The organism is Microcoleus sp. ARI1-B5 (genome assembly GCF_036705795.1).
Lineage (GTDB): Bacteria > Cyanobacteriota > Cyanobacteriia > Cyanobacteriales > Microcoleaceae > Microcoleus.
The window spans coordinates 115,343-172,862 of the sequence record NZ_JAUBVK010000004.1 but is presented as its reverse complement, the minus strand read 5'-3'; the positions used below and the strand labels follow the sequence as shown (position 1 = coordinate 172,862).

51 protein-coding genes, 1 tRNA gene and 1 pseudogene (1 of these 53 only partly in view) are annotated in these 57,520 nt (G+C 46.2%); 20 read left to right on the top strand and 33 right to left on the bottom strand.

The genetic code is table 11. From position 1 onward, the window contains the following. Positions 1-13: 13 nt before the first annotated feature. The 3 genes from QUB63_RS08420 to QUB63_RS08410 all read right to left on the bottom strand — a co-directional run bounded on the left by QUB63_RS08420 (position 14) and on the right by QUB63_RS08410 (position 3,561). Positions 14-1,111, bottom strand: coding sequence for a M24 family metallopeptidase (locus QUB63_RS08420; protein ID WP_332944431.1), 1,098 nt, complete (start codon positions 1,109-1,111; stop codon positions 14-16). Between the two features lie 167 nt (positions 1,112-1,278). After that, positions 1,279-2,409, bottom strand: coding sequence for a galactose-1-phosphate uridylyltransferase (gene galT, locus QUB63_RS08415; protein ID WP_332944430.1), 1,131 nt, complete (start codon positions 2,407-2,409; stop codon positions 1,279-1,281). 660 nt (positions 2,410-3,069) lie between these two features. After that, positions 3,070-3,561, bottom strand: coding sequence for a helix-turn-helix transcriptional regulator (locus tag QUB63_RS08410; protein WP_332944429.1), 492 nt, complete (start codon positions 3,559-3,561; stop codon positions 3,070-3,072). Between the two features lie 230 nt (positions 3,562-3,791). On the opposite strand from QUB63_RS08410, the gene QUB63_RS08405 reads away from it, so the two are divergent. Beyond that, positions 3,792-4,670, top strand: coding sequence for a GTPase family protein (locus tag QUB63_RS08405; RefSeq protein ID WP_332944428.1), 879 nt, complete (start codon positions 3,792-3,794; stop codon positions 4,668-4,670). A 44-nt stretch (positions 4,671-4,714) separates the two neighbouring features. Next, entirely contained in the window at positions 4,715-5,449 is a 735-nt protein-coding gene (locus QUB63_RS08400) for a GTPase family protein (protein WP_332944427.1), read from the top strand. Between the two features lie 163 nt (positions 5,450-5,612). Here QUB63_RS08400 and QUB63_RS08395 read toward each other — a convergent pair whose 3' ends face one another. From QUB63_RS08395 to QUB63_RS08370, 6 genes are all read right to left on the bottom strand, one after another. Beyond that, a complete protein-coding gene (locus QUB63_RS08395) occupies positions 5,613-6,734 on the bottom strand; it encodes a beta-glucosidase (protein WP_332944426.1) in 1,122 nt (373 codons plus the stop codon). A gap of 134 nt (positions 6,735-6,868) precedes the next feature. Then, positions 6,869-8,752, bottom strand: a complete 1,884-nt coding sequence (locus tag QUB63_RS08390) for a glycoside hydrolase family 2 protein (protein WP_332944425.1) — start codon at positions 8,750-8,752, stop codon at positions 6,869-6,871. Between the two features lie 253 nt (positions 8,753-9,005). Next, positions 9,006-9,362, bottom strand: a complete 357-nt coding sequence (locus tag QUB63_RS08385; protein WP_332944423.1) for an STAS domain-containing protein — start codon at positions 9,360-9,362, stop codon at positions 9,006-9,008. Positions 9,363-9,509: 147 nt separating this feature from the next. After that, positions 9,510-10,736 (bottom strand): UDP-galactopyranose mutase, encoded by a 1,227-nt coding sequence (glf, locus tag QUB63_RS08380; RefSeq protein WP_332944422.1) that lies wholly within the window; start codon positions 10,734-10,736, stop codon positions 9,510-9,512. Between the two features lie 85 nt (positions 10,737-10,821). After that, the gene (locus QUB63_RS08375; protein ID WP_332944421.1) at positions 10,822-12,123 is read right to left on the bottom strand and encodes a glycosyltransferase family 1 protein; all 1,302 of its coding nucleotides are present in this window, start codon (positions 12,121-12,123) and stop codon (positions 10,822-10,824) included. 870 nt (positions 12,124-12,993) lie between these two features. Continuing rightward, complete coding sequence (locus tag QUB63_RS08370) at positions 12,994-14,031, bottom strand: aldo/keto reductase (protein ID WP_332944419.1); 1,038 nt, start codon at positions 14,029-14,031, stop codon at positions 12,994-12,996. A 376-nt stretch (positions 14,032-14,407) separates the two neighbouring features. Between QUB63_RS08370 and QUB63_RS08365 the strand changes: the two genes are divergently transcribed. Further along, entirely contained in the window at positions 14,408-14,848 is a 441-nt protein-coding gene (locus QUB63_RS08365) for a hypothetical protein (protein ID WP_332944417.1), read from the top strand. Between the two features lie 88 nt (positions 14,849-14,936). Here the strand turns inward: QUB63_RS08365 and glnA are convergent, their stop codons facing one another. Then, the gene (glnA, locus tag QUB63_RS08360; protein WP_332944416.1) at positions 14,937-16,358 is read right to left on the bottom strand and encodes a type I glutamate--ammonia ligase; all 1,422 of its coding nucleotides are present in this window, start codon (positions 16,356-16,358) and stop codon (positions 14,937-14,939) included. A gap of 357 nt (positions 16,359-16,715) precedes the next feature. Here glnA and apcB point away from each other — a divergent pair, with 357 nt between their 5' ends. Further along, complete coding sequence (gene apcB, locus QUB63_RS08355) at positions 16,716-17,225, top strand: allophycocyanin subunit beta (protein WP_332944773.1); 510 nt, start codon at positions 16,716-16,718, stop codon at positions 17,223-17,225. Between the two features lie 110 nt (positions 17,226-17,335). On the opposite strand, the gene QUB63_RS08350 is transcribed toward apcB, so the two are convergent. After that, positions 17,336-17,533 carry a hypothetical protein gene (locus QUB63_RS08350; RefSeq protein WP_332944415.1) on the bottom strand — a complete coding sequence of 66 codons (198 nt, stop codon included), beginning with the start codon at positions 17,531-17,533 and terminating at the stop codon, positions 17,336-17,338. Positions 17,534-17,839: 306 nt separating this feature from the next. On the opposite strand from QUB63_RS08350, the gene QUB63_RS08345 reads away from it, so the two are divergent. Both QUB63_RS08345 and QUB63_RS08340 read left to right on the top strand, forming a co-directional pair. Beyond that, a complete protein-coding gene (locus QUB63_RS08345; protein WP_332944414.1) occupies positions 17,840-18,751 on the top strand; it encodes a TlyA family RNA methyltransferase in 912 nt (303 codons plus the stop codon). A 218-nt stretch (positions 18,752-18,969) separates the two neighbouring features. Next, positions 18,970-19,659, top strand: coding sequence for a hypothetical protein (locus QUB63_RS08340; RefSeq protein WP_332944412.1), 690 nt, complete (start codon positions 18,970-18,972; stop codon positions 19,657-19,659). Positions 19,660-19,998: 339 nt separating this feature from the next. Here QUB63_RS08340 and QUB63_RS08335 read toward each other — a convergent pair whose 3' ends face one another. From QUB63_RS08335 to QUB63_RS08300, 8 genes are all read right to left on the bottom strand, one after another. After that, on the bottom strand, positions 19,999-20,373 hold the full coding sequence (locus QUB63_RS08335) for a hypothetical protein (RefSeq protein ID WP_332944411.1): 375 nt from the start codon (positions 20,371-20,373) through the stop codon (positions 19,999-20,001). Positions 20,374-20,517: 144 nt separating this feature from the next. Beyond that, the gene (locus QUB63_RS08330) at positions 20,518-20,784 is read right to left on the bottom strand and encodes a hypothetical protein (RefSeq protein WP_332944410.1); all 267 of its coding nucleotides are present in this window, start codon (positions 20,782-20,784) and stop codon (positions 20,518-20,520) included. 3 nt (positions 20,785-20,787) lie between these two features. Further along, positions 20,788-20,910, bottom strand: a complete 123-nt coding sequence (locus QUB63_RS08325) for a hypothetical protein (protein ID WP_332944408.1) — start codon at positions 20,908-20,910, stop codon at positions 20,788-20,790. A gap of 118 nt (positions 20,911-21,028) precedes the next feature. After that, positions 21,029-22,522 (bottom strand): GTP-binding protein, encoded by a 1,494-nt coding sequence (locus QUB63_RS08320; RefSeq protein ID WP_332944406.1) that lies wholly within the window; start codon positions 22,520-22,522, stop codon positions 21,029-21,031. 321 nt (positions 22,523-22,843) lie between these two features. Beyond that, positions 22,844-24,295 carry a YcjF family protein gene (locus QUB63_RS08315; protein ID WP_332944404.1) on the bottom strand — a complete coding sequence of 484 codons (1,452 nt, stop codon included), beginning with the start codon at positions 24,293-24,295 and terminating at the stop codon, positions 22,844-22,846. A gap of 258 nt (positions 24,296-24,553) precedes the next feature. Then, the gene (locus QUB63_RS08310; protein ID WP_332944402.1) at positions 24,554-24,967 is read right to left on the bottom strand and encodes an acyl-CoA thioesterase; all 414 of its coding nucleotides are present in this window, start codon (positions 24,965-24,967) and stop codon (positions 24,554-24,556) included. Positions 24,968-25,299: 332 nt separating this feature from the next. Continuing rightward, positions 25,300-26,382 (bottom strand): ATP-dependent 6-phosphofructokinase, encoded by a 1,083-nt coding sequence (locus QUB63_RS08305; RefSeq protein ID WP_332944401.1) that lies wholly within the window; start codon positions 26,380-26,382, stop codon positions 25,300-25,302. Positions 26,383-26,675: 293 nt separating this feature from the next. Beyond that, positions 26,676-26,918, bottom strand: coding sequence for a hypothetical protein (locus tag QUB63_RS08300; RefSeq protein WP_293258669.1), 243 nt, complete (start codon positions 26,916-26,918; stop codon positions 26,676-26,678). A 297-nt stretch (positions 26,919-27,215) separates the two neighbouring features. On the opposite strand from QUB63_RS08300, the gene QUB63_RS08295 reads away from it, so the two are divergent. After that, on the top strand, positions 27,216-27,722 hold the full coding sequence (locus tag QUB63_RS08295; RefSeq protein WP_332944398.1) for a hypothetical protein: 507 nt from the start codon (positions 27,216-27,218) through the stop codon (positions 27,720-27,722). Positions 27,723-28,064: 342 nt separating this feature from the next. After that, positions 28,065-28,883: an FkbM family methyltransferase gene (locus QUB63_RS08290; RefSeq protein ID WP_332944397.1), complete on the top strand. Its 819-nt coding sequence runs from the start codon at positions 28,065-28,067 to the stop codon at positions 28,881-28,883. 181 nt (positions 28,884-29,064) lie between these two features. On the opposite strand, the gene QUB63_RS08285 is transcribed toward QUB63_RS08290, so the two are convergent. The 6 genes from QUB63_RS08285 to QUB63_RS08260 all read right to left on the bottom strand — a co-directional run bounded on the left by QUB63_RS08285 (position 29,065) and on the right by QUB63_RS08260 (position 41,231). Beyond that, entirely contained in the window at positions 29,065-30,645 is a 1,581-nt protein-coding gene (locus QUB63_RS08285; RefSeq protein ID WP_332944396.1) for a glycosyltransferase, read from the bottom strand. Positions 30,646-30,766: 121 nt separating this feature from the next. Next, entirely contained in the window at positions 30,767-32,209 is a 1,443-nt protein-coding gene (xylB, locus tag QUB63_RS08280) for a xylulokinase (protein ID WP_332944395.1), read from the bottom strand. A gap of 21 nt (positions 32,210-32,230) precedes the next feature. Further along, complete coding sequence (locus tag QUB63_RS08275) at positions 32,231-37,411, bottom strand: PAS domain S-box protein (protein ID WP_332944394.1); 5,181 nt, start codon at positions 37,409-37,411, stop codon at positions 32,231-32,233. 115 nt (positions 37,412-37,526) lie between these two features. Next, positions 37,527-39,023, bottom strand: a complete 1,497-nt coding sequence (locus tag QUB63_RS08270) for a mannitol dehydrogenase family protein (protein WP_332944393.1) — start codon at positions 39,021-39,023, stop codon at positions 37,527-37,529. Continuing rightward, entirely contained in the window at positions 39,020-39,748 is a 729-nt protein-coding gene (locus tag QUB63_RS08265) for an HAD family hydrolase (RefSeq protein WP_332944391.1), read from the bottom strand. The genes QUB63_RS08270 and QUB63_RS08265 overlap by 4 nt, the downstream gene beginning before the upstream one ends. Further along, positions 39,729-41,231, bottom strand: a complete 1,503-nt coding sequence (locus tag QUB63_RS08260; RefSeq protein ID WP_332944390.1) for a mannitol dehydrogenase family protein — start codon at positions 41,229-41,231, stop codon at positions 39,729-39,731. The genes QUB63_RS08265 and QUB63_RS08260 overlap by 20 nt, the downstream gene beginning before the upstream one ends. A gap of 1,186 nt (positions 41,232-42,417) precedes the next feature. On the opposite strand from QUB63_RS08260, the gene QUB63_RS08255 reads away from it, so the two are divergent. After that, positions 42,418-42,981 (top strand): GIY-YIG nuclease family protein, encoded by a 564-nt coding sequence (locus QUB63_RS08255; protein WP_332944389.1) that lies wholly within the window; start codon positions 42,418-42,420, stop codon positions 42,979-42,981. 305 nt (positions 42,982-43,286) lie between these two features. Here QUB63_RS08255 and ygfZ read toward each other — a convergent pair whose 3' ends face one another. The 3 genes from ygfZ to QUB63_RS08240 all read right to left on the bottom strand — a co-directional run bounded on the left by ygfZ (position 43,287) and on the right by QUB63_RS08240 (position 45,567). Continuing rightward, positions 43,287-44,360, bottom strand: coding sequence for a CAF17-like 4Fe-4S cluster assembly/insertion protein YgfZ (gene ygfZ / locus QUB63_RS08250; RefSeq protein ID WP_332944388.1), 1,074 nt, complete (start codon positions 44,358-44,360; stop codon positions 43,287-43,289). 427 nt (positions 44,361-44,787) lie between these two features. Continuing rightward, on the bottom strand, positions 44,788-45,186 hold the full coding sequence (locus QUB63_RS08245) for a hypothetical protein (protein WP_332944387.1): 399 nt from the start codon (positions 45,184-45,186) through the stop codon (positions 44,788-44,790). Positions 45,187-45,495: 309 nt separating this feature from the next. Beyond that, positions 45,496-45,567, bottom strand: a tRNA-Val gene (locus tag QUB63_RS08240). Between the two features lie 71 nt (positions 45,568-45,638). Between QUB63_RS08240 and QUB63_RS08235 the strand changes: the two genes are divergently transcribed. Both QUB63_RS08235 and mazG read left to right on the top strand, forming a co-directional pair. Beyond that, positions 45,639-46,229: a metal-binding protein gene (locus QUB63_RS08235; protein WP_332944385.1), complete on the top strand. Its 591-nt coding sequence runs from the start codon at positions 45,639-45,641 to the stop codon at positions 46,227-46,229. A 6-nt stretch (positions 46,230-46,235) separates the two neighbouring features. Then, positions 46,236-47,063: a nucleoside triphosphate pyrophosphohydrolase gene (gene mazG, locus QUB63_RS08230; protein ID WP_332944383.1), complete on the top strand. Its 828-nt coding sequence runs from the start codon at positions 46,236-46,238 to the stop codon at positions 47,061-47,063. A gap of 1 nt (position 47,064) precedes the next feature. Here mazG and QUB63_RS08225 read toward each other — a convergent pair whose 3' ends face one another. Beyond that, complete coding sequence (locus tag QUB63_RS08225) at positions 47,065-47,205, bottom strand: hypothetical protein (RefSeq protein ID WP_332944381.1); 141 nt, start codon at positions 47,203-47,205, stop codon at positions 47,065-47,067. A 28-nt stretch (positions 47,206-47,233) separates the two neighbouring features. Further along, entirely contained in the window at positions 47,234-47,650 is a 417-nt protein-coding gene (locus tag QUB63_RS08220) for a helix-turn-helix transcriptional regulator (RefSeq protein WP_332944379.1), read from the bottom strand. 184 nt (positions 47,651-47,834) lie between these two features. On the opposite strand from QUB63_RS08220, the gene QUB63_RS08215 reads away from it, so the two are divergent. Continuing rightward, positions 47,835-48,236 carry a hypothetical protein gene (locus tag QUB63_RS08215; RefSeq protein ID WP_332944378.1) on the top strand — a complete coding sequence of 134 codons (402 nt, stop codon included), beginning with the start codon at positions 47,835-47,837 and terminating at the stop codon, positions 48,234-48,236. 242 nt (positions 48,237-48,478) lie between these two features. On the opposite strand, the gene QUB63_RS08210 is transcribed toward QUB63_RS08215, so the two are convergent. Beyond that, the gene (locus QUB63_RS08210) at positions 48,479-48,964 is read right to left on the bottom strand and encodes an allophycocyanin subunit alpha-B (RefSeq protein ID WP_015178782.1); all 486 of its coding nucleotides are present in this window, start codon (positions 48,962-48,964) and stop codon (positions 48,479-48,481) included. A 169-nt stretch (positions 48,965-49,133) separates the two neighbouring features. Between QUB63_RS08210 and QUB63_RS08205 the strand changes: the two genes are divergently transcribed. The 5 genes and pseudogenes from QUB63_RS08205 (at position 49,134) to QUB63_RS08185 (ending at position 53,113) form a co-directional block, all read left to right on the top strand. Further along, positions 49,134-49,418 (top strand): hypothetical protein, encoded by a 285-nt coding sequence (locus tag QUB63_RS08205; RefSeq protein WP_332944376.1) that lies wholly within the window; start codon positions 49,134-49,136, stop codon positions 49,416-49,418. After that, positions 49,415-50,827, top strand: coding sequence for a 23S rRNA (uracil(1939)-C(5))-methyltransferase RlmD (gene rlmD / locus QUB63_RS08200; RefSeq protein ID WP_332944375.1), 1,413 nt, complete (start codon positions 49,415-49,417; stop codon positions 50,825-50,827). The genes QUB63_RS08205 and rlmD overlap by 4 nt, the downstream gene beginning before the upstream one ends. A 150-nt stretch (positions 50,828-50,977) precedes the next feature. Beyond that, positions 50,978-51,361 (top strand): XisH family protein, encoded by a 384-nt coding sequence (locus tag QUB63_RS08195; RefSeq protein WP_332944374.1) that lies wholly within the window; start codon positions 50,978-50,980, stop codon positions 51,359-51,361. A 97-nt stretch (positions 51,362-51,458) separates the two neighbouring features. Beyond that, positions 51,459-52,770 (top strand): annotated as a pseudogene (locus QUB63_RS08190) (RNA-guided endonuclease InsQ/TnpB family protein). A 7-nt stretch (positions 52,771-52,777) separates the two neighbouring features. Then, positions 52,778-53,113, top strand: coding sequence for a XisI protein (locus QUB63_RS08185; RefSeq protein ID WP_332944373.1), 336 nt, complete (start codon positions 52,778-52,780; stop codon positions 53,111-53,113). A 70-nt stretch (positions 53,114-53,183) separates the two neighbouring features. Here QUB63_RS08185 and QUB63_RS08180 read toward each other — a convergent pair whose 3' ends face one another. Both QUB63_RS08180 and QUB63_RS08175 read right to left on the bottom strand, forming a co-directional pair. After that, on the bottom strand, positions 53,184-53,480 hold the full coding sequence (locus tag QUB63_RS08180; protein ID WP_332944372.1) for a helix-turn-helix domain-containing protein: 297 nt from the start codon (positions 53,478-53,480) through the stop codon (positions 53,184-53,186). After that, entirely contained in the window at positions 53,477-53,827 is a 351-nt protein-coding gene (locus QUB63_RS08175; protein WP_332944371.1) for a type II toxin-antitoxin system RelE/ParE family toxin, read from the bottom strand. Before QUB63_RS08175 ends, QUB63_RS08180 begins: the two co-directional genes overlap by 4 nt. A 193-nt stretch (positions 53,828-54,020) precedes the next feature. Between QUB63_RS08175 and QUB63_RS08170 the strand changes: the two genes are divergently transcribed. From QUB63_RS08170 to QUB63_RS08160, 3 genes are all read left to right on the top strand, one after another. Beyond that, positions 54,021-57,107 carry a type ISP restriction/modification enzyme gene (locus QUB63_RS08170; RefSeq protein WP_332944370.1) on the top strand — a complete coding sequence of 1,029 codons (3,087 nt, stop codon included), beginning with the start codon at positions 54,021-54,023 and terminating at the stop codon, positions 57,105-57,107. 222 nt (positions 57,108-57,329) lie between these two features. After that, a complete protein-coding gene (locus tag QUB63_RS08165) occupies positions 57,330-57,482 on the top strand; it encodes a hypothetical protein (protein ID WP_332944368.1) in 153 nt (50 codons plus the stop codon). Continuing rightward, positions 57,470-57,520, top strand: the 5' portion of a protein-coding gene (locus QUB63_RS08160; RefSeq protein WP_332944367.1) for a hypothetical protein. It continues 171 nt past the right edge of the window; only the first 51 of its 222 coding nucleotides appear in the window; its start codon is at positions 57,470-57,472; its stop codon lies off the right edge, out of view. Before QUB63_RS08165 ends, QUB63_RS08160 begins: the two co-directional genes overlap by 13 nt.

Below are 57,520 nucleotides of genomic sequence, written 5' to 3'. Positions count from 1 at the left end.
GGTGAACCCGCCCCTACGATAGCGGAACGGGGCGCAATCTTCCGGCTACTTCTACACTCGGCCAATGCGGATCGAAAGTCAAATTTTCCAAAGTTCCATCGCTACCAATTACAAACGTATCCTCAATTTTTGCTCCCGACAAACTCGGATTCCAAGCCACAGCCATATTTGCTGCTAAAATATCTGAAGTAGCCGGATTCGCCACAACTTCTCGCGCCAAATATCCAGTAGTTCCGCCTTGATGGTGTTCGCGAATTGCTTGAGGATATCCGTGCTGTTCGTAAGCTTGTTTCAGCGTATCATAAACTGAATTCAACGAGACTCCTGGGCGGCACGAATCCAACGCGGCGGCTTCAATTTCTCTGACTTGTCGGTGCAATTCTGAATGCTTTTCTTCGAGAGATCCGAAACAGACAAATCGGGTTAAATTTGCATACAAACCGTTTCCCCTCGCGCAGAATACTAACATGGCTTGCTTCCCGATTTGTTCGCCGGTGGCGGTGGCGTGGCGGTACAGCGGCAAACGCCTTTCTCCAGCAACTAATGTCAGGGCTGGATGCAAACCTCTCGCCCACAAAGCCTCTGCACCGGCACCTGCTAATTGATATTCTGTCCATTCAGGTTTGGCGGCTGAAAGTACCTCTGTCATCGCTTCGCTGGCTAAACGCCCGACTCGGCGATACCGCTCTAATTCGCTTGACATCATGGTCTGTTTGCGAGATTGTAAAGATGCGACGATCGGCGTTTCTTTGGGATGAATTGGTCGATCGCTCATCACGTTACCGCCCGCAGTAATTTCATTGACAAAAGCTTCGCGCTGTGCAACATCCGCCCAAGGATAGATGTGCATTTGAAAATTGGCTGGAAGTTCTTCGTCTTGCAAGCGCTGGGCTTCGATTTCATCTGTCAGTACCCAAGCTGTATCGGCGGTGATTAAGACTTCTGCAACTCCGGTTTCTGCGGTAAGCAATACAGTATGGGAAGCGCCGGCGGTGGCCCAAGCAAACCAGTCCGTACCGCGCAATCGAAGGGCGATCGCTCCTGTTTCTGTTAAGGCTTTGCGGATGAATTCGAGTTTGCAGTCAACTTCTGGGTTTAATGAGTTTATCATAGATGAAAGAAGAAAGTTCGGCAGCGGATTGTGTACGGGATGTAACGGATGTAATATCATGTCTGGTCGATTAACCGCAATCTTGTAGGGGCGGGTTTACTAACAATAATTGCCTAAAAACGCTCGTCTCCTAAACCCGCCCCCACTCCACGGTAAATCTCTAAAATCTAAAATAGATTTACGGCTACTGCTTGCAATTCTTTAGCTTTTTCTTCAGGTAAAGCATCGTTAGCAAACATTCCCGCCGCGAGTTCGGTTCCTGCTAAGTATTTTAGCCGATCGCTCGATCGGTAGGGCGGATAAAACTCAGCGTGCAAATGCGCCTCTGGGTGAGGTTTTCCGTCGGTGGGGCCTTGAAACCAAGCCATCAAATAAGGGAAAGGGCGGTGCCACAAACCGTCATATTTAAGGGCGACTGTTTTTAAGGCTTTGGCAAGTGATTGACGCTGTTTTTCGGTAAGATCGATAAATGTGGCAACTGGTGCGATCGGCGCAATCCACACTTCGTAAGGGTAGCGGGCGCAAGCGGGCACAAAGGCGATCGCATCTTCGTCTAAATAAAGAATGCGCTGTTTGTCAGCAATCTCTTTTTGAATCAAATCTTGCAGCAAACCGCTGTTATTTTTTTGATAGTAAACCGACTGACATTCTAACATCCGCGCTGGCACCGGAGGCACGAAGGGATAAGCGTAAATTTGACCGTGGGGATGGTGCAAAGTTACTCCGACTTCGACGCCGCGATTCTCAAACGGCAAGACATATTGAATTTCGGGATTGCTGCCGATTGCGGAAGTGCGATCGGCCCATACTTCTAACAGCAATTCTAAGTGAGATAACTCTAAAGAGCCGAGGGAAGCCAGCGGATCTTGAGTAAACACTACCACTTCGCAAATGCCGTGAGCGGGCAAAGTTTCCACAATATTTGCCGGTGCGTTTTTTGCCTGCAAAGTCATCGAGGGAAAGCGGTTGTCAAAAACTGCTACGTCGTAATCTCCCGGCGGCAATTCTGTCGGAAACTTGGGGTTAATTGTAGCAGCCAGCGGGTTGTATTCCGGCGGCGGCATGAATGTTCTGCCCTGGCGGTGGCTGGCATATGCTACCCATTCCCCCCGCAAAGGATGCCAGCGAAAGTGCGGGTTTGCTTGTACGGGCTCGTTGCTGGGACTGACGGCCGCGATGCCTTCTGGGATTGGGTAGCGGCTGTAGAGTTTCAGCGGGCGGCCGTCTGGTTTTAGCAAGGTTTGGGAGTGCATTTTTTGGTAGGGGCGATCGTTTTTATGAGATCGGGACTTACGCATTAAGGCCCAAGAAACCGGGTTTTTTACTTTAACTGCAGGCTTCGAGGGAGGATTTTTGTAAAAAAACCCGGTTTCTAACTGCCGCCTGCGTCTGTGACTGTCGATTTTAGGAGTATAACTTCGTGTTTTGAGAATGCGCCCCTATCTAAAGTCGGAAATTATGTTGATAAGTCAAGTTAGGAGTGCGAAGTTAAGCCGATCGTCCGCGAGTCCGCCAGGGGTTTAAACCCCTGGCTAATAGCTAAAGTCCTCTGAAGAGGACTAATAAAAGGACTTACGCAAAAACCCTGTTTCTGGGAAAAATCGTCGATTCTCCGAGATATATAGGTGCAGAAACCGGGTTTTTTGCCCCCTAGCGCCAGTCTTAAATAAGTTCTTCAGTCCTCTTTTAGAGGACTTTAGCTTTGAGGCAGGGGTTTAAACCCCTGCCTAATAACACGAGTCACGCAAAAACCCGGTTTCTGGGAAACATTGTCGATTCTCCGAGATATATAGGTGCAGAAACCGGGTTTTTTGCCCCCTAGCGCAAGTCTTAAATAAGTTCTTCAGTCCTCTTTTAGAGGACTTTCGCTTTGAGGCAGGGGTTTAAACCCCTGCCGGACTGTCGGACTGTCGGGCGCTCGGTTTAACATTAAGCTAATGCTTTAAAGCTCATTTTCCTTAGTTTGCACCATTGCCATTGATATCGAAGTTTTCGATGATGGGAATTTCTGAAGGTGAAGATGCTACTATTCGCAGATTGATATCAACTATAATTTGATTTTTATCTAAAATTATATTGGCTTTTTTTATTATAAATTTTGCTGATAAACAATCGCCGGATTCAGATTCAGTAGGTCGATCGGTCTTATATCCTGCTTCCTCAAGCCATTCACAAATATTTCGCCAATTTTCTACCTTTTCATCGCACTTGCCTACAAGTTTTTTGACATATTGATAAATTGTATTGCAAAAGTCAACTGCAATTCCCTTAGCATTTTTATTAAGCTGTTCGGCAATTTCGGCGGGACTGTGGCCCGAAAGCAAGCCGCGCAGGTGCAGCTTTTCGGTGGGGGTGAGGCGCTTGCCTTTGGCGGATGCGAGGTCTGTGTAGAGGGTTTCTAAATCCCAGTCGCGGGCAGCTTCGGGGAAGCGATCGCCGATCGTGCTCATAGGCGGAGTGCGTGTTTGGAGTTTTCCTAATCAGATTCTAACACGATTTCTAATGCTTATTAGTTTCTTGGCTAAGGTTGGTTAAGTTATATTAAAAAAAAGCAGGTTAATTCTCGATCGCTAGCTGTCACGGAAAGGCTCACTTCTTGGGGAGTGTCGTTTTGTGCTGGAGAGAGTTATCAAGCCAAAGTATCTAAAAAATAATCGTTATTATTTTATGAGGCAACAAAATGAAGTTTGATTATTCTGATTTTTTTGATTCCCTTACACAGACAGGATTACTCATCACTGATGAACAGCGTCAAAGAATTACTGAAAAAATCACCCAAGTATTATCCTATGAGCCAAAAATAGGTATCTTTGGTAAAACAGGAGTAGGTAAATCCAGTTTGTGTAATGCTCTTTTTGGTCAAGATATAGCTGCTATTAGCGATATTGAAGCTTGCACGAGAAATCCCCAAGAAATATTATTAAAAATAGGGCTCGGAAATTCAAAAGGTATTAAGTTAGTTGATGTACCTGGAGTAGGAGAAAGTCAGGAACGAGATCGGGAATACGCACAGCTTTATGCAAAGCTATTACCCGAATTAGACGTTGTGTTGTGGCTGCTCAAGGGTGATGATAGAGCATTTACCTCAGATGAAGTTTTTTACAAAAATGTGGTTAAGCCACATCTCGATCAAGGGAAAGTATTTTTTATAGTGGTCAATCAAGTAGACAAAATAGAACCTTTCAGAGAATGGGATGAAAAAAATCACATACCAGGTCCAAATCAACTGCAAAATATTGATGCAAAGTTATCGGTTGTGTCAAGATTTTTTTCAACGCCAGTGTCTAAAATTATTGCTGTTTCTGCTGAAGAAAAATACAATTTAGTTCGCTTAATTGATGAAATCGTCTTTGCGTTACCCAAAGATAAAAAAGTTACATTTGCCAGCAATGTAAAAAAAGAAAATGTTTCAGAAACAACAAAAACAAAAGCAGAAAAAGGATTTTGGGATACTGCTTGGGATATTGTCACAGAAGTTATTCCAGCAGCAATAGAGTCTATTCCCATAGTTGGTTCACTGTTTAAAGTGGCTAAAACCTTTTTAAAGTGGTTCTTTTAAATCCCTCGCCTCTAATTAATTTAGAGATTATCTAGGATGACAACATGGATATAACTGTTAATGTAAAATATGAAGCCTTGCTAGAGAAGTTGCTGATAAAATACCCAAGTTTTTACTTTCTAAAAAATCAAAACTTGAAACATTCAGATAGAAGAAAATGGCATCTAAAGAGTGAAGACAGGCTAATATACTGCCTTCAGGTCATATTTATTGGCAAAACTGGGTATGGTAAATCTACAACTGTCAATCATATTCTTGGACAACAGATATTTGAGTCAAGTGATATTGATAGTTGCACAAGAGAGTGCCAATCTGCTATGTTCCAAATTCATGAAAGCACCGATCTATATTATTTTTCAATAGCTGATTTACCTGGAATTGGTGAGTCAATAGCTTTAGATAGGAAGTATATTGAATTATATTCTGAATTTTTAAAACTCAGCGATACTGTGGTTTATTTGTTGCGGGCAGATCAAAGAGATTTCGCTGTCGATCGAGATACATTTAGCCGTTTGTTTGCAACTAAAAAGCAAAGAAATAAAGTAATTATTGCTTTGAATTCAGTTGATAAGATTCAACCCATCAACCGGAGTAAACCATTTAAACCCAGTCAAGCACAGCTAGAAAATGCTAACAAAAAAATGAAAATTATATCTGATTGTTTTGGAATTTCCCCAAATAAAATATTGTATTATAGTGCAACAGAGGAATATAACTTAGACAGTTTAATGACAGCGATCGCTCAAAATTTGAAAGCACGCATAGACAAGTGGGCATAAAAGGTTAATAAATAATAATCCTGCTTTAATACCCCCTAAATTTCTTAGTCCGCGAAGGCGGACTTTGTTTGTGTAGAAGCGGTTTCAACCGCCGAGTCTCTAAGAAATTTTTAACGCAGATTTAGTATAAGGTGCGCTTCGGCGCACCCTACAGAAGCACTTATCAATCCTGCGACTTCAACAACGGTTCAATCTGCTGTCTTTGATACTGCAATTCATCCGCCAAAGGCTGATAAATTTCTCGATCGCCCTTTTCATCGCAATAATCCCACAAACCATTGTAACAGTGCCGATCGTCATCCCAACCCGGATGGTTGACAATCGGATACAAACAAACTCCCTCGATCGGAACTCCTGCTTTCAGCGCCGCCGCTACCTCAGTGCACACATAATTAAACCAGACAGGTCTAAAATCGTCTTCAGTGCCTGTTTCTGCTACAAATAAGGGGCGGCCGTAGCGATCGAACACTTCCTGCAGCATTTCGCTAAACGGGCGGTACAGCGGATCGGTGTATTTCATCGGATCTTCATTGTGAATCCACTGATTGCGATCGTAATAATTCACCCCAATAATATCGAGATATTTTTCCTGGCCGCCGATCTCGGGGCGAAAGCGTCCCGCCAACATATCCCAAGCTTGATATTGAGATAAGCGATAACCTTCCGCCGCGTCTTTATCCTGCGGTCTGTCAGGAGCGGCAATAATATTAATTACCGGGTCGATTTGAACGATGCGGGTGCGGGGTTCGATTTCCCAAACTGATTCTATCGCTGCGATCGCCGCTTTGATTAACTGAATTTTCAGTTCGTCTCCCCGCCCTTTTGCAAACGGATTGATGTAGGCGACATCGCCGCCGGCCCAGGCAATAAATGAAATTTCATTGACAGGTGTCACAAAAGGTGTTTGGTCAGTTTCTGCAATTAGCACTTGCATAAAAGCGCGCACCATCTTTGCAAATCTGGACACGAATTCGGGACTGAAAATATCAATATCGTCGGGCCAGCCGTAGTGAAACAAGTCCCAAATTACCTGCATTTTTGTGTCGCGGGCGGCGCGAATTATTGGCAGGGCGCTGGAAAAATCGTAGGTTTCGGGAGTCTGTTCGATTAAGTGCCAGCGGAGGCCTTCGCGGACTGTGTAGATGCCTTGCTGCTGCAAGCGCTGGTAGTCAGCGATCGCAAATTTATCGTGGCCGGTGGCGGCTGTGACATCGAGGCGTTTTCCCGATCGCAATTTGTGGGTAGAGCACTCAAAACCGCCCATGAAAAAACTTTGAAACATCATTAAACAGTTGACAGTTGACAGTTGACAGTTGACAGCGAGATTTTAAGGTTGGTAGTAGGGACTTTAGTCCTTAAATATTTCTAAGAAAGGACTGAAGTCCGAACGATCGAACGAGATTTTGGTTGGTAGTGTATTTAGCACTGAGTAATCGCTTGCGGCTGCGAACTTTCTTCGGGAATATCCCAGCCGAGAGTTGCCGCCGCGATCGCCTGTAGGGGAAACTTGGGAGTGCGATCGGCATACAGCAAACCGTTAGCTTCTTGAAAAGTATCGGTCAACTGCGTGTAACAAAATCCGCTGAACATTTCCACTCGGTTTACCACGTGCAGCAGCGCCGTGTAGCGCCTTTGCAGTTCTGATGTGTCCGACGCCCGCACGTAGCCCCAAACCCTGTGAAAATCGGGGTTTTCGCGGCCGGCGCAGGCGATGCCGCCGAATTCTGTCAGCATCATCGGCTGTCCTTGGTGCGGGTGGCCGTCGAGGGTGAGGATGCGCCCTCCGGGACGCCCGCGATCGAACAAATCCGCTAGCTGGACTTCGGGCCCGTAGCGCTTGGCTACGGTTTGCGGGTTGTTGTCGTAGTCGTGAATCGCCAGGATGTCGGTATCGATGCTTTCCCAGCCGTCGTTACCGATGACGGGGCGAGTCGGATCGAGAGTTTTGGTCAAGAAATAAAGGGCTTGCACGTAGTTGCGGTGGGCTGCTGCTTCGACTAAATTCGGAACTCCCCAAGATTCGTTGAACGGCACCCAGACTACGATACAGGGGTGGCTGGCGTCGCGGTCGATCACTTCCGTCCACTCCCGCGTCAGCCTGTCAACGGCCTTGGGAGTGAAGCGGTAGGCGCTGGGCATTTCTTCCCAAACTAACAGCCCCAGCACGTCGGCCCAATACAAAAATCGCGGATCTTCGATTTTTTGGTGTTTGCGGACGCCGTTGAAACCCATTGCTTTGACTAATTCGACATCGCGGCGCAAGGCTTCGTCGGATGGCGCAGTCATCAGGGTGTCGGGCCAATAACCTTGGTCGAGCACCAGTCTCAGGTAGTAGGGGCGGCCGTTGAGGATGAAGCGATCGCGCTGGATGCTGACCGTCCGCATGGCGGTGTAGGATTTAATCTCGTCGAGCAGTTTCCCGTCGGCCCACAACTGCACTTGAGCGTTAATTAATGTCGGTTTTTCGGGACTCCACAGCAGTTCGTTGCGGTAGTCGTCGATCCCCGGGTCTGAGAGGGCGATGCGGCGGTGGATTTCGCCGTTGATGACTTCGTAGGTGTCGTTGACCAGCAGCATACAGCCCAGCGACAGTTTAACTTTAATCTGGATTCCCTCCTTGCGATCGCCCGCGACAAACGCTTCAAAACCGATTTCCCAGCGTTCAAACTGGGGAGTCCAGCGGATGCGCTCGATATAAGTGTGAGGCACCAATTCCACCCACACCGTCTGCCAAATGCCAGTTGTGCGCGGATACCAGATGCTGTGCGGCTCTATTTGCCAGTCTTGCTTGCCGCGCGGTTTTGCCAAATCTTGCGGGTCGTCGTGGGCCCAGACTGTCACCCGCTGCGGCCCGCTGGGATTCAAAACTGCTGTAATGTCTGCGGTGAAAGGAGTGTGTCCGCCTTCGTGTTCGATGACAAAGTGACCGTTCACCCAGACGCGGGCGCGGTAGTCTACGGCGCCGAAGTGGAGGAGAACTCTGCTTTCTGTGTGGGGTACGTCAAATTCGCGATCGTACCAGCAGTTGGCGTGAAAATTCGTGTCGCCGATCCCGCTTTTTGGCGATTCGGGAGCAAACGGCACTTCTATAGTACGATCCCACTCAGAAATGTCGATCGGCTGCACGCAGCGTCCCGCGTCATCGTAAGCAAACCTCCACTGACCGTTCAGACAAATCCAGTTGCTCCGGCGCAATTGGGGGCGCGGATAACCTGTTTTCCGCCCTTGAACAGTCATCTTGCTGTCTAGAGTGGAAGACTCTTCAATATCGCAATTTTCTAGTTCTCTACCTAACCAACTCATCGGCACATCTACCCGAAGTTATATTTATAGATTAGCGACAATTCCCCCGACTTTCACAAGTTTTTTGCGATCTAATTTATTCCTCAAAAATTAAATTTTTTCACTTCAAACAGCCTGAGCTTTACTTGCGTTTGTGTCTCGCTTTTATCAACTTGTAGGGTTTGTCAGTCAGGTAACAACTCGTAAAATCAAGCTATTATTCTCACTGACGCACTCTGCGATCGCTACAGGCCATGAGTCTTGACTGCAAAGTTTAGCCGGCAACGCTTTGCAGCCCTCCTAACGGTTCAGTTAGGTCACTTTTGAGGAGAGGTTCTTCCGGAGGCGGCAAACACTGAAATATCTGTTCGAGTCCCGTGAGTTCAAATAGCATTCTCACTTGTTCGCTCATCGCCGATATCAAAAGTATACAGGCGCTGTCTCTAACTAATTTGACGATCGCCACTACAGCCATTAACTCCGAATTTTTCAGGAAATTGATCTTTGAGAAATCGAGCATCAGAATTTTGCCGCCGCTTTCAATTAGGCGCTCTATTTCTTTCTGAAACTGAGGAAATTGAGAACCTTCCAAAACCTGATGAGACAAAACAATTTTCACGATAACGCTCATTTTTACCTCAACGCTTGTTTGAATTGTAAAAAAAAAATTGATAAAAAGCGAGTAAGGTGCTTGTGGGCACACCTTACCTTTTTACCGATTGCCGTAGGGCGCGCGGGCGCACCTGACATTTTGGCCGTACCAACTCACAGCTTGCAGCTACTTGCTAGCAGATTTGCCGTTGCCGTTAACAGCAGCGACTTCTAGAGAAGCAGGGGCTGGGTTCTCGGCAACTGCATTCGACGAGCTTAAATTAGAGGCAGAACCGTTAAGATTGTCCGCGAATTCAATCACCGGCTTTGTCGTAATTTGAGTGTAAGTTGTCAGAGCTTGAGCGACAACTTGATCCATGTTGTAATACCTGTAAGTCGCCAGCCTTCCCACAAAAGAAACGCCCGGAGTTGCATCAGCCAAAGCCTTATATTTCTTGTATATTTCGGCATTTTCCGGACGCGGAACCGGGTAGTAAGGGTCTCCCTCAGCTTGGGGATATTCGTAGACAATGCTTGTTTTTTGATGCTCTTGTCCGGTGAGGTATTTAAACTCCGTGCAGCGAGTATATAAATGCTCGTTGGGGTAATTTACCACCGGTGCTACTTGGTGTACGGGTACGTTCAGCGTTTCGTGCTTGAATTCCAAGGAACGGTAAGGAAGTTTGCCGTAGCAGTAATTGAAATAGGAATCCACCGGCCCGGTGTAAATCATTTCCCCGTAAGGAATAAAACCCTCAATCTCGCGGTAGTCGGTATTCAGCATCACCTTGATGTTTGGGTGAGACAGCATCTTTTCAAACATCCGAGTGTAGCCGTGCAGCGGCATTGCTTGATAGGTATCGGTGAAATAGCGATCGTCCCGGTTAGTGCGAGTGGGTACCCGCGCAATCACTGAGTTGTCGAGTTCCGACGGGTCCATTCCCCACTGTTTGCGGGTGTAGTTGCGGAAGAATTTCTCGTAAAGTTCGCGGCCGACTTTGCTGACAACGACATCTTCGGAAGTGCGAATGTAATCCTTTGGTTCTGCTACTTTCGCGAAGAAATCTTCTACTTCAAATGAGGTGAGATTCAGTCCGTAAAGTTGGTTGACGGTGTTGAGATTGATGGGAATTGGCAGCAGTTGACCGTCAACGCTGGCGAGGACTCGGTGTTCGTAGGGCCGCCACTCGGTGAACTGCGAAAGGTACTCAAAAACAGGGCGCGAATTGGTGTGAAAAATGTGGGGGCCGTATTTGTGTACCAGGATGCCGTGATTGTCGTAGTGATCGTATGCGTTGCCGCCGATGTGGTTGCGGGTATCAATTATCAAGACTGTTTTTCCCGCCTGATTTGCTAGTCTTTCGGCAATAACGCTACCTGCAAATCCTGCTCCGACAATTAAATAGTCAAACATTAAAACACCTCTGAATTTTGGTAATGGGTAATGGGTAATCGGTAATTGGAAAGCTAGTATTGTTGAGTCTTCAATCTCAACATTCCTAACTTAAAACTTTCATCCTGCCTTCTGCTTTCTGCCTTTTACGTTCGATCGCACTTTCGATCAACCCCAGCATTTCTCCCCAGGTATTGTCCCAAGAATTGTCTGCTAAAAAGGCATCCACTTCGCCCAGCCACTTTGTGCGATCGTCCGAACTTTCGCCCATGATTTCTTCAGCAGCAGCAACGAATTCTGCCGCATTGCTCGCAATCCGAACCAAGTTGTTTTCTCCGTAGGGGCGCACCACGTCGCGGATCGGAGTAGAAATCACCGGTTTGCCGGCAGCGAGGTATTCGGGAGTTTTCGTCGGACTAATAAATTTAGTCGATTCGTTAATAGCAAACGGCAGCATTGCTATATCCCACCCGCCAAGATACGCTGGCAGTTCTTGATAAGATTTGCCGCCGAGATAGTGTATGTTTGGGTGATTTGGCAGAGTAGCCGGGTCGATTTTCGCCACGGGGCCAATTATCACTAAATGCCAGTCCGGCCTCGCTTCGGCAATGTCGCCCAACAGTTCGATATCCATGCGTTCGTCTACGACGCCATAAAATCCCAAACGCGGGTGAGGAATGTCTTTTTGATCCGCCGGTTCTTCTGAAAGATTCCGGCCTGTAGCAAAGTGTTCTTTTTCGATGCTGCTGGGGAAAGCATGAATGTTTGGGTGCTGGTGCTGTTTGGCTTCGTAGAGGCTGTGTCCGCCTGTAAATACGACGCTGGCGCGCTTTAATAGTTGGGTTTCATTTGCTTTTAAATCCGGGTGGGCGCCTTGGAATGCTGACAGTTCGTCCATGCAGTCGTAGACTACAGCTAGCGGCTTTAAGTGGTTGGTGAAACTGACAGCCATTGGTGTGTAATACCAGAGGATGTACTGGCTAATTTCTGCTGCTTGAAACAAATCATCAAGCATGGCTTGCTGAGCAGTTTTTGCAGTTTCTTCGCCGATTCCTTCGCTCAGGTGCGGTACTATTACCCAGACTCCGCTTTCGTGGATGCTGACATCAAGCCGCCAATCTGTTGCCGCGCTCAAAACAGGTTCTTCTACAAAGAATACCCGACGTTTTTTGGCACAGCGGCCTAAGAGATGTTGCGGACGCTGATAGACGAAATTCCACCGCAAATGAGACAGGCAAACTAGATCCGGTGCATCTAAAGCAGCAGCTTTTGATAAGTTAGCGCGCAATGCGGGCGAGGGTGCGAATTGAGAGGGCGATTTTGTTGGATCTATAGAGGTAAATCGGATCTCCCATCCTCGACCTTTATTGCTATAATTTTTGTTTACTGAGTTTTCGGGCGGGGACATAATTAGCCTCGGGAATTTGTAAATGAAAATTTGTGAGGAAAATTTGAGGCATGAAAAATTGCCAATAAGATATACTTCTGGGCAGTGTATTACTGAAATTTGCAAGCATCAACCTGAGAAGTTTTATTGACGAGCAAGCGCCGCATTCATAGGGCAAAGCTAAGGAGTTGCTTTGCTGCGGAAAAACACGCTTATCTGCTTTTTTCCGAATTGAAACGGGAGATAAGTTAATATTCTTAGACTTGCTATTGTTGTTAAAGATAACTCAGTTTTTCTGCCATTACTTCTATCTGAAGGATGACTTCGAGCTCAGGGCGCGCCTAGTTTGCACGCTTTTCAAAAGCGGTTAAAATGCCGATCGACCTTGTAAAATGAGTGTTAACAGGCAGGTACGGGGTGAAAACTGAGCGAGTTTTCTTGCTTTATTTGGAGAGGATAGAAAATTTGCGACTCCCTTCGGGATAGCTTCGCTCGCGCGTGTTTTTGTTGCCCTTTCATTTGACAAACCTCGCCGCCTTTAAACTCATCCGATCGCAAATCTACCAATTTTGTATCTTAATATACAATTTTTCTGCCGAGATTTATGACTTCCGATAGATTAACAATTGACAGTTTATGTATTCGGGTTAAACCCACATCTTGCAGCCTTCTCAACTATACGGGAGAAACCGGGTAACAGCCACGAGAAACGTAGAATTTTACGCGAGTCTGCGGCAAGAAACCAAGGTGACGAGATTGATGCAAGATGTAAGGTTAAACTGACGCCCAGAGTACAAATCTCTATCCTGCCTCTGGGGGCGGGTTTGCCGATATCTGCGATTCCCGCACCAACTATCCGCGCCAACCCGCGACTAGAAGATAGCAGCAACTTTACAGTCGGCGGCTGTCAATTTTGGCGATTCCCCCTCCAAAGGCAGAATCTTGCACCATCGAACTCTTTAAGAAATCGTGGGGGAAACCCAATTCAATTGTACTTACTTTGTCTAACTGCTGCATTTGTTCGGAGGTTAATTCAAACTCCAAACAAGCGAGATTTTCTTGAAGTTGCGAGACTTTGCGGGAACCAATAATCGGAATCACATCGATTGGTTGCTGGCGCAGCCAATTCAGGGCTACTTGAGAGGCAGGTTTGCCAATTTCGGCTGCTATGAAGCTAACTTCAGCAGCAATATTGAGGTCTCGTTCGCTAATTTTTCCAGATTCAGGTGAATTAAGCCGTTTAGCTTCGCCGGCGGTTTCTGAAATGTTGTATTTTCCGGTCAGCAAACCGCCTGCTAGGGGGCTCCAAGCTGTGACGCCAATATCGAAGGCTTTCGCCATTGGGATCAAATCCCGTTCGGGAGTTCGCTCTTTTAAAGAATACTCGATTTGCAAGCCGATAAATGGTGTCCAACCGCGCAGGTTGGCGATCGTATTTGAAGCAGAAATAATCCAAGCTGGCGTATCGGAAATGCCGGTGTAGAGAATTTTGCCTGCGCGTACCAAATCGTCAAAGGCGCGCATTACTTCTTCGACTGGTGTGGTAAAGTCCCAAGCGTGCAGCCACAGCAAATCTATGTATTCAACTTGCAATCGCTTCAAACTGGCTTCTACTGCTTGCACCATATTTTTGCGGTGGTTGCCGAAACCGTTGATGTCGCCATTTTTCATGTTGAGGCTATACTTAGTGGCAACTACCCATTTTTCGCGATCGCCCCCGATGAAGTCGCCGACATATTTTTCGCTGGTACCGTTGGTGTAGAGATTCGCGGTATCAATGAAATTGCCGCCTGCTTCTGCAAATGCGTCGAACATTTTGCGGCTTTCGTCGTAGGAACCGCCCCAACCCCAGTCTTCACCAAAAGTCATGGTGCCGAGGCAGATTTCGGAAACGCGAAGTCCGCTGTGACCTAGTAGTTTGTATCTCATGTCACCCATCCGTTAGTTAATGGCTCTTAACAGTCTATATCTGAATTTGCGGTGTGGGCATCAGTCGGAGGTGAGGGGCTTTGGGGCTGCTATCTTTGCGGATCTCGATGGTGAATGTTTTGCCAATTTAATTAAAATGTCGATCGCCCTGGCATTTTACTCTCTACACCGCGAGTACGTGCGATCGCAATTTAAGCAACTCAAAAGCTACATTAAAAGAAGGCACTCCCATCTCTGTCGATCCAGATGAAGTTACCGGCCTACCAAAATCTGAGGCGAGGACAGGTTTTATTCGGACATCGTTTGGTGATTGGTAATTGGTAATTGCTAATTTATAATCAAAGCAGCACATTACACACAAAGAAGCACAAATACGATGAATTATTTTAAGCCTTTGTTAATTTTGACGGCTGTTGCAGCGGTTCTGGGTTTGGGAAAAACTGGGGCGCTAGCTGCGGTTTGGAATATCTCTGAGACTCAGCCAAGTTTGCAGCTTCACAGCGTGCAAATAGCAGAAAAGACCGATCGCAATTTAAGCAACTCAAAAGGTACATTAAAAGAAGGCAGTGTCCTATCTGTCGATCCCGATGAAGTTACGGGCATACCAAAAGCTGAGGCGAGGACACGTTTCATTCTGAATAAGATATATCGGGTTCAGGAAGGCACTGCCGCTGACGATTTATTTATTGTGGATGAGAAAGCAAATAAATGGGCTGTAGAGAATGTCTCTGACGCTACAGAGGGTGCTACTACTCGCAGCGTCGCGCAGATAGTCTCGGGTAACGGGAGAGTCTGGGCGCTGATCCAGCAGTTCTAAACTATAAAAAAACGCCGCTTTTCAGGGCGGCGTTCTTATTAATTAAAAATCCAAAATGGGAATTATGCCATTTTTAATTCTTAATTTTCTAACAGTCGTAGTAGAGAGCAAACTCGTAGGGGTGAGGGCGCAGCCGCATCGGGTTGACTTCGTTGTCGAGTTTGTAGGAAATCCAGGTTTGGATGAAGTCTTCGGTAAAGACGCCGGTGTCTGTTAAGAAAGCGTGGTCTTTTTCTAAAGCTTCTAAAGCGCCTTCCAAGGAACCGGGAGTCGAAGGAACTTTGCTCAATTCTTCTGGAGAAAGGTCGTAGATATCCACGTCCAAAGGTTCGCCCGGATCGATTTGATTCTTGATGCCGTCGATGCCGGCGCACAGCATGGCTGCAAAGGCTAAATAGGGGTTGGATGTGGCATCGGGACAGCGGAATTCTAACCGCTTGGCTTTGGGGTTGGTTCCCGACAGCGGAATCCGCACTGATGCCGATCGATTTCCTTGAGAGTAAGCTAAGTTTACAGGCGCTTCAAAGCCCGGAACCAACCGCTTGTAGGAGTTGGTTGTGGGGTTGGTGATTGCCAAAAGTGCCGGGGCGTGCTTGAGAATGCCGCCGATGTAATGCAGTCCCATTTGACTGAAACCTGCATATTGATCGCCTGCAAATAAGGGTTGGCCGTCTTTCCAAATCGACTGGTGAACGTGCATCCCGGAACCGTTGTCGTTAAACAGCGGTTTGGGCATGAAGGTGATGGTTTTGCCGTATTTTTTGCCGACGTTTTTGATTACGTATTTGTAAGTCAGCAAGTAGTCGGCGGCTTGTACTAATGTGGCAAAGCGGAAACCGAGTTCGCACTGGCCGCCGGTGGCGACTTCGTGGTGGTGCTTTTCGATGGGTACGCCGCATTTTGCCATTGTCAGCAGCATTTCCGTTCTCATGTCTTGAGAGGTATCGGTTGGTGCTACTGGGAAATAACCTTCTTTGTAACGCGGTTTGTAGCCGAGGTTGCCGCCTGCTTCTTCTTTGCCGGAATTCCAGCGACCTTCGATCGAATCTACGTAATAGTAGCCGGAATTTTGGGTTTGGTCGAAGCGAACGTCGTCAAAAATGAAGAATTCTGCTTCCGGGCCGAAGAATGCTGTATCGCCGAGACCGGTGCTCAGCAGGTAATCTATGGCTTTTTGGGCTATGGTGCGGGGACAGCGGCTGTACGGTTGGCCGGTGCGGGGTTCTTTGATGCTGCAAATGAAGCTGATGGTGGGTTCTGCCATGAACGGGTCCATCCACGCGGTGGTAGGATCGATGACCATCGTCATGTCTGATTCGTTGATGGCTTTCCAGCCGCGAATGCTGGAACCGTCGAAGGGTACGCCGTCGGTGAAGGCTGTTTCGTCGATTTGGTCGTGGTACAGGGAAAGGTGTTGCCAGATCCCCGGCATATCGATGAATTTCAGGTCAACGATCTGGATCTTATTTTCTTTTATGTAGTTTAGGGCTTCTTGGGGTGTCTGGAACATGACTTACTCCTGATATTGGTTGTGTCTTGGCGATCCTCTTCGAGGGCTTCGCTAACGGCAGATTTCAGACTCTTTGGGCGATCGTAGGCCTTCGGTTTCCACAATTTTGTAACAATAGATACAAATTGTTGTCGGAGGGCCCAGTGCGGCCGAGCAGTTCGTGATGCTTGCCCGATCGGTGTTTCGGCTGAAGATACAAGGTCAACGGCCCTGTTTTGGGGCTGTTTGCGGGGGATTGACTACCCTGGGTGAAAATCCTATCTCAAATCTTAATCAAACACCGATTTGTAGTAGTCTACAATAGGCGGTCTGTCTCAGATAGCAAAGTATTGATAAAGATTTTTGGGAGAGAAACTTATGCGCGATGCGGTGACGAGTCTGATTGAAAATTATGATGTTGCTGGTAGGTATTTAGACCGAGATGGTATCGATCGGTTGAAATCTTATTTTGCAACAGGCACAGCACGGGTACAAGCAGCAGCGGCGATTAACAGCAATGCTGCGGCAATTGTCAAGCAAGCTGGTATCCAGCTATTTGCCGAACAGCCGGAACTGATCCGTCCGGGCGGAAATGCCTACACGACTCGCCGTTACGCGGCTTGTCTGCGGGATATGGACTACTACTTGCGCTATGCTACTTACGCCCTGGTGGCTGGAAGTACCGACGTGCTCGACGAGCGCGTGCTGCAAGGTTTGCGGGAAACTTACAATTCTCTGGGCGTTCCCATTGGCCCGACGGTGATGGGGATTGGCATTATGAAGGAGATGGTTAAGGCTCAAGTGGAAGCTGCCGGCTTGTCTGTCGGGGCTTTTCTGGAACAGCCTTTTGATTACATGATTCGCGAATTGAGCGAACAAGATATTTAAGTCAAGCAAGCTGGTTCTTTTAGCAGCAAATGGCATTTGTGGCTTGCACGTAGCAGGCTCTCGATCGCTTTTTTTGGCATCACAGCCTCTAAGCGATCTTTTTTTATGGGTTAAAAATCGCCCACACATCCCCAGACGAGGCATTTGTCCAGGGGACATTTGGTTTGGCGGCGGTTGATTTGCTCGGTGGTTGTTGCTTCTACTTCGCCGTTGGGGTAAAGAATGTGGATGAGATCGCCGCTGACGAAGGCTAAGGGATTTTCTTGACAATTGGCCGACTTTCTGATGGGAAAGTTACTTGTTTTCATGATCGATCGCCCTGATTGTGTTTGTAGCGCATTTCCCTGTCTTTACATAATCGGCTATTTGCCAAAGTTTTTATGTGATGATACGAATGTCGATGTGTGATAAAACTACACGCGCAGAGCGATCTGGGTCACACAGTGCGAGGTGAGGGCGATCGCCTATCAAGGCTCAAAACACCAGACAAATCCGGATGTTAGATGCCCTACTTACCTCGGAAAACCACCATAATCGCCAAAAATTTGCTGTCGGTTTTTGCGTAAGTGCTAATCTGATACTGTCCTAAACCCGATCCGTACAGATTAAAAACCTTGGCTAAACAGCGACTAGACACTTTATTGGTCAACCTAGATTTGTGCACTTCCCGACAGCAAGCTCAGGCCTTGATTCGGACGGGGAAAGTCTCGATCGACCAGCAGGTAATTGACAAACCGGGGACTGAGGTTGACATTGCAGCAAACATTCAGATTAAAGAGCGATCGCGCTACGTTTCCAGAGGCGGCGACAAATTAGCCAAAGCTTTAGAAGTTTTTGCGATTCCCGTGGCGGGCAGAATTTGTCTCGACGGCGGCATTTCCACAGGCGGTTTTACCGACTGTCTGCTGCAAGCAGGCGCGGCCCTAGTCTACGGGATAGATGTGGGCTACGGGCAAGCAGATTGGGGCTTGCGCAACGATCCGAGGGTAATTTTGAAAGAACGCACCAATTTGCGGTACATGACTGCTGCTGAGCTTTATGGCGAGTCACCCCCCCCAGCCCCCCCTTGTCAAGGGGGGGAGCAAGAGTTGCCCCGGGCTGGTGCTTGGCCAAAAGGAGTTTATGCAGATTTGGCGGTAGTAGATGTGTCGTTTATTTCCCTAACTAAGATTTTACCGGCGCTGTGGGAATTGTTGGTGGCGCCGCGAGAAGCCGTATTGTTGGTAAAGCCGCAGTTTGAAGTTGGGCGCGATCGCGTCGGGAAAAAAGGCGTAGTCAGAGACTCGGCAACTCAAGCCGATGCGATTTTTCAAGTGTGGAAGGCAGCCACAGCTTTAGGATGGCAGGAAAGAGGCTTAACGTGGTCGCCTTTACTTGGCCCGGCCGGTAATATCGAGTATCTTTTATGGTTGGGGATCGATCGCGAACAGGAACCAGACCAAAGTGCGATCGAAGAAGGTGTTGTGAAGGAACGGATCTCAGAAGTCGCGAAAGCGGCCGCGCGGGAACTTGTCAATCGATTTTAGATTTTAGATTTGAGATTTTAGATTGACTTCAAAATGTCGAGCCGAGCAATTTTAAAAGTCAAATATCGATTTGAGATTTGAGATTTGAGATTTTAGATTGACTTCAAAATGTCAAGCCTAGCAATTTTAAAAGTCAAATTTGTAACTCCAGATTTATCTAAAATTTCAAGTTGTTTTGTCAATCAGACTCCTAAACTTTCACAAGAGTGAATAATTCCATGCAGTCATTAAAACAAGTCGGTTCGATTTTACTGTACGTTCTAGGTGGCATCGGATATCTGGCGAGTGCAGCCACTATTGTAGGCGTTTCAATTCTCATCAAATTCGCAGCTCTGCTAGTGGCCGACAAATTATTATATACAATTCTGATAATCGGCGATTTGTTGAGGGGCATCGAAATTATTGACCTGTTAAATATATTGGTATTTGCTTTTATCGGCATGGGATTTGGTGTCGCTACAAAACTGCTACCCCCTAAATACGGCCGCCAAATTAGTGCGGCTTTGTTGATTCCTATAGTTCCGTTAGTTTTCATGAGTACGCCAGCCATCAGATATAATTCTTGGCTGGAAAAAGTAGGGGAATCGGATAACTTATTGCCTGCGGAAACGACAACATTAACTAACTCATTTTTGAAAAGAAAGGTAGGATTGGAGGGTTTTCTCGGTTATTATGTATATACCGGTCAGTTTCCGGTGATTCCGACGAAACAATCTGAGATGAAAGACCTCGACAGCTTTGAAAAAAAAGTTAATTCCCGGTTTGTGCAGTTAACAGGTATTGCTCCGACTATTGTTTCTTGGTCAATGCGGGTTTGTTTTTGGCTGATTAGACTATTTTACTTTTGTATAGCGGTAATTGCGACGATCGCGCATTTTAGAGAAGGTGTGAGAATCGCGAGACGATAAGAATGCAAATAAGACTCGGCGGTTGAAACCGCTGCTATACAAACTTTCGTCTGCCTCCGCAGACTGAAGATAAGACGGGCGCGGTTGAAACTGATCCTACACAAACGTGTTAGCCTTCCCGAAGGGTAGTCTGCCTCCGCAGTGTAAAGAAAATAAGGTAATTTGAATTGTCCAGTCTTCAACCGGCCCGAAAGCGGGTTTTCTTTGTATAGACGCGGTTTCAACCGCCGAGTATTCTGAAAAAAATAAGGTAATTTGAATCGTTCAGTCTTCAACCGGCCCGAAAGCGGGTTTTCTTTGTATAGACGCGGTTTCAACCGCGCCCGTCTTCTGCAATTTTTAGGACTCAGTAATCAGTTGACCAATTTTTATTAAGATTTGAAGAACCGTATAAAGTTCGTTTGTTAAAGGAACAGGTGAAAATATTCTTGATAAGTCATATTTAGGTGGATTCTGAAAGTCTAGCTTGACGAATACAATTTCACTGCCATTTGTCATTGCAGCAAAACTCGGTCTATCCTTCCGAGGATTGGCTGTCATGTATGCTAGTGTTTGGGAAAGTGCAGACATTACTGAAATGGTGGTGCGCTTCGACTCTAAGAGTGTCACCCAAAACTGATTTTGCATCACTAAAACATCAATCCGTCCTTTGAGAGTTTCTATTTCCTCATCCTCCTCATCTAAAACAATTTGTACAGATTTTTCAGCAGTCATTTTAAAAGGTGGGTCTTCAACAGTTGACAGTTGACAGTTGACAGTTGACAGTTTGAGAGCGACCTCTACCTAGAAGGAAGAGGATTGGAGTAATGAATAGTCTGATTTTAATTTCTCCCTCACTCGCGAGAGGCTTTCAACCAATTATTTCTGGTAAAAACCCGCTCGTTCCAATAGAGGGGAACCCATGATTAGCGTGACTGTTCCTTCTGTAAGATTTCCATCATTTAGATGATAGAGATATCGGCGCCGAATCAAATTGAGAGCGGCTTTATCAGCTTCTGTAATTTCGGGCAAATCCTCATACCATTCGGGAAAAAATCCCTCGGATTCAGTTCGCGTAATATTGAATCGAGATTCAACATCTGCTAAAGTTGGGATGAGTTCAGTAATGGCTGTGGTTTGTGTCATATTTTAAATTCTTGCTGCAAGCGATCGATAATTGTATTGCAGGTTGGTAGTGAGGACTTCAGTCCGCAGGTTGGTAGTGAGGACTTCAGTCCGCATCAGTTTGATCGTTCGGACTTCAGTCCGCATCTCTCGTCTGAGGACTAAAGTCCGAACGATCAACCAAGTTGATGATAGCTCGACCGGATGTGGTATTATTTGTGATAGCTGCTGGATAAAGATCGCCTTTTTTTAGCTAGGGCAATTTTTAGTTACCAATTTTGAATTCTTGCTGCAAGCGATCGATAATTGTATTGCGCTCAATGGTAGCGAGAATCTCTTGAATGACAGTATCTTGTCCCAGGGGGCCCCAAGTGCAGCCTCTTTCTAAATAAACTTGGGCGGCGCGACCGACAGCATAGGTTCCGTAAGCTGCTAAACTAGCTTGAGTGACAGCGACTCCGGCGAAGGTAGAAAAGCCGATATGCGGCGCAGCAGCGGCGGCACTTTTGCCAAATCCCAAGAGAAAACTGCTTCCCAATTCTCCCAAAAGTACGCCGCCAGCGCTGGAGAAAATAGTTTGCCAAAGTTTGCCAGCTTCGTAACCAGTCATGGGTAAACCGTAAAGTCTGGATAAAGAGCGAATTAAGGCTAAATCTGCAACAGTTGCGCCCATGACATCTAGGAAAGCAACAGGATTTAAACCGACAGCCAAAGCTTTATATTTCGCAAATTGCCAGATTAAATCTTCGGCTTCTGTTTGGCGCAATTTGAGAATTTGATGAGCAAGATTTGCTTCGGCATCTCTAGCTTCTACTAAAGCATTGAGTGCGAGGAGCGATCGCCCTTCTCTGTTAAGAATTGTCAAAATTGTGTGCTTGAGTTCGTCTATTTGGGGAGGCGGCGACTCCCATTCGTGAGTGATACTTCCATCTGACCATTCTACCCGCACTTGCACCGGTGCGGGTTCGGCGGCTACCATGACTATTTCTAAAGATTTGGCTGTTTTGGCGGGTGATTTTGCTGTAGATTCATGAGGAGGGATGTTGTTTTGGCGATCGTCCAAATCTTCCTTATCTGTTGCATCTGTTACCTGAGCCGCTGCTAACTGTTCGGAATTTCCCAGCGCTTGCAAACTTTGGTAAATAGCTTTTCTGTCTAATTCAGGATACAGGTCAATTTTATTAAAAACTAAAATTAGCGGTTTTTGAGCTGTTTGCAATTCGCACAAAGCTTGATATTCAGTGCGGGTGATATCGCCAGCTACAACAAACAGAATTAAGTCAGCTTGGCGAGTTACTTGTTTCGCCATGTCGCCGCGCACTTCCCCGCCAACTTCATCAAGTCCGGGAGTATCAATTAACTCAACTTGAACCCCCCCCGGCCCCCCCTTACCAAGGGGGGGTTGGGGGGGTTCTACGCCCTCAAGGAGGGGTAAAGGCACATTCCAGCGCACGGAACGCGGCCACTGAGTCACGCCGTTGAGGGGGCCTGTTTGCAAGATTTTTTGACCCAACAGCGCGTTTAATACGGCTGATTTGCCGCGACTTACTAGCCCGAAAGTTGCAATCCGAATGATGTTGTGGTCGAGTTTTTCCGAGGTAGAAGTTAAAATATCTAACTGAGTTTGCAGCGCCGCTTCTAATTCTGTGTTGTTGGAGTTTTTTTGGCCTTGGCGCAGGTGGGAATACCGCGCGAGGGCTTCGCGCAAACTGGCGCGGGCTAGGGATAAGCGATTTTCTTGGATGGAATTGTCAGCCATTGGCGATCGGCTTTTTTAAGCTATGTAATTGAGCGTGGAAATATAACATTCTCTTTCTTATTTTAATACAATTTTTGATAATTTTATAGTTTTTTATTGGGGAGTTAGGTAGGGAAACGGCACTGCGATATATGTCAGCTTAAGACAAAAAATTTTGATAAATTTCGTCTGTAGCCGAGGCCCGATCCCCCTAAATCCCCCTTAAAAAGACCCACTTTGATGATGACTTCCAGTTCCCCCCTTATTAAGGGGGGTTAGGGGGGATCTAGGCCTAATCGTCCAACAGACAAGGTTTCTGACCACCCCTGCGTCCAGATGCTTCTAATTTGCCGCCGACTTAACAGCCTGGGGCCCAGATGTCTGAGGCGAGAGACGACTCGCCACTTCGTTGACGAAAGATTGCAAGAAGGAAACTTGCTGATTTTGCATAAATACTGCTTGCAAAGTTTTAGTCAATTCAGTAAGATTGAAAATGCCTTTAGCAGCATTTTCCAGTTCTTGACTTTGGAAATATTCAATCAAACTCAGTCCGGCTATTCTCGTAAAATAGGCGGCACTAATTCCCTGCACCGCGCCTCCTGCTGCATAGGTAACAGCATTGCTTTTCAGCAGTCCAGTAATAGTTTGGGTAGACAGTTCTACTAATCCCAGTTTGAACATTTGGCTTGCCAAAGTTGCCGCTACTGTCTTAGCTTGGTCTAAGGAAAACTGTTGCTTGTAGATAGCACCGAGGTCGATTACCAGTTGGGTGCTGATGGCGGTTGTTGCTAGCAAGTCTAAGGCGGGAACCGGATTAGCAAACACGGCGGCGGCGGCGATGTACTGATATTGTTCGATAATGGGAATTGCCCGATCGCGCCTGACGCCATTTAATAAGGTTTTTGCCTCTAATTTGATACTTGCAGCCTCGCGCACTGCACTCGCCCAGACCAACTGTTGCCGTTCTTGAGTTAAGATTTGAGTGAATCTTTCTGCCAGCGGTTCGAGTTGAGAAACTTGATTTTCGATCCGTTCTTGAACAGTGCCGTCCGCTTGATGCTGCCGCACTTTAATCGAATTGGGAGAAGCTGCGATCGCAATTATATCTTCTGTCCCCAATATTCCCTGCATTCTTTGGTGCAACTGCTGCAAAATTTGCGACTGCTGCGCTGGCAAATATTGGTCGAGTTTGTTCCAGACTAGCAGCACGCGCTGACCTGCGGACGCTAGCTGAGATAATGTTTGAAATTCGGAATCCGTGATGTCGCCCGCTGTTACAAACAGCACTAAATCGCCGCCGATTTTGGCATCAACATTTGTTGTATTGGCAAACAGCGGTGCTGTTTCTGAGAAAATCAGCTTTTGCGGCTGTTGAGATGCCCAATTAGAGTTTAAAACTTTAATTAAGGCAGTTTTGCCGACAGCTTTGCCGCCAGTTACGGTAATCCGCAAATCTTGTCTGTCTAATTCGGCTTTGAGCCGATCGAGCTTTGCTGTTAGATGAGCCGGATTTAGCGAGTTTTTGGCTTCTGAGGCGAGCAATTTAATTGCTGCTTCGGCCTGCGCGATCGCTTTTTCGGCTGCTTCCCTGTCGGCCAGGGGTTGCGGGAGTGCGAGTTCGAGTTTGGGGGATTGTTGGCGCCACCACCAATACCCCGCACCGGCAGCCGCCAAGCCGATGAGTGCCGTTTCGCCCATTTCTGAACCCGAATGCTGTAGAGTTTCCAACAGCCACAGCGCTGCTGAAAGTCCTATTCCGCCTATCAAAATCGGTCGCCGCAAGTTAAGTGTCATTTTTCCCTTCCTGTGGGTATTATTGCCAAGCTTAACCTTACCGGGCTTGGCCTCCCTCCCTATATTCCATCGTACCTCTGCGGCATCCAAACTGGCGATCGGGCGATCCCACTTTTGGTGCGGGATTTGCGGCCTGCTGTATTATCAACTTTTTGCACTTTTGCAAAAAGTTGATAATAGGACTGAAGTCCTCCCTACAAACTCAGAGGTTTTTTAATTAAATATTTGTATAAAATATTTAATTTTTTTCGAGGTTAATTATTCTTGAAACTGCGCTTTAAAAACATCAATTATCTCTGTTGGAATTGCTCGCGGTCGCATTGTCACAAGTTCCACCCACACCCAAAGCGCCTCTGCTTTTAACAAGATTTCGTCACTCCCATTCGAGCGAATTTCGTAGCGGCGGACGGCCCGCGGCCCGCGCATCTGTTCGATCCAAGTCGATATCTCCAGTCTATCGCCCGCGGCTGCCGATCGCAAATAATCAATTTCTATCCGCCGCATTACAAAAACGCCGCCCAATTCCCGGTAGCGGTCTAGCGTAAATCCCAAATGTTCTAAATGTTCGATCGCAGCGTGTTCTAAATAATGCTGGTACACTGCATTATTGACGTGACCGAGGGCGTCCATTTCGTAATGGCGCACTCTAATTTGTGCAGTAAATGGCGTCAATTTCTCACCTTTCCAGTTGTTGCGTTATTTTGTAGTCCCGAGTGCGATCGAAAATTCAAGTTGATACTCTATCGGAACTGATTGCACGTTACACTAACAGTCCTGGACGCACGGGGAGTCAGAAACCGGGTTTTTTACGAAAATCTTCTCTCCTCGTCACAGATTAGGAAAAAAACCCGGTTTCTTTGGTACTGATGCGTCCAGGACTGACTAAAAAATAGTTGAAACGCTAATGCTTCCCGGTTAATCTTAGTCTTGGACGCACTGGCGGCCGTGACCTTGTTGTAAGTGCGTCCAGGACTAAATCTTTGATAAATCTGACGGGTAATTGACTAATCTCCCAGGCAAATTCCCAAACCGCGGGCCGTTTTAACCAGAGTACCGTCGAAGTCTACAGGTCTGTATTTGGAAATCGCATCTTCCAGCGCAACACTCACAACTTCCCGCTGTTGCCAAGATACCATGCGGTCATATTTCTCTTCGGCAACTAAATCAACTGCTGCGACACCAAAAGCCGAAGCAATTAATCTTTCTAGCGGAGAAGGCATTCCCCCGCGCTGAGTGTGTCCCAAAACTGTGACGCGAGTTTCTGCACCGCTACAGTCAGAAATTGTATCAGCTAAATACTGACCTATTCCGCCTAATCGACTTTGGCCTAAGCGATTTGTGTGCATTACTAACTCGCCTGCTTCTGTGCGCACAGCCTCCGCTACTATAATTAAACAGTAGTTTTTTCCGCGTTGTTGGCGTTCTTGAATTTTCGCGCAGATTTCGGAAATTTTGTAAGGAATTTCGGGAATCAGAATTATATCAGCACCGCCAGCAATTCCGGCACTGATCGCAATATGTCCGGCGTCCCGTCCCATGACTTCAACAATCATCACGCGGCTGTGACTTGCCGCAGTAAAATGCAAGCGATCTAGTGCTTCTGTGGCAATATTGACAGCAGTATCAAAACCGATAGAACGCTCGGTAATACCGACATCATTATCAATAGTTTTAGGAATAGCAACTAAATTCAAATTGCCTTGTTGTGCAATCTTCCTGAGAATGGCGAGACTGCCATCGCCACCAATGCCAATTAAGGCATCCAAACCTAGTTTGTGATAGCCTTCGATAATGTCATCAGAGCGATCGCGCAAACTGCCATCAGACATAGGGAAAGCAAAAGGGTTGCCCTCATTTGTAGTCCCTAGCATCGTACCGCCAATGGTCAGCCAGGAGTCTACTTTCTCAACATTCAAGGCCATTGCTTCAGGAGGCCGACTCATCAATCCTTTTGTGGCTTGACGAATGCCCATCACTTTCCAATTGTAAGTTTCCGTGGCGCGGTAAACAACGGCTCGAATCACTGCATTTAAGCCTGCACAGTCACCCCCGCTGGTGAGAATGCCGATACATTTTTGTTCTCCCATAATTTAGCCAGACTTTTGTTCCTCAGAACATGGTTGATATTTTTAGATCCCGATTCGTCCAATCCTGATTTTCGACGTAAGTAGTTACAAATAAACTTTACTCTGTAACAGAAGGTAAAGCTATAATAACCTTTGTAATTGCTTCGTTTCACTTTGTTTCACTGGCAATGACATACTTATGTATTTTCAAGCTTCATCGACCTAATTGAGCAGCTCATCTCTGATGCACCCTACAAGTTCGATAGCCAACTTTCGTAGCGTCCCAAATCACCGTCTCAAATACAACATCAATTTTACTTGGGATTGAGGCGTTTAGAAACTTGGTTGATGATACCGCTGAGAATTGCACCGCCCATCAGAATACCGAGGGCAGGATTAAATACGGGCTGCCAAAGACTGTACCACAAATCGAAACCGAGATTAACCCCGGTCGATCGCCCAGCTACGGCGATCGCAAACCACCCAAAAATAGCCAACACGAAAAACACATCAGCTACTAGAATCAAGTTGATAAAGTTAAGAATTTTATCTTTCATGGTCGAGGGTTCCTTTTGAGTGTATATGTGTCAAGTTTTGGCAAGCGGTTGTTCATTCAGTTGACAGTTGACCTGTGACAGTTGACCTGTGACAGTTGACAGTTGATGAAAGGAGGGCGACCTCTACCTAGAATGAAGAGGATTGAAGTAATGAATAGTCTGATTTTAATTTCTCGCCTTTAGGGGAGAGGCTTTAAACCAATTCTTTCTGGTAAGGGAGGGGATGGATAGCTGCAACAGGCGATCGAATCAAGATAAAATATCATTGAATTGTTTTCGCATACTTGTGGTCAAAATATGGTTCGCTATACACTTCCTCAAAGCCCCGAAATTATTTTAACCGTCAAAGGGAAAGATTCAGTCAAAGCCCGCGAAGAAGCTATGGATCGGCTGATGCTGCTGATGGATGAAGGCAAATTGCCTACAGAGCTCGCCGAAGGATTCGGGCCCAAGCAGTTTGTTGAAGTTAAGGATATCGAAGATGCCGCGTCTGAAGGCGAGGACGCGATTACTGAAGCCGTGCAGGTTTTGAGCAATTTGGCAAGTCTAAAATTGAAAGTCATGGAATCCCGGGAAGAAGCGCTAAAAATCCGGGAGGCGATCGACATTTTGTTTACAGATGAGGCTGTGAGTGCCGAGGAAATTGGTCGTCTGAAAGACGGTTTTAAGGTTCTCAAAAACTTCGCTCAAGCTAACGTTCGCTATCGAGAAGCTAGGGGTAAAGCTGAAGAAGCGCGGGCAATTCTCGACGAAGCTTTGCAATCTGTGGAAGCGGAAAAAAAGGCGCCGAAGTCTGCAAAATAGTAGCTAACAGTAGGGTGCGTCAGGGCGCAAATTCTTAGTTTGCGATCGTAGTATTCTGACCTGACGCACCCTACAATAACTACTGTATAAGCGCAAAAAAAGGCGCAGAAATCGGCGAAATAACAGTACAGAGACACCAGTTTTTATAGGTAACAAAGAGTGTCCGTTTTCTGGATATGCAATCTCCCGTTAATTGCCCGTAATAAAAATGGTGTCGAGCGTTCGGAATGCAAGTCCTCATACTTTGGATGAGGACTGAAGTCCTCACTACAAACCTGATAACGGTTATTTTACCGGATATAAGATAAATCCGATCGACCTTATTAAAAGCAGGAAATACTTATGAGCGAACAACAAACAGGAATTCTCAGAAACACAATGACAGGCAGCTTGGTGCTGGCCAAAAAATTAGGTTTTGAACCGAAAACTGTGATAGATGTCGGTGCAGCCTTGGGAACATTTAACCTTTACGAAACTTTCCCCAATGCGCGACATTTGCTCATTGAACCCATCGCCGAAAATGAACCTTATCTCGCCAAAATTTGCCGCAAGCTCAAAAGTGCAGAATACATTATTGCTGCGGCGGCCAAAGAATCGGGAGTTTTAACTCTCAGCGTCAGTCCCGGGATGTTGCACTCTTCGATTTCAGAAAATCCCGTTACTGACAGCAGCAATCCTTATTTGAGAAACATTCCAGCAATTACGCTGGATCGAATATGCAGGGAAAGAAATTTGCCGGGCCCGTATTTAATAAAGGTTGATGTAGATGGAAAAGAATTAGATGTTTTAGCGGGAGCAACTGAGATTTTGCAGCAGACAGAATATGTAATTGTAGAAGTTACTTTTTTCGGTCAGATGTATGATGTAATGAGTTTTATGAAGTCCCAAGGATTCGCAGCTTACGATATTGTTGATTTGTCATATCGCCCGACCGATCAGGCTTTGTGGCAAGTTGACATGGCTTTTGTTAAAGAATCGGGTCAATTTAGAAGAGATAGCAGTTTCGCGACCGGACAGCAGGATATCGAAGCACTTAACTCGCATCTCAAAGCTTATCGGGAAGGTTTCATCAAACACATTGAAACTCATTACAGCGACCCAGTAGAGCCGGAACCACAGGTCAGTCAAGCTGTTTTGGGCGAAGATTATGTCATCATTTAACTCAAGTTGCTTCCATCGGATACCAAATCCGGGTCGCACTTCGCACGCTTATTTAATTAATCCTCAACATCTAAAAAACTGGTTTTCTAAATGCTGCTCTTGTCGTCTCTAAGCCAATTGTGAATCGTTGAGTTGCTGGCGGTCGAAGCTGTCAACCATCAACCAATGGAGGCTCTCAATTCTAGTTCTTTAGCCCAAGGTATTGCTGCCAAAATATAGTAGATGTCATTTCCTTTGAAGCACTTTTCCATTGTGTACTTATGGATGACCATTCATTACTACCTTCAGCAGCAACTTTAAACCACCTAGTCAAAAGGTTAGTACCAGCTAATTTATCTACCTCATTTTGGTTATTATAGCTTTTACTAAGCTTTACAATGCTCATGTGAAAGGTTTCTGGGTCACAGTTTTTGATAAAATCTGGGCCTTTTAGATAGTCTTCAAAAGCTTTTACAACCATCTCTACATGATTATAATCAAATTTTGCTAAAGCCTGAAGTATTACTTTGGTCAAATGCTCAACTGCATCCATATATTCTGGAGAATAATGGATGGAATAAGCTATTAAATCATTGCGGATATAATAATAATTTTCCCAATTTACATTTTTGGCAGAAGCTGGTTGATGCCACACCGCCATTGATGGAAAAGCTACAATGTTATTGCCCAACTCTTTTATTCTTAAACCAAACTCTACATCATCTATTTTGATAAAGAAAGGCAGCGGTAATTTAGTTTGTTCAACAAGTTCCTTAGAAAAAGAGAAAAACCAAAATCCGCCATAGTCTACATCTTCTTCCTTGAGCAACCTGTTGAGAGAATTAGAATCTCGTAAATCGATATTATAATTTAAAGCAATTAATGCCCCAGGCCCAAATCCTCTAGTTTTAGAATAGGCGTTGTACGATGCTCCTGCTTCATACAACATATGCTTTTTTTGTAAATTTAGCAGTCCACCCGCTACAGCAAAATCAGAATTGGCGTATTCATACAAAGGAAATAATTTATAAATACATTCACTTTCTAACTCTATATCATCATCCATAAGCAAAAAATGAGAATATTTTTTTTCCTCTAAAGCTTCGACCAACCCTCTGGTAAAGCCCCCGCTTCCACCAGCATTTATATTAGGAACTAGCCTCAGTTTTGGCTTTCCGAAATCAGCTTTGTCTAAAGTTCTACCATTATCAACCACGAATACTTTAAAGTCCTTGGTTTCTAGCAATTCATCTTGAAAAATGGCAGTTAATGTATTTTGTATGAAGTCCTCTTTTTTAAAGGTGCAAATGACAATCCCCAATGATGCTTCTCTAGTTTTACTTTGATCGGTTGCTATCCATGCCCCTTTAAATTCACCCTGTTCACTAGAACAGGTTATTTCAAAATATATTCGGCCCGCTTTTTTGCCTTGAAGGAGATTTATTGGTGAGATTTTTACAGGGTCAGAGAATTGACATTTCTCAAAGCTCTCTTCAGAAATTATTTCTTTGGTTTTTTGTCCATCAAATTCTCGGTAAACAGAAACTTTAAAATCGCCTTCAAGTTTCAGCAAGTAGTAGATAGAGCTAAGAGTTGTATATTGAGTATAAAATCTCTCGTAAAACGAATTAAAGTAAGAATTTGAGGAGACAACACCACCCTGAGATAAAACAACTTTTTTGTCATCTTCCTGGTAGTTTATAGATGCAGATTCATTACACCGTATGTATACATCCGAGCTTTCGGCTGATTTTGGTAACTTAATTCCAGCTAATATGTTCATGTAATATCTACCCCTTATTGTAGTAAGCTTAGTTATTTTATTTTACTGGTGTTAAACAGTCTTAGCTTAAGAGTAATTTGTGGATAGGTTCTAGTACCTCCTCCTTTAGGCATAACTCCTATCACATTTTTTTAAGTCGTGGATAAAGGGATTGATATCGAAACCAAGCCTCTTCTAGGATTGGATCAACTGATTGGGGAGTGGCAGCAAGTGTTGGTGTGGCTGCCAGTTTGATCGTGTCATTAGCATCTGCGTATACGCCAATTCCGATACCCGCTAATAGAGCAGCACCACGCGCGGAAGCAGCAGCAACTGTAGTTGCATAGAGGGGTATTCTCAATACATCGGTCAGTAATTGTTTCCAAGGCATTTCTGCCGTTCCACCGCCTGCTAAACGCAGTTCTGTCGCTTTAAAACCTGTTGCTTCAAGTGCCTCAAAACCTTGTCGCAAGGCAAAAGCAACTCCCTCTAAAGCTGCCCGCATCAGGTGCGCCTGTGTGTGATGAAGTCCAAGCCCCACCCATGCCCCACGTACATAGGGGTCGAGGTGTGGAGTTCGCTCACCCGTGAGGTAGGGCAAAAATGTCAACCCTTCACATCCTGGGGGAACAGAAAACGCTTTACTATAGACTTCCAGCCAGCTCAAGCCGAGGATACCTCGCACCCACTCAAGCGCTAACCCCGCATTTTGCATTGCTGCAAGGGCGTACCACTGGTTAGGTACGGCGGTTCGATAGAGATGTGTACGACCGTGACGATCGATAATTGGTTGCGATCGAGGTGTAATGATTTGAGCGCCTGTGCCGATCGTTAGTTGAACCAATCCAGGCTCTAGTAGTCCGTTACCAAGCGCTGCCGCTGCGGTATCCGCAGCACCAGCGATAACGGGTAAGCCAACTCTTAAGCCAAGATGCTCTGAAGCAATAGTTGTTAGGTAGCCAGCGATCGCACTAGAGGGGATAATTTTTGGTAACCAATCACCACGTAGATTCAGCGCCCCAATTGCTTCCCCAGCCCAGTTGTCCGACACAACATCGTAAAGCAAAGTACCGCTAGCATCAGATGGTTCGGTTGCGACTTCTCCAGTCATCCGTAACCGCAGCCAATCTTTTGGCTGGAGTGCCCAACGCGCTTCGGTGTAGACAGTAGCCTCGCGTTCTCGCAGCCACAACAAAGTTGGACCCGCCATTCCAGCCGTAATCGGGTTGCCCAAGCGCTCTAGAATAGCGGCATCGAGTGAATGATAAGTGTTAAGCGTGGCACTAGAGCGAGTATCTGCCCAGAGGATAGCAGGACGCAGGGGCTGACCGGACTCCGAAGCTAGGACAACACCGTGCATTTGTCCTGAAAGTGCGATCGCCTGTACTTGGTCAGCATGATTTCCTACAGCCTTCCTAACAGCCTCGCCAACCGCTAACCACCAATCTTCTGGTTCCGACTCAGCCCATCCAGGGTGGGGTGCATGAACGGGATAAGAGCTTGATGCTTCACAAGCAGTGGTTCCGTCTGTCGCTAGGAGCAATGCCTTAGCAGAGCCTGTTCCTAAATCTATACCAAGCAGCATGATAGCTAATCCTCAAATCATTCAGTATTTCAGCAAACGGGCGATTGCTTTTACCAATTCCTCCGGTTCGACAGGCTTGGAGATATGCATCCCAAATCCGGCCGCTAAGGCTTGCTGCTGATTGATTTCTCCGGCATAGGCAGTAAGTGCGATCGCAGGAATCGTGCCTCCCTGTTGGGGTGACCGCTTTCTAATTTGCCGAATCAGGGCATAACCATCCATCTCTGGCATCCCAATGTCACATAACAGCAGATCCGGGACAGATTGATTCAGGAGAGTCAACGCCTGTGCAGAGGAAGCGGCTGTCGTAACTTGTGCGCCAGACTGCATTAGGGTGAATGCTGCCAAATCCCGCATATCTGGATCGTCGTCTACAACCAAGACATGAATACCTGTTAAGTCTGCCGCACTTTCTGGGTGTCTGTCATCAGAAGAGGGTTCCGGCTCGACAATGTTTAACGGTAGGTGGATAGTAAATGTAGCTCCTAAATTCTGTCCTAGGCTGTCTGCTTGAACGGTTCCTCCATGCAGTTCGGTAAAATGGCGGACGATCGCCAGTCCCAATCCCAATCCGCCAAATTGTCGAGTCGTTGTGCCATCTTCTTGACGGAAGTAGTCAAACACATGGGGTAAGAAGTCTCGACTGATGCCTCTTCCCGTATCTTTGACTTGAATCTGAGCATAGGTGCCAACCTGCTCTAGTTGCACCTCGATTCGTCCTCCGCTTGGGGTGAACTTCACGGCATTGGAGAGGAGGTTCCAGACTACCTGTTGGAGGCGATTTGTATCGCCTGAAACCGTTCCTGAAATCGGATTGAATGTAGTCTGGATTTGAATGTGTTTAGCTTCGGCTGCCAGTCGCACCGTTTCCAGTGCAGCCTCAATCGTTGCTGCTAAATTCACGATCGCGACCTTTAACGTCATTTTTCCTTGCAGAATGCGCGAGACATCCAACAAGTCCTCAATTAATTGAGCTTGCAGCTTGGCATTGCGTTCGATCGTTTCCAGGGCTTGCTGGGTTTTTGTGGCATCTAGTCGCCCAGTTCGTAGCAATTTTGTCCAGCCCAGAATCGGATTGAGAGGCGATCGCAATTCGTGGGACAATACCGCTAAAAATTCGTCTTTAATCCGGTTAGCGGCTTCGGCTTTGGCGCGATCGCGTTGAGCCACCCGGTACAACTGAGCATTATCGATCGCCAAAGAAGCACGACGAGCCAATTCCTCTGCCAGTTGCAAATCTGCCGAGGTGTACTGTCGTTGAGATTCGGCACAGATAAAGGAGATGACTCCTATAATCCGTGCCTGAGTTCGTAGTGGCACCGTCATTACAGATTTGAATCCAACCTGCCGCAGAATCTCTAAATGCTCTGCGTCACGCGCTGCCTGTACTAACAGTTCATCCGGAATCTCCGGCACAAAATCCGGTTGCCCAGTTCGCAATGTGTATGCAGCACCGCGAGGGTCATCCGGCTTCATAGGATACTTGTCTCTAATCTGATATGCCCATGAAAGCTTGGCAGGGTCAATGTGAGCCACTGCAATCTGCTCGATCGAACCATCTTCCTCAACGATGTGAACCGTACACCAGTCGGCTAATTCCGGTACTGTAAGCTGCGCGACTCGCTCTAGAGTCGTTTGATAATCAAGTGAGGATGCAAGCACTGCACTCGCCTCAGAGAGAAAACGTTGGGCACGTTCTAAATGCACCCGTTCCGTCACATCTACCACATAAACTAGAACGCCTTCTACCTGACCGTTTGAGTTAACGGTCGGAAGATAGTAAACATTGTAGTAACCGGGATGGCGATCGCTGCGTCCAGGAGTATTCACCGCAAAGTTGGTTGAAATGAAGGGATTGCCTGTGGCGTAAATCTGATGAAAGACTTCGACTAATTTGGGATCGAACTGACCAAAAAGTTCTGGAATTGAATAGCCTAAGTGTTGCTCGCGGGTTAATCCATTAATTTCTGCTAATGCTTCGTTGATGGCAATAAATCGCTGCTTTTCATCTAAAAGAGCAAGCCCAATGGGTGATGTTTCAAAGATGGTTTCCAGTTGGCGCTGTGCGGCTTCCGCTTCAGATCTTGCAATGCGCTCGCGTTCTAAAAGTTGTTCTCGTTCTTGTTCTGCTTGCTTGCGCTCCGTCACATCCAGCACCAGCGATAACACCGAAATCATCCGTCCCGATTCGTCCCTGAGACTGGAGTTATACCACTCGCAATGAACAATGTTGCGATCTTCCGTGTAATTGCGGTTGTATGAAAAAATATGGGGTTCTTCACCATAGACCAGCCGTTGGCAGACTTCAGCAACCGGTTCCAGGTCTTCCTCAAAGACAAAAGGTATCTCTGTTAAAGATTTGCCCAGCATTTCTTCGGCTTTCCAGCCCAAAATGCGCTCTGCACCAGCAGACCACCGAAGGACTCGAAAATCTCGATCCCATTCAACGACTGCCATTGGAGAGTTTTCAACATGGAAGTTGAGCTTTTGTAGGGCTTGACGCAACGCCTCTTCCGCTTGCTTGCGTTCTGTGATATCTATGACGACGCCGATCGAGTGCTTGGGATTTCCCTGAGCATCATAAGTAAACTGTCCTCTCGCTTCAACCCAGTGTATGGAGCCATCAGACCAACGCAGGCGATATTCATGGTGATACTCTTTCTTTTCAGCTATAGCTTGCTGAAATTTCAGATCGGCGGATGCTAGGTCATCGGGATGAACCCGACTTGCCCAAACCTCATAGCTGGGTTCGCACTCATTCGGTTGTAGATCCAGGACGGTGAAGTGTCCTTCTGACCAAAGCAATGCATCGGTCTGTATGTCCCAGTCCCAGGTTCCCATGCGTCCAACCTTCAGAGCGAGTTGCAGGTGAGCTTCACTTTCTCGCAATTCCGCTTCTGTTCGCGATCGCTCCACGGCTAGCCAGGTTTTTTGAGCAATTCGCTCCATCAGTTCCACCTCTTCCTTTGTCCAGTGGCGAACAGAGATATGGTGCAACACCAACAATGCAACAAATCGCCCTTCTTTGACTAAGGGAACACACAGAAGAGACTTGGTTTCGATTGCATCGAAGGCAGCAGCCCCCGCTCCGGCAGTCCGAGGATCGGCATCAACATCATTTACGATGATAGTTTTGCCCTGCTTTAATTCAGCAATGATTTCAGGGCCAAACGAATCCAGGTGATGTCTACCCACCACGCTGATTACACCATTGCAATAGTCGCGATCGACGATGACATATTCCTGAGTAGAATCAATTTCACCGTAGGTACAGCGAGTGACACCAAAGTGCTCTCCTGCGGAGCTAACCACTCGCCACATAATTTCCTTCGAGTCTTGAATGGCACGAATCGCGTCATTCAGTTCAATCAAAAACTGCTGCTGACGTTCTTTTTCCTGTAGCTCTGTCAGCAGTGACTCAATCTGTCGCCGAGCCTGTACCTGGGCTGTCACTTCCATGTTATAAATCAACACGCCCTGAATGGTTCCCTCAGCATCCCGCCAAGCCGGACAGACGCAGTTGAAAAATCCCTCTTCTAACACACCATCGCCGTTCCGATCCCAGTAAGCAGGCGACTCATTCCGAATGAACGTTTCTCCCGTCCGGTAAACGCCCTCAATGACATCAAAGTAAATTTGCCCCTCTAGCTCCGGGAAAACCTCCCGCATTGATTTTCCGATCGTGTCTGGAGTGCGCCCAACCACTTGTAAATAACTTGGATTGGCAAATTCATAGACAAGATCGGCACCTTTAACAATGCCAATCATCGCAGGCAATTGCATCAAAATTTCATACAACCGCTTGCGTTCGGTTTCTGCTGAGTGTCGGGCAGTTTGTTCTCGTTTTAAAAGGCGATCGCGCTCTGCTTCGATCTGTTTGCGTTGGGTGATGTCAACCGAAACGCCAATCATACGAACTCCCCGTCCGGTTTCATCCAGATAAACTCGTCCCTGACTGTTGATCCAGCGCACAACGCCGTCTGGACTAATTACCCGATACTCCTGCCTGTAGGACTGTTCGACCGAATTTGCCCCTTGGGTCGCTTGGATCGCCCGTTGTCGATCGTCTGGATGAATGAGCGCAAAAAATTCTTCTGCTGTACCTTCTTGAACACCCCAAACTAAGAGAGCATTAGCAGAACACAACACCCGATTGGTTTTTAAATTCATATCCCAGACAACCGTTTGAGCCGCCGTCAGTGCTAATTGCAGGCGTTCATCGCTCTCTCGTAATGCCTGTTCAACCTGTTTGTAATCCGTCACATCTTGGAAGATAACAACGGCTGCAACAATCTGCCCCTGGTTATCTAAAATCGGTGCTGAGTTGACGTTAATGAAAATGCGGCTACCATCATCTCGCTGAATTTCCATCTCTTCGTTGGTAACGACCTCACCTGTTTTTAGCGATCGCGCTAAGGGCATATCTTCATGGGCATAGGGCTGACCATTAGAACGAAGTGGAATGTATGAAACGACGGTATTATATTCGTTAAGCTCGAGCGATTGTTCGTAGCCATACCCAACAATCTGCTTAGCTTGTTCGTTGGCCAGAACTAACTTACTGGATACCGCATCGGCAATCATTACTCCCGCAGGCATTTGTCGCAAAACCGCTTCAAATCGGGCGCGTTCAATTTCAAGTTCGTGCAACAACCGTTCTCGTTCTGCCTCCGCTTGCTTGCGATCGCTCACATCTCGAAAATAAACGGCTACCCCTGTTGTAGAGGGATAGGCATTCGCCTCTATCCAACACTGGATAGGTTCCCCAAATTCTTCCCAGGAAACAGGAACTTGTTCCGTCACTGCCCGATGTAGTTGCCGATCGGCAATTCCACCGACCAACTCAGGAAAAACCTCATTCCAAACGTGCTTTCCCAACAACTCTTCTGGCGTTTTGTGCAGGATTTTAGCCGCTGCTTGATTCACGTAAGTGTAGCGCCAATCGCGATCGAAGGCGACAAAAGCATCCGTAATGCTTTCAATAATCGTTGCCACCTTGCCCTCAGTTTCTTGGGCAGCGAGCAACTGTTCGCCTTCGAGAGTGCGGGCCAAGCGTTCAATGACTTCAGAGCGAGAAATTCCTCGCCTCCTCGCCTCTCGATCGAGCGATCGCCATGCTGTATTAGTCAGAGATACGCTAACTCGTTGTTTCGTCTCACAGTTCCAATTGCTAACAAACTTACCTGTGCCGTCGCGCTTCATGAAGAGTCATCCGTATGCATACACGGTCTTCTCCATTCAACCTGAGTTACTACCTCAGGAGAATCCACCTTAAGATAGATGCTTCGGCCAGAGGCAATACGGATGCAGATGGTACCTACGAAAATCGGGCTAGCGTTCCTTTAGCACCAAACTCATGCAAACTGCTCAACTTGTCAGCAACAGTCTCGACGAAACGTGGCGACTGTACTAAATCTCCAAAAATCTCAAATATGCTGAGTAATGGTGTGGGATCTGTTTTACCCGATCGGGCTTGTTGAGTGAGGATGTCTGCTAATGGGTCATCAATGGGGATAGGACGGTTCTGGTCGTCATAACCATTGAGATAGTGACACCAAGCAGCGATCGTCAAACTTAGGTAATCGATCGCACCTCCAAGTTGTAATCGATCGCGGATCGACCCTAAAACAAACTTAGGAATTTTGGCCGAGCCATTCAGGCACAGGCGCGGAAGCAGATCGCGAATTTTAGGATTAGAAAACCGTTCAATTAAAGTCTTTTTATAATCGTCTAAATCAATCCCAGGAACGGGTTGGAGCGTGGGTGTCACCTCGTCCATCAACTTAGCGACTGCTTGCTCAAACAAGGGGTCTGCCATGACTTCATAAACGTAGGTATAACCTGCCAGAGAACCGAGATAGCCAATCAGCATATGACTGGCGTTGAGCAGCCGAATTTTCATCATCTCGTAGGGAAGAACATCGTTAGTCATCTGTACGCCAACGGATTCCCAATCGGGTCTGCCTGCACAAAAGGTATCTTCGATTACCCACTGGATGAAAGGCTCCGCGACGCATGGAAACGCATCATCAATACCAAACTGTTGGGCCACCATTTTGATATCTTGTGGCGTTGTCAGCGGAGTAATGCGATCGACCATGCAGTTGGGAAACGCAACGTGTTCAGCAATCCAACGTCCTAACTCTGGATCGCGCATTTCGGCAAATGTTGTTAGCATTTTCCGCACCATGTTGCCGTTGCCCTGGATATTGTCGCAGGACAAGACTGTAAAGGGTGCCAACCCCTGTTTGCGCCGCTTGGAGAGTGCGGCTGTCAAAAAACCGTATGTCCCAATTGGTTGGTCAGGATGTTGCAAATCGTGCTGCATCGTCGGGTGGTTTACATCGAAATTGCCACTTCCTTCAATGTAGTAGTAGCCGCTTTCAGTGATCGTTAGGGTAACAATTCGGCATTTGGGATCTGCTAATGCTTCGATGACTGCTTGACGATTGTCTGGTGCAAACAGGTATCGAGCGATTGAGCCAATGATTCGAGCGCGATCGCCTTCTAGCGATCGCTCAACTAAGGTATACAAACAATCTTGGGACAGCAGCGCATCCCGCATTCGCCTGTCATATTCATTGTCAAGCAATCCAACACCACAGATTCCCCAATCACTACCAGGATTCTGATGGAAATAATCATCGAGATAAAGCGCTTGGTGCGATCGATGAAATCCACCAACCCCAATATGCACAATTCCATTACTGATTTGATGGCGATCGTACTTGGGTACGCGCACATTGCCAGGTAAACGAGACAGGGATGCTTCATTCAGCTTGATTGTTGAGCCTGTGTTGGTATTGCTGTTCATAATATCCCGATAAGATCGTCGATCCGCTCGATAACTTGCTCGGCACCAGCCGACTCAAGAGCATCTGCACGGCTTTTTCGTTCAGCCTCGCTGATATGAGTTCCCCCTACATAACCGATAATCTGCCCAATTCCAGCGGCAACGGCAGCTTTTACCCCACTGATAGAATCTTCAACTGCCACGCAACCGGAAACTTCAGCGTCCAGACACTTCGCGGTATATAAGTAGATGTCAGGAAGCGGCTTGGGCCGCGGAACGGGGAGAGAGTCGTGAGCGCTAAATATCCGATCGCTGGGGAAATAGTCGGTCAAGGCCGCTGCACCAAGGCAAGCACTCAGCCGCTGTAAGCTGCTGTTACTTACAAGTGCATATTCAAATCCGTCATCGCGCAAGTAAGACAGCACTTGAGGCGTTCCGACCGTCGCTTTTGCCTTTACTTTCAATTGTTCAATTGCTCTGTTTTCTTCTTCAGTCACTAACCGATCGATATCGCGCTCATTAAGAGTGGTTGATGAATCTGCGTAGATCTTCTTGAGTATTTCCCTGTAAGGTTTCCCGGCGAAGCTTTTAACAAAGTCCTCAAGCTCATAGTGTTGAGCGCCAGGGAACTCGATCGCCACTTCATTTGTCAGCCTCCACGCGCTCTCAAGTGCGATGATTTCACTATCAACGACAGTTCCGTCATGATCGAAAAGCACCACCTTTTCATGCTGAAACGGTTTCATTCAAAAGACCTCCCTCACTGTAATTTTTAAGCGCAGTCAATAGTCCGTGGGTCTGGATATCTCGCAAAGCTTGGTGGCATTCATTATCTACGATCTCTGTGTGTTCGCAATTCTCCAATCCCAGAATCCCGCTAATTACCGCGCCTTCTTGAATCGCTGTAATTGCGCTTTGGGTATCCTTGGCATGATAGGGCGCGCCCGACTCGCTCGCCCCCTCTCTGACTGCAAGCAGCCACGCCGCAACGGGAAGTACAATCCGCTTCATGCTCACTTTTCGGCTGTAAGCATCCTGAAGTATCGGAAATATATACTTGCCTACTTTCCTCGCTGTTTCGGAAGAGATTCTCTCAGTAGTATCGGGAAGATCCTCGTTACTGAGCCTTAGTAACACCTGTTCTATATATTGTTCGCACATATGGCGAGGTACGGGTGTTGCTGCTGCGATATCGTCCATGAGAAGCCGAGCAAACAACTGGAATTCCGGTCGCGCGATCGCCTCGTGCATATACTCTATACCTGCTCTTACAGCTAAACAGGCTATGAACGAGTGTACTGCATTCAAGAATCTCGACTTCATATACAGGAAGGGAGTGATGTCGCGCGTCACAATCACCCCCACATCTTCCCACCCCGGTCGATCGCCTGTGAAGTTGTCTTCCACGACAAACTGCCAAAATGGTTCGGTTACAATGGGATCGCGATCGCGAACTTGCAACAGTCGGTTGGGGTAGTTATAGTCGGATTCTTGCTCCCCAGGCACAATCCTGTCTACAACCGTATTAGGGAACGTCGCGTTATCCCTGATGTATTCTGCAAGTTGAGGATCGATCGAGTCAGCGTAAGCTAGCACTGCTTTTCGCAGGATATCTCCGTTTCTGGGCAGGTTGTCGCAAGAAAGGGTGGTGAAGGGGGTCATTGAGCGATCGCGCCGCCGGCGTAGCGCCTCTACGATAAAGCCAATTGCAGTTGTTGGAGTCGAAGGATTTTGCCGATCGTGCGCGATGTCTTCATTCGCTGTGTCGAGATTAAAATTCTTGTCTAGATGGTAGCCTCCTTGAGTAATTGTCAGAGTCACCAGATGCACAGAGGGAGACGCCATCTTTTCAAGCACATACTCGCACTTCTCTCTACCATCGACAATTTCCCTGATAGAACCTATAACTTCCGCTTCCTCACGATTTTGAGCGCAACTAGAATGTTTGGTCAAAGTGTAAAGGAATCTCTGCGGTTTCAACCTAGTAATGGTCTGTTGACTCTTCAGGCTAACCCCACAAATCCCCCATCTCTGCTCTTGGGAATCCTTCTGTGCAAGATAGTTATGTATTATGTAGGCGAGGTGGCCCCGAAAAAAACGACCCGGTCCGAAATGGACGATACCAGTCTTAAGCGCCCTCCTGTCGTAAGGAGATTCTTGTCTCCACAAACCAGTTACAGTACCGAGGCGAGAACTTGAAACACTGGGCGGTCTGAGTAAGTTAACCATTAGAGTTCTTAGATAAGTGGATAATCGGGTAAAAAAGAGCAGGTCAGTCTGGGTATAGCCCATGACCTACAAGCAGGACAAATATCTTAAAGTGGCAAAATTTTAGGCTTACTCTGTGGCATCTACAAGGAAAGGTTTAGCCACAGGGTAATTAGGATCTGACAGGTTGAACAGAGAAAGAAGAAATCAGTTCAGTTGACCTGTGACAGTTGACCGCACGGGGGGTTGACCGCACGGGGGGCAACTTCTACCTGGAAAGAAGAGGATTGGAGTAATGAATAGTCGGATTTTAATTTCTCCCGAAAAAGCTTTGCGCTTTCAACCAATTCTTTCTGGTAAACTTAATTAATTAAGTATCAAATATCAAGCAGTCATTAACCTGAAGTAAGGCAAAAGAATACGCCACATACTGCCACTTTGTTGAGCTTGGGCAAGTGCGTAAGTCGAATCTCTGTCCTATAAGGCGCAAATAGACTGCTTTTTAATTCGACCTTGAGATTCCCCAATAACTCTGTACACTTTGTATGTTATTTACCTTGGTCGCTGCTATCCTCCGTCTTAAGGAGAATCTACAAACAATTCTTTAGAGGTATTTATAATACCATTTTTCTAAAATCGTGCAACACTCTTCGACCCCCCCTAGCCCCCCCGCTGTATTGCGGGGGGAACAAGAATACTGTTGCATTCTTTTTTAAAATTGGTATAACAACAATCAAGTGTAGACTTCACTACAAGCATTTAAGCTAGAGTTTGGTGTTGTAGAAGCGTCAAAAAACAACGCTTGCTTTGAAAATTCCTGTCTGTAGCTGATAGCTGATACAGTTACTACCCCTGATTCCTGACAGAGCATAAGCAGGGGCTTTCAATTCCCTGTTAGTTAAGTTAGGATCGCGAATTAAATAACTTACAATTTTAATTGTTATTGTGGAATGGGCGTCCCACTTTCAAGAGTGGAAGTTATACCAATTTTAAAAAAGAATGCAACAGTATTCTTGTTCCCCCCGCAATACAGCGGGGGGGCTAGGGGGGGTCGAAGAGTGTTGCACGATTTTAGAAAAATGGTATTATTTAATTCTCATTCCTTAGATCGCTCCGTAGATGTTGCCCGCGCGGAAGAGTTATCTTGCGAGAGACGAACGCTTGGCCCACTTGAATATTTACGGCGCACAATTGAGGCGCATCAAGAGTGAACTCGCTCTACTTTGTTGAGGTCAAAGCTGACGGCAACAGCTTCTATAAAATTGGAATGACGACTCGACTAATTGAGGAACGGATAGCCGAAGTGCAGCGGGATGTGAGAGCGCATTACTCAGATGTTGCCGTCAACTTGCTGGGATTGTGGGAACACCGAGGGAATGTGGAACTGTACTTCAAACACCCCTACAAAACGTTTAATTATCGCATCGAGAAACTGACGGAGTATTTCGTGTTTCCCAATGTCAAGCGCACCCTGCGGGATTTGTTTGAAATGGAAGCAAAAGTGCTGGATGATGTTGAGATTGAATTAGTTGGCTCGATCGCTGCTACCTCGCTCTGTAGCTTTTTCTACTGCTTCCCGTGCCGGCGTAACTGCTTCCCCCACGTTATTTTTTACCGATTTTATAAATCTTTTGGTACTGGGGGCAATGGGTTGGTCGAGATTCAGCTTTTCTGTGATATTGCCAAGTACACCCTTGGCATCCTTCTCTATATCGCTTGTTGGCTGCCGATCGGGAAGGGCAATTTCGTAAGATTTAGCTTCAGGGGTTAAAGGTGTAGCGATCGCTTGCACTTTGTTGCCCGACAATTCCAATTCGGAGCTAAACAGGAGCGCTGTAGCTACAGCAAAGATTATTCCTAGTCGCAGGCAAATTGTAACTAAACGCGAGGTAAACTTTTTCATTGAAAAACTCTGTTTTTTCTGTAACGACTGTAATACAGAATAATTGCTGTTGTTGGTTGGCCAATCTATCTAAAGATAGGACTTGGGGCCAATTTATGGTGTTAGCCCGGTTCCCAAATCAACCTCAACAAAAAAGTTTTGGGCGCTGCGGCGCAACAGGCGACCGAGCGCAACTAGGAACTCAAGAAAGGTACATTTACTACTTCCCCTGACACTTCTCCTACCTGCACTTTCAGTTTTTCGCCGCCTGCTTTGGTGCGGATGTAAGCAAGACCAAAAAAGCCGGATTCGGTTTCTGTAAAACTGGTGAGTTTGCCGACTTTTTCTTCTTTGATTGTGACTGCTGTTCCGGGTTCAACCGCACCGCTCAACTGGACGCCCCAAAGTTGCTGTTTGACTCCTTGGTAGGTGTTCAACCGGGCAATTGTTTCTTGGCCGATGTAGCAGCCTTTGTCGTAGGTAATCGTGTGTAAAAGACGGGCTTCTAGGGGGTTGTAATCGTCTGTGAGTTCACAATCTGGTGCGGGGCGTCCTTGTTCGATGCGCAGTTGTTCCCAAACTCGATCGCCCATCGGTACGGCCCCAGCTTTGACTAATTCATGCCACAAGTTGGCTGCATCGCTGGCTGAGGCAATTAAGGTGTATCCGGGAGTTGCTAAACCGCTACCAACCGCAACTCGAACCCCCCCTTCATCGTCAGGGGGGGAAAGAGGGGGGTTTTTTATCAATTTGTGAGCAGCGTAAGGTTGATTTTCAAGTTCGGTAACTCCGAGTTTTTCTAATAGTTGAGTGCTGGACGGGCCGAGGAGGCTGAAAGCAACTGTTGTATCGGTTAAATCTGTTAATTCTACGCGATCCATTGGAAAAATGTAGCGATCGAGCAATTCGAGCAATTGGTGGCGGCGGTTGGCTGAAACTAGCAGTATTACAGCATCTTCTGTAGCGTAAGCGGTGGCTAGGTCGATCGTCCTAGCTGTAGATGTGACGAACACGGTGTCGCAACCTTGACCGGGTTTGAGTATGTTAAAGTTATTGGTACTTTGATTGTGGAGGAACCGCAGTCGATCGCTCCCTGAGATTTGAATGCGTCCCCAGTGAGTGCGATCGTACAAAGCCGCACCTTGTTTAGTTGCTGCGATGGCGTCGCCGTCGTTACCAAAACTGATAGCGACTGTTTCTGTGGTTGTCAACTCTGCAAAAGTAGCACCGGCGGCGGCTTGAATGTCGTGCAATTCTTGAATTAGCATAGGATTTGAGATTTAATATTTGACCGTGTATTGAATCATCGATCTTTACAGTGGTAAGGTGCGCGCTGCATTGTGTCAACTTAAGACTAAAAGCCTTAATAAATCTCGTTTATCCCCAAGTCTAGATCCCCCCTAACCCCCGCAACGATTCGGGGGGGACAAGAGCGTTATTGCGTCCCGCTTAAGAAGGGGGAGTAGGGGGTATGCGAGGGGGATAAGGGGCGCTAATCGTCAAACAGTAGACTGATACTACATTTGACCTGTTTGTTGACACGCCGGGAGTGCTTGTGGCGCACCCTACATATAGATGTTTTGCGTAAGTGCTACCTTAGTTTATGACTGATGACTGATGACTGCTGACTGATGACTGACAAGCTGTCACAGGTCAACTGACAACTGTCACAGGTCAACTGACAACTGTCAACTGTCACAGGTCAACTGTCAACTGACTCAAATTAGCGAAGATTTCTTGTATTAATTGACTGGCTTTGGCATCAAGACGATTCCAGTCTACATCGCCAGTGTCCTCGTCAATCAAAAGAGTGTCAATTACGACTTCCTGGCTTTGCATTGGAGTGTGGGCTGGCTGGTAGTTGACAAAGCAGACTCGATAGCAAAGTTCCCAAATATCGACGGATCTTTGTTCGCCTTGATGCTCTAGAATTAGTTGATAGCCGGGAATGGGAACCTGCACTTCTTGATAACTTCCTGTCCAGACTGACTTTTCTAGTTGTTTGCGGATGTTGTCGAGCACTCGGATCATGGCCGGCTGCATGAGAAGTTCAGCTTGTTTCCAGGCGATCGGGCTAGTTATCTTAGGCTTCATATACACGATGTTAAAAAGGAAAATCAATAGATTAATTTTCCAGCATTGGGGGCCTACTTGTGGGACATCCGCCACAAAATGTTAAATTTAGTCGATCGCAAATTAGGACGCGCTTGCGAAACAAACCGACTTGGGCGCGATCGATATTGAGCTCGACAGCGAGACACCTACGAAGCAACCGGATTTCTGCCCCTGTGCGCGTGACTTCCACAGAGAAACCCGGTTTCTTCGAGCTTGGCTTTAGCCAAGATAATCTCTAAAGAAACCGGGTTTCTAGTTCCGCTGGTAAGTCGGAAATTGACTTTGGTATGGGCGATGTAGGATTTGAACCTACGGCATCCTGCGTGTAAAGCAGGCGCTCTACCACTGAGCTAATCGCCCAATTGCGCTTACAGGGATTTATGATATCACAGTATCCCAGAAAGATCAACTAAAAAAATCATAAACTTTCAATGCCCTCTGGCCGCACGCACGATCGCATAACCCTGTGGAGTTTGCCCTTGGTGGCAGGCGTCACGTTTGGTCATACTCAAAGCAGCAACCTGACTTTGCTCGTTTCCGGCAGCTTCTTAGTCGGCGGACTGATGTTTGGCCCTGATTTAGATATCTACTCCTGTCAGTATCAGCGCTGGGGATGGTTCAAATTTATTTGGCTCCCGTACCAAAAAAGCCTGCGCCACCGCTCTTTTTTGTCCCACGGGCCTCTGATCGGCACGGCTTTGCGAATCTTGTACCTCGCTACCTGGATCGCGGTTTTCGGAGTGTTGGCATTGACAGTTGCCGAAAAAATTGGCAATTTAGCCGGAAATTGGCAGGAAGCGGTTTTGGGTTACGCTCGATCGGTCCTGGAACACTATATCGAATTTATAGCCATCTACATCGGTCTGGAATTGGGCGCGATGAGCCACTATCTCAGCGATTGGGGCGGTTCTGCTTACAAACAGTTCAAAAAGAAAGGATTGAGCGGGTTGCACCCTCCTAAGACAATTAAGAGGCCGAAAAGCAAAGCTCCCCGCCGCACGTCTAGCAAATCTAATAGGTGAATTTTAATGTCTAATTCCCACAGTCGATCGCTCGCAGCACTGGAAAACTTAATAGAAGTTGTGGCCTCATTGCGATCGCCCGACGGCGGATGTCCTTGGGATTTAGCCCAAACTCCGCAAACTCTGATTCCTCACATCATCGAAGAAGCCTATGAAACCGCCGACGCGATTCGCAAAGGAGATAAAAGTGCGATCGTCGAAGAATTGGGCGACTTGCTGTTACAGGTAATTTTGCAAGCACAAATTGCCAGCGAATCCCATCAATTTACCATCGCCGAAATCGCGGCGGGGATTACCGAAAAACTGATCCGGCGCCATCCCCACGTCTTCGGGGATGCGGAAATTAACAGTGTGGATGAAGTTAACGAAAACTGGGAAAAAATCAAAGCAGCAGAAAAAGGCATAACTTCCGAAAAGCCACCAACTTTAGCCTCGAAAATGAGCCGTTATGCCAGCACTTTGCCACCAATCGCCGCCGCTGCAAAAATCTCTCAAAAAGCTGCGGAGGTGAGTTTTGATTGGGACAGTGTAGACGGCGTTTGGGATAAGTTTCACGAGGAAATGGGGGAATTTGAACAGGCTCTCAAACACGAGGATAAGGCCGCGCAGCAGTCGGAATTGGGAGATATTATGTTTGTGTTGGTGCAATTGGCTCGCTGGTACGATTTAGATGCGTCGGCTGCTTTGCAGGGGACGAACGATCGCTTCGTGCAGCGGTTTGCTAAAGTTGAGGCTGCGTGCGATCGGCCTTTGTCGGATTATCCGCCATTCGAGTTAGAGGCTTTGTGGCAGCAAGCTAAAGCTTTACTGGCGAAGCAAAAGGGCGAGCCGTAATCTAGTCGTAAAGCTTCGCGTCGTTGTACGGCGGGTGTTCTCCGGCGATGTAAAGGGCGTTTGTCGGTTCCAGGGGTTGATTTGTCACAGGATCGATCGGCTTGAGGACAAAGCATAACAGGGAGAGCGATCGCCAATCCAAGCTTTCTAACTTCCCGCGTTCGTAGCGACTAAGAGTCGGTAATCTCCTCGTAAAGCTTCGCGTCGTTGTACGGCGAGTGTTCGCACGCGATATATAGAGCATTTGCCGGTTCGAGGGGTTGATTTGTCACAGGATCGATCGGCTTGAGGACAAAGCACAATAGAGATAATGAGCGCCAGTCTAGATTATCCAACTTCCCGCGTTCGTAACGGTTGACTGTGGCGGCACTGATACCGACATCTTTGGGTACGGGTTGATTTGTCGCGATGAAAAGCGCCTCTTCATAACCCTTGGTTTTGAACTCTGTTTCGCTAACAGACCAACCTGTTGTCTGTCTTGCAGCCTTTAATATCTTACCCAAACGCATCCGCCCCGTCTCAGTGAAGCGAACGGGACGCAATTCTTGCAGATTGTCTACCACAGCTTTGTTATAAAGTCCTGACATTTTTTCCACCTACCTTAACCCTCAAACTATCACACCATCAACGATTGAGGGTTGCTCGTGCAACATCTGAGCTTAAATTTAAGTTTAAATTAAATCTAATTGCACAAGTGCAATTAGATTGTTATACAATAATATGTAATTGAGTCTAAACAGAACTTGCCTCTCAAGCCCTGAGTATACAGCCATGACAGCACTATTTCGCCGCATCTGCCCCTCGAAAAAGCTCCGTATCACGGCCTGCTCGATCGCCCAATTCCTCAAAATCAGTCAAAATCTGATTAAGCGAGTCGAATCCTGGGCTTACGTAGTGTTCGTGCACCATCACAAAGGCGGACCATTTCTCAGCTACCGCAGGCTGGAAGAGTGGCAAAATGCGTTAGCGAAGCCCTCGAAGAGGATCGCCCATCACATCCAAACTTGCCCCACCCTCAGAGAACTCACGCAGCTCAAAACATCAATTCAGTACGACAGCCGGAAATTCAAAAAACAATATCTCCCAAAAACCCTTGACTTTTTAAATCAAATGTGCATTGAAAGACAAGAAATTTTAGAAATCTGGGAAAGCTCAAACTGCGTTGCTTCCTAGCAGAAATCAAGCAGATTTCCTAACTATCGCAACCGCGCCCAACAGTGAAGAAGCTTTTAATGACCCAAACCCTTGCGTTCGATTCCGACTTTCATCGGACGACTTCGTTCTTCCTAATGACTAATGACTAATGACTTCTATAAAACAGAAGCGAAACATTTGCGAGCAATTGCGAGATAAAATCACCCCAAAAATCACCCGCTAATGCTCCGCCACATCTACAAAAGCGATCGCCTCTTCAATTAAGACATTGCTTGAGCGATATAATCAAAATAAGGAGCTGCTTCCTTAGCATCATCCTGATTGAGCAAAGCCAAAGAAGCTTCCTTCAAACAGCGAATAGCTTCCACCATGCCAGGAACAGGAACGCCCAGAGAATTATACATTTCCCGAACGCCAATCAAACCGATGCTTTCGATCGGCTCCTTGTCACCGGCCAAGATACCGTAGGTAATCAGGCGCAAGTACCAGCCGTAGTCGCGCAGACACAAAGCCCGTTCGCGCTGGCCGTAAGCATTGCCTCCAGGGGAGATAAAATCGGGTCGTTTTTTCCAGAGTTTTTTGCTAGCTTCTTCAACAATTTTTTTCTCACTGTCAGACAGCGCAGTAGCAATACGCACCCGCTGTTCTCCGGTTTTAAAGAAATCATTGATACTTTGGAGCTCGCCGGTACTGGGATAACGAAGTTCGTCGTCGGCTTGGAGAATTAATTGGCTAACTACGCTCATTGTTATTCAAATTTGAGGATATTTGAGGAAAAGATTCATTGACATTCCCATCTGTTAAAGATGAGATTCCTGCTGGGGCGACTTACCTTGCTGCTAACATTAATCAATCTTAGAAGTAAATGGTAAATCTGGGCAAGCGTTATGCTTAGTGACTTTCGCCAGTTTCCTTGTGTCCCAAGGTACTCTGGGAAAAATTCAAAAACTGCGATGCAAGAGTTTGGATGTCTGCCGACATTTAGACTGTTTCACGAGTTTTGGCTTCCCGGGCCCCAATAGCATATCGCACAGGCTCGATCGAGGGCAATGTTCCCTAATGCAAGCTTTGGCTGTAGCAGAAAGGGGTTCGGAAGCAGGAATACAGCCTGCACTTGAGCTTGAGTGCGATCTATCGGCTCTCGGGAAAGACAGAGCGATATTGCATTACCATATTAAATCCTACCACGACTACTTGTGACCAAATCTAAATTCCCCACCCCAAACTCGACGAAAGTGACCAACCCTTGTCAGCAAGGTCAACTGGTTGAGATAGAAATTACCGACTTGACAGACACCGGCGACGGAGTTGGCCGCTTCGGCGAGCTCGTGGTGTTTGTGCCCGATACCGTGACGGGCGATCGAGTCCTCGCGCGCCTCGTCCAAGTCAAATCCACCTATGCTACAGGCAAGCTGGACACGCTTCTTTCAGCATCCGAACACCGCATCCGACCTAACTGCATTGTCGCCGACAAGTGCGGCGGCTGTCAGTGGCAGCACGTAGACTATCAATATCAGCTTGCAGCCAAGCAAAATCAAATCATTCAAGCCTTAGAACGGATTGGCGGATTTAGCAACGTGCAAGTCGATGAAATCTTAACGGGAAAAATCGAGGGCTATCCCCAATTTTTGGGATACCGCAACAAAGCGACTTATCCCGTGGCAATTTCTGCGACAGGTCAAGTCCAAGCAGGTTACTATCAAAAAAGCACCCACAAATTAGTCAATCTGAATCAGTGTCCGGTGCAAGATCCGCGCCTCAATCCTTTGTTAAAAGAAGTCAAAGAAGACATCCACTGGAGAGATTGGCCAGTCTACGACGAAAAGAAACATACAGGAGAATTGCGCCATTTGTCCTTGCGAATCGGACGGCGCACCGGGGAGATGCTGCTAACTTTAATAGTTCGCACGGGAGACTTGCCGGGAATTGAAGCACAAGCATCTGACTGGCTGAAACAATATCCTCAACTTGTAGGTGTTTGTGTGAATGTGAATTCAGCTCAAACTAATGTGATTTTTGGTGCGGAAACTCGCTGCATTGCTGGTCAGTCTTATCTCCGAGAAAAATTTGCTGGATTGAACTTTCAGCTAAGGGCAGATACTTTCTTCCAGGTAAATACAGAGGCTGCTGAGGCTTTGTTGCAGGTGATTGTCGGGGAATTGAATTTGCACGGAAGCGAGATTTTGGTTGACGCTTACTGCGGAATTGGGACTTTTACTTTACCGCTGGCAAAACAAGTAAAAATAGCGATCGGTTTAGAAGTGCAACCGGCGGCGATCGAGCAAGCCAGATTAAATGCTGAATTAAATGACTTTAAAAATGTCGATTTTCAGGTGGGAACTGTAGAGGAGTTGCTGCCTTCTTTGGGATTGACACCGGATATTGTGCTGCTAGATCCGCCGAGGAAAGGGTGCGATCGCGCGGTTTTGGAAGCTATCAAGGAAATCAAACCAAATCGCATTGTTTATGTTAGCTGCAAGCCTGCGACTTTGGCTCGCGACCTCAAGATTTTGTGCGAAAATGGGGATTATCAGTTGGCGCGGGTGCAGCCGGCGGATTTCTTTCCTCAGACTTCTCATGTTGAGTGTGTGGCGTTTTTGGTGCGGTAAATCAAAAGGGCGATCGGTTTTTGGGAATGAAAGGGCGATCGCGCTTATTTGATTCTTGGCATTTTGGTTGAGTGTTATAATACTATTAGTGCTAAGTTCTTAAGTGCGTAGGTTTGGATAGAATGGAAACTAGGTCTTTGAGTAAAGTCTATGTCGGCTAGGGATGTTTTCCATGAGTCTGTGAAATCCGCTCTCCTGAAGGATAATTGGGTGATTACCCACGATCCGCTGAAACTAAAGTTTAGCGAAGACGATCGGCTCAGGATTGACTTGGGGGCACAACAGCTTTTAGCCGCAGAGCGAGGTGTGCAAAAGATTGCGGTGGAGGTTAAAAGCTTTCTGAGTGAATCAGCTATGTTTGATTTGCATCTAGCCCTGGGTCAATTTCTGAATTATCGACTAGCGCTCAGAAATTTGGATCTCGATCGATCGCTCTATTTGGCAGTTCCGATCGCTGCCTATAATTCATTTTTCTCTCGTGCTTTGCCCCAAGCGGCGATAGCTGAGTATGATTTGAAGTTGTTGGTATTGTAAAACTTCATTGAGTTTATAAGCAATTATAAACAATAATGGTATTATGTTGTGAGTGTTGAATAAGGAATACGCACAGCCTGAAGAACGGAAATCTCAAATGCAGTTAACAGAGAGGCACATCATTAAATCCACGGAACATCGTTTCGCCCAAATTGACGAACTAGCCTTTAAATCCAAAAACCTCTACAATGCCGCCAATTACGTCATTCGTCAGAACTTTATTTATGGATGGGGTTATGTCAATTACAACGAAATGAATCGATTGATGAAATTTCATGAAGCGTACAAGGCTTTGCCAGCTAAAGTCAGTCAGCAAATCTTGATGATATTGGACAAAAACTGGAAATCGTTTTTTGAAGCGGTTAAAGCATACAAAGTGGATTCCTCTAAATTTACTGGTCGCCCAAAACTGCCCCTGTACAAAGATAAGGTCAAAGGACGAAACATTCTTGTATACACGATTCAAGCAATTAGTAGCAAATTGTTTAAAAAAGGAATTATTAAACTTTCGGGTACGGATTTTTCAATTAAAACTCTTGTAAATCCCGATCGGATCTGCCAAGTTAGGTTAGTTCCTAAATGCGATTCGTATGTAATTGAGGTCATTTATGACGAACAGGAGTCCACCGCCAGTGACGACAATTTTGTAGCTAGCATTGATTTAGGACTGAATAACTTGGTGGCGTTAACTTCAAATCAGCCGGGTTTCACCCCGCTCCTGATTAACGGGCGACCATTAAAATCAATTAATCAGTTCTACAACAAGCGCAAGGCACAGCTACAACCCCAATTAAAAGGAAATCGAAAAACTTCACCTCGCATTCAACGATTGACTCGCTGTCGCCATCAAAAAATTGATAACTATTTACATCATGCCAGTCGCCTAATTGTTGACATTTTAAGGAGGAAACAAATTGGAACGTTAGTAGTTGGCAAAAATGAACAGTGGAAGACTGAGATTAATTTAGGGAAACAAACCAATCAAAACTTTGTCAGTATTCCCCATGCTCGACTAATTGAAATGTTGGAATACAAAGCTCGACTGGTTGGGATTAAGGTAATTTTACAAGAAGAATCCTACACATCGCAGGCTAACTTCTTGGGTCTTGACCTAATCCCTGTTTACGGGAAAACAGAGAAAGAGCCGATGTTTACGGGTAAACGGATCAAGCGAGGTTTGTATAAGACATCGACTGGTCAGTTAATTAATTCCGATATCAATGGATCTTATAATATCCTCAGAAAAGCAATCCCAAATGCGTTTAGCGATGGGATAGTGAGCTGCGTAGTTCAGCCAAGGCGGGTTAATCCGCTCAAAGTAAAACAGAAAGGGGAGGGCTGACGCCTCCCATGTCATTGCAATAAATGACTATAGTTTTACCAGCTATACGACCCTACTAATGAGGTGATTGTGGAATGGATCGATTAGCTAAATATCGGCAGATTGTTCGCACTTTCCTGAGGGAATATAGCAAGACTAAACCCATCAATGGCGACATTGAAACTCAGGTATTATTTGACACCGAACATGACCATTATCAGATATTAGATTTAGGTTGGGACGGTCACAATCGGATTTATAGCTGCCCGATTCACTTGGATATTCGCAATGAAAAAGTCTGGATTCAACGCAATCAAACTGATGAACTGATTGCTGAGGAGTTAGTGCTGATGGGTGTGGCGCGGGAGGATATTGTTTTGGGGCTTCAGCCTCCCTATGCAAGGCAGTTTACGAGTTATGGTGTTGCTTAGGCTGTTGCGATCGCACTTCAATATCTTGTCACAAGGGCGATCGTTTTTTGGGAAGAAAAGGGCGATCGTCTTAAGCTGCCTTGGGGAAAATTTCGACTTTGACAGTCATGCCTGCTCGATCGAGCATTACAATCAGAATGTCAACCGAAAAATGCCCAATTTTACCTTGAGTTAGAGCTGTGATTTGGTCGCTTGACTGTCTGAGGTTTTGAGCCGTTTGCTCGATCGTCCAACCGTGATGTTTAATCTGATTTTGCAGTGCCAGCATTAATTGCGATCGGATCAGTAAGTTGTCAGCTTCTTCGGCTGAAAATCCCAGATCGAGAAAGATATTATCGGCAGCTTGGGTAATAGTATTTTCGCTCATTGTTCCGGTTCTCTTGAATTCAAACGATTTTGTAACAACTGTTGGTAGCGTTTCTGTCCAACTTCGATATTTTTATTTGCTGTTTTCTGAGTTTTTTTACCGAAGGCATGGAGAACGTAAATAGCTTCTTCAAATCTAGCAATATAGAATACCCGATAGGCATTTTCTGTCCGAATCCGAATTTCTTCAACGCCTTTACCTACGATCGACATGGGTTTAAAGTCTGATGGTTGTATGCCCTGCTGAATTGTCCAAAGTGCAAAACCAGCTTCTTTTCGAGCATCTTCAGGAAGAGATTGGATTTCTTCGCGGGCAGCACCAACCCACCGAATCGGTTTGATGGTCATCGGGTTTGTTGAGAATCGAAGACTGTAACAATTGTAACACAGAGGATGAAGATTAGGTATCTGTGGTTTGTGTTAGGGGCGATTCCCTACGGGATAGCTGCGCTTCACGCACTTTAGTTAGATTGGGGGGTGGAAGGGCGATCGCGCCGCACTTACCGTTATATAATTATCAATACCGTTAACGGCGAAGCCAATGCGTTTTGATACCTACATCCAGTCAATTCAGAACAATCGACCGCGGGGCAGCGAGCGCACCCATTACCCAACTTTCAAGAATTTACTCGACAACCAGGCTGCTAGTCTCGAAGCAATCATAGAAGAAAAAGGTAATAAAGCAGGCGTTCCCGATTTTACCATCAGACGGCGCGATTTGCTCGTCGGTTATGTGGAAGCTAAAGATGTCGGATTAGATTTGAATCCCGTTGAAAAAACAGAACAGCTTCAGCGATATCGAGAATCTCTAAACGGTAACTTAATTTTAACCAATTATCTAGAATTTCGCTGGTATGTTGAGGGCAAAGTCAGATTGACCGCAGTTTTAGCCGAAAGAACAGGCAACGACATTACACTCTGCAACCCTGACAAAACTATTGAATTGCTGGAGGGATTTCTTAACTACAGCGGTGCCGCCATTAACAGTCCCGAAGACTTAGCAAAACAGATGGCGCGATTAACCAAATCAATTCGACTCGCTACAGAATCAGCCTTGGAAATAGAAAATGAAAGCGGGGAATTGCATCAACTGAAACGCGGTTTTAATGAAATACTGCTGCCCGATCTCAACGATGCAGCATTTGCGGATATGTACGCTCAAACTATTTCCTACGGTTTATTTGCGGCGCGAGTCGGTCACGCTCAAAATCCCGGAAATCAAGTTTTCGATCGCCGGACAGCGGGCACGTACATCCCAGCCACCAATCCGTTTTTGCGGCGGTTATTTAACAGCATTATCGAAACAGATTTACTCGGTAAAATCAACTGGGCAATAGACGATTTAGTCGAGTTACTAGGGCGAGTTGACATGACTGTTATTCTCGAAAACTTTGGTCGCCGCACTCGCCAATCCGATCCAGTCGTTCATTTTTACGAAACGTTTCTGGCAGCTTACAATCCAGCTTTGCGGAAAAGTCGCGGCGTTTACTACACTCCTGAACCCGTCGTATCATTTATTGTTCGCTCTGTCGATTCTCTCCTCAAAAACCGTTTCAATCTGCCTTTAGGATTAGCCGACAATACAAAAAATCCAGACACGCAAAAGCCGCGAGTGCAAATTTTAGATCCGGCAACGGGTACGGGTACTTTCCTTTACGGAGTTGTCGATCGCATTTATCAAAATCTCGAAGATATGGGAATATCTGGGAGTTGGAATCAATACGTGCAGGAGAATTTATTAAACCGATTATTTGGTTTTGAGTTGTTAATGGCTCCCTATGCGATCGCACATCTCAAACTAGGTTTGCAACTGCAAAATCTCGGCTATGAGTTTAGCAGCAAGCAGCGTTTAGGAGTTTATCTTACGAATACTTTAGATGAAGCTTTAAAAAAATCGGAGGTTCTGTTTGCTCAATTTGTGGCACAAGAAGCTAATGAAGCTTCAGCAATTAAGCGGGATTTTCCGGTAATGGTTGTGTTGGGAAATCCGCCTTATTCTGGACATTCTGCTAATAAAAGTGAATGGATAGCAGGATTAGTAAAAGATTACTATTATGTTGATGGTGTACCGCTCAAAGAGCGCAATCCCAAATGGCTGCAAGATGATTATGTAAAGTTTATTCGTTTCGGACAGTGGCGCATTAGTCAAACAGGGTTTGGTGTGTTGGCTTTTGTGACCAATCACGGCTATCTCGACAATCCTACTTTTCGGGGAATGCGTCAAAACTTGATGCAGACTTTCACTGATATTTATGTTTTAGATTTGCACGGTAATTATAAAAAGAAAGAAGTTTCTCCTGATGGTTCGCCCGACCAAAATGTGTTTGATATTCAGCAGGGAGTCAGTATTGGTATTTTTATTAAAGAACCTGGTAAGTCTGCTCCTGCAAAAGTTCATCATGCGGACTTGTGGGGGAGTCGAACTTCTAAATATGAAGCTTTAAATTTGCTAGATATTGAGTCAACTGAATGGAAAAAATTTCAGCCTCAATCACCTTTCTATTTATTGGTTCCTCAAAATCGAGATTTACTTACGGAGTATAACGAAGGCTGGAAAATAACAGACATCATGCCTGTCAACTCTGTTGGTATTGTAACAGCTAGGGATTCCCTGACAATCAAATTGTCAGCTCAGGAAGTAAAAGACACAATTAAAGATTTTGTATCACTTCCTGTTGAGGAAGCTCGCAACAAATACGATCTGGGGAAAGATGCGCGAGATTGGCAAGTGTCACTTGCTCAAGATGATTTACGCAGAAATAACCTTGACGACTCTAAGATTGTCCCTATCTTATACCGTCCTTTTGACAAACGCTACACCTACTATACAGGAAAGACGAGAGGCTTTCTGTGTATGCCTCGCTTTGAAGTAATGCGTCACATTCTCCAAGGAGATAACTTGGCTCTGGCTACTACACGTTCCGTTGAAATAGAAGAATGGACTCATTTATTTTGTACTGCACAAATTATCCAACATCATACAGTATCTCTCAAAGAAGTTAACTACTTATTTTCTCTCTACGTCTATCCTGATACGGAAAACGAACAGGGCAATTTATTCACCGATCGCACTCCCAATTTATCCCAAAAATTCCTCAGTGCGATTCGGGAAAAACTCGGCTATATACCAACTCCCGAAGCAATCTTTTATTACGCCTATGCTGTCTTTCACAGTTCTACCTACCGCCAGCGTTATGCAGAATTCCTGAAAATAGACTTTCCCCGCTTACCCTTAACTCGCGACAATGAAATTTTCACAGCATTAGCTAAAAAAGGTGAGGAATTGGTAGCACGGCACTTGATGAAATCGACAAAATTAAATAAAGTCATTACTAAATATCCAGTCAGCGGCGATAATGCTGTTAATGAAGTTACTTACAATGAATCTGAAGTGCGGATTTATATTAACAAACAACAATACTTTGAAGGTATTCCCGCAGAAGTGTGGGCGTTTAAAGTGGGCGGATATCAAGTGTTGGATAAATGGCTAAAAGACCGCAAAAAAGCCAACCGAAGTTTATCTTTTGATGATGTGTTGCACTATCAGCGCGTTGTGGTTGCTTTGAAAGAGACAATGCAAATTATGACTGAAATAGATGATGTGATACCGGGTTTCCCTTGGGAATAGACATGGCACTGATTCCTGTGCAGTATGTTTCAAAAGCGGTATTGTTGATTACACTTTAATATAACCCAATACGGTTCATATCAGAAAGTCCTGGGGATAAAACACTGTGAAAAATAGACACTGCGATTGCTTTCATGTATAGATCGCGAAAGAAGAGCGTTCCTCTCTTCGGACAACCCTAACTGAACCGTATTGTAATATAACCTAATTTTTCCTTTTCAATTGTTAAGCTTATTTTACTATTTAGTCGCGATCGCCCTAGATATTGTAGACTGGGATCTCGAAGAAATTGGGGAAAAAGCAGGTTTTGATATTCAGTACAAATACACGGGATTCAATAACCCGAAAGATTCATCTTTAGCTTGCGTAAGTTAGTCGGCATTTATGAAGACTTCTCAAAGCTCGATCGCGAT

Excerpts from the sequence above, each read along its gene's own strand:
- QUB63_RS08285 (WP_332944396.1), bottom strand. The coding sequence starts at position 30,645 with ATGAACATATTAGCTGGAATTAAGTTACCAAAATCAGCCGAAAGCTCG.
- QUB63_RS08245 (WP_332944387.1), bottom strand. The coding sequence starts at position 45,186 with ATGAAGCCTAAGATAACTAGCCCGATCGCCTGGAAACAAGCTGAACTT.
- QUB63_RS08340 (WP_332944412.1), top strand. The coding sequence starts at position 18,970 with ATGCAGTCATTAAAACAAGTCGGTTCGATTTTACTGTACGTTCTAGGT.
- QUB63_RS08260 (WP_332944390.1), bottom strand. The coding sequence starts at position 41,231 with ATGGTTAACTTACTCAGACCGCCCAGTGTTTCAAGTTCTCGCCTCGGT.
- QUB63_RS08235 (WP_332944385.1), top strand. The coding sequence starts at position 45,639 with ATGCCCTCTGGCCGCACGCACGATCGCATAACCCTGTGGAGTTTGCCC.
- QUB63_RS08325 (WP_332944408.1), bottom strand. The coding sequence starts at position 20,910 with ATGCGGACTGAAGTCCGAACGATCAAACTGATGCGGACTGAAGTCCTC.
- mazG (WP_332944383.1), top strand. The coding sequence starts at position 46,236 with ATGTCTAATTCCCACAGTCGATCGCTCGCAGCACTGGAAAACTTAATA.
- QUB63_RS08170 (WP_332944370.1), top strand. The coding sequence starts at position 54,021 with ATGCGTTTTGATACCTACATCCAGTCAATTCAGAACAATCGACCGCGG.
- QUB63_RS08385 (WP_332944423.1), bottom strand. The coding sequence starts at position 9,362 with ATGAGCGTTATCGTGAAAATTGTTTTGTCTCATCAGGTTTTGGAAGGT.
- glnA (WP_332944416.1), bottom strand. The coding sequence starts at position 16,358 with ATGTTCCAGACACCCCAAGAAGCCCTAAACTACATAAAAGAAAATAAG.
- QUB63_RS08410 (WP_332944429.1), bottom strand. The coding sequence starts at position 3,561 with ATGAGCACGATCGGCGATCGCTTCCCCGAAGCTGCCCGCGACTGGGAT.
- galT (WP_332944430.1), bottom strand. The coding sequence starts at position 2,409 with ATGCGTAAGTCCCGATCTCATAAAAACGATCGCCCCTACCAAAAAATG.
- QUB63_RS08180 (WP_332944372.1), bottom strand. The coding sequence starts at position 53,480 with ATGAGCGAAAATACTATTACCCAAGCTGCCGATAATATCTTTCTCGAT.
- QUB63_RS08270 (WP_332944393.1), bottom strand. The coding sequence starts at position 39,023 with ATGAACAGCAATACCAACACAGGCTCAACAATCAAGCTGAATGAAGCA.
- QUB63_RS08420 (WP_332944431.1), bottom strand. The coding sequence starts at position 1,111 with ATGATAAACTCATTAAACCCAGAAGTTGACTGCAAACTCGAATTCATC.
- ygfZ (WP_332944388.1), bottom strand. The coding sequence starts at position 44,360 with ATGCTAATTCAAGAATTGCACGACATTCAAGCCGCCGCCGGTGCTACT.
- QUB63_RS08305 (WP_332944401.1), bottom strand. The coding sequence starts at position 26,382 with ATGGGAGAACAAAAATGTATCGGCATTCTCACCAGCGGGGGTGACTGT.
- QUB63_RS08330 (WP_332944410.1), bottom strand. The coding sequence starts at position 20,784 with ATGACACAAACCACAGCCATTACTGAACTCATCCCAACTTTAGCAGAT.
- QUB63_RS08405 (WP_332944428.1), top strand. The coding sequence starts at position 3,792 with ATGAAGTTTGATTATTCTGATTTTTTTGATTCCCTTACACAGACAGGA.
- QUB63_RS08350 (WP_332944415.1), bottom strand. The coding sequence starts at position 17,533 with ATGAAAACAAGTAACTTTCCCATCAGAAAGTCGGCCAATTGTCAAGAA.
- QUB63_RS08370 (WP_332944419.1), bottom strand. The coding sequence starts at position 14,031 with ATGAGATACAAACTACTAGGTCACAGCGGACTTCGCGTTTCCGAAATC.
- QUB63_RS08185 (WP_332944373.1), top strand. The coding sequence starts at position 52,778 with ATGGATCGATTAGCTAAATATCGGCAGATTGTTCGCACTTTCCTGAGG.
- QUB63_RS08290 (WP_332944397.1), top strand. The coding sequence starts at position 28,065 with ATGAGCGAACAACAAACAGGAATTCTCAGAAACACAATGACAGGCAGC.
- QUB63_RS08395 (WP_332944426.1), bottom strand. The coding sequence starts at position 6,734 with ATGATGTTTCAAAGTTTTTTCATGGGCGGTTTTGAGTGCTCTACCCAC.
- QUB63_RS08400 (WP_332944427.1), top strand. The coding sequence starts at position 4,715 with ATGGATATAACTGTTAATGTAAAATATGAAGCCTTGCTAGAGAAGTTG.
- QUB63_RS08220 (WP_332944379.1), bottom strand. The coding sequence starts at position 47,650 with ATGTCAGGACTTTATAACAAAGCTGTGGTAGACAATCTGCAAGAATTG.
- QUB63_RS08300 (WP_293258669.1), bottom strand. The coding sequence starts at position 26,918 with ATGAAAGATAAAATTCTTAACTTTATCAACTTGATTCTAGTAGCTGAT.
- QUB63_RS08175 (WP_332944371.1), bottom strand. The coding sequence starts at position 53,827 with ATGACCATCAAACCGATTCGGTGGGTTGGTGCTGCCCGCGAAGAAATC.
- apcB (WP_332944773.1), top strand. The coding sequence starts at position 16,716 with ATGCGCGATGCGGTGACGAGTCTGATTGAAAATTATGATGTTGCTGGT.
- QUB63_RS08215 (WP_332944378.1), top strand. The coding sequence starts at position 47,835 with ATGACAGCACTATTTCGCCGCATCTGCCCCTCGAAAAAGCTCCGTATC.
- QUB63_RS08320 (WP_332944406.1), bottom strand. The coding sequence starts at position 22,522 with ATGGCTGACAATTCCATCCAAGAAAATCGCTTATCCCTAGCCCGCGCC.
- QUB63_RS08375 (WP_332944421.1), bottom strand. The coding sequence starts at position 12,123 with ATGTCCCCGCCCGAAAACTCAGTAAACAAAAATTATAGCAATAAAGGT.
- xylB (WP_332944395.1), bottom strand. The coding sequence starts at position 32,209 with ATGCTGCTTGGTATAGATTTAGGAACAGGCTCTGCTAAGGCATTGCTC.
- QUB63_RS08365 (WP_332944417.1), top strand. The coding sequence starts at position 14,408 with ATGAATTATTTTAAGCCTTTGTTAATTTTGACGGCTGTTGCAGCGGTT.
- QUB63_RS08275 (WP_332944394.1), bottom strand. The coding sequence starts at position 37,411 with ATGAAGCGCGACGGCACAGGTAAGTTTGTTAGCAATTGGAACTGTGAG.
- QUB63_RS08315 (WP_332944404.1), bottom strand. The coding sequence starts at position 24,295 with ATGACACTTAACTTGCGGCGACCGATTTTGATAGGCGGAATAGGACTT.
- QUB63_RS08335 (WP_332944411.1), bottom strand. The coding sequence starts at position 20,373 with ATGACTGCTGAAAAATCTGTACAAATTGTTTTAGATGAGGAGGATGAG.
- QUB63_RS08195 (WP_332944374.1), top strand. The coding sequence starts at position 50,978 with ATGTCGGCTAGGGATGTTTTCCATGAGTCTGTGAAATCCGCTCTCCTG.
- glf (WP_332944422.1), bottom strand. The coding sequence starts at position 10,736 with ATGTTTGACTATTTAATTGTCGGAGCAGGATTTGCAGGTAGCGTTATT.
- QUB63_RS08265 (WP_332944391.1), bottom strand. The coding sequence starts at position 39,748 with ATGAAACCGTTTCAGCATGAAAAGGTGGTGCTTTTCGATCATGACGGA.
- QUB63_RS08210 (WP_015178782.1), bottom strand. The coding sequence starts at position 48,964 with ATGAGCGTAGTTAGCCAATTAATTCTCCAAGCCGACGACGAACTTCGT.
- QUB63_RS08295 (WP_332944398.1), top strand. The coding sequence starts at position 27,216 with ATGGTTCGCTATACACTTCCTCAAAGCCCCGAAATTATTTTAACCGTC.
- QUB63_RS08390 (WP_332944425.1), bottom strand. The coding sequence starts at position 8,752 with ATGAGTTGGTTAGGTAGAGAACTAGAAAATTGCGATATTGAAGAGTCT.